This is a genomic window from Mesorhizobium sp. M0185 (assembly GCF_040322175.1).
Lineage (GTDB): Bacteria > Pseudomonadota > Alphaproteobacteria > Rhizobiales > Rhizobiaceae > Mesorhizobium.
This window is the reverse complement of the sequence record NZ_JAMYSY010000017.1, coordinates 57672-115162: the sequence shown is the minus strand read 5'-3', so window position 1 is coordinate 115162 and position 57491 is coordinate 57672. Positions and strand designations below refer to the sequence as shown.

The following is a 57491-nucleotide window of genomic DNA, read 5'->3' as shown; positions in this document are numbered from 1 at the left end:
GATTGAAGAAGAAATGGCCCGATTTTTCGAAACCGGCGGCGGCGCCGAGTTCGGCGACGCGCCGCTTGATATAGGAGTGACCGGTTTTCCAATAGTCGGTGACCGCGCCATTTTCCCGCAACACCTTGTCAGTCATGAACAATCCGGTCGACTTGACGTCGACGACGAAAGTCGAGCCGGGATAGAGGTGCGAAATGTCGCGCGCCAGCATGACGCCGACCTTGTCGGCGAAAATCTCGTTGCCTTCATTGTCCACCACGCCGCAGCGATCGCCGTCGCCGTCGAAGCCAAGCCCGACGTCGGCGCCCGTTTCCAGCACCTTGTCGCGAATGGCGTGCAGCATCTGCATGTCTTCGGGGTTGGGATTGTAATTGGGAAACGTATGATCGAGCTCGACGTCGAGCGGGATCACCTCGCAGCCGATCCTTTCCAGTGCCTCGGGAGCGAAAGCCCCGGCGGTGCCGTTGCCGCAGGCGGCCACCACCTTGAGCTTCCTGGAGATACCCTTTCCTGCTGTCAGATCGTCAAGGTAAGTTTTGCGGAAGTCCGCAACGAAGTCATAGGAGCCGCCACCGACAAGATCGAAATCGCCTGAGAGCACGATTGCCTTCAACGCGCTCATCTCCTCCGGACCAAAAGTGAGCGGGCGCGCCGCGCCCATCTTGACGCCGGTCCAGCCATTCTCGTTGTGCGAGGCAGTGACCATGGCAACGGACGGCGTGTCGAGCGCGAACTGGGCGAAATAAGCCATCGGCGACAGGGCCAGCCCGACATCCTTGACCCGTGCGCCAGCGGCCATCAGCCCGGAAACCAGCGCCAGCTTGATGGCAAGCGAATAGGAGCGGAAATCGTGACCGGTGACGATGTCGGGCCCGGCACCCAGGCGACGGATCAGCGTGCCGAGCCCCATGCCGAGCGCCTGGACGCCGATCAGATTGAGTTCCGGCGTTTCGTTCGAGCCGGGATGGCCGAACCACCAGCGCGCATCATATTCGCGAAACCCAGACGGCTTGATCAGCGCCGAGGTTTCAAACTCAAAAGTGTTTGGTCTGACATCGCTAACGATCTTCATCGACAAGGCTGCAAACTCCAGGCGGCTGAATCAGGTGCTTCGAGGCAAGTGGACGGTTACCCAGAAGCCCTTTAAGCCGTGTTTGTGCGACAGGAAACTGAAACCTGTATGACGTGGCGGCGAAAGCGAAAGAAATGCGACAGAAGCGCTGCCATTGGCGCTTGCAGTAACCAAACGCGGCGGCTATAAGCCCGCGGTCTGGTCACGGAGTGTAGCGCAGCCTGGTAGCGCACATCGTTCGGGACGATGGGGTCGCAGGTTCAAATCCTGCCACTCCGACCAGAAAAAACAGCGGCTTAGCTGTTTTTGTTCCCGAAACAACCACCATCCGCCGCAGTTCTGACCAATCGCGCTATGCGCTCAGGCGAAATCGCGTCACGTCGATGGCCGCGGCCATCAGTGTCTGCGTATAGGTTGCCTGCGGATTGCTGAAGATTGCCTCGGCCGGTCCCTCCTCGACGATCTTGCCCTGCTTCATGACGATGATGTAGTCGGCCATGGCGCGCACGACGGCGAGATCGTGGCTGATGAACAGATAGGACAGCTCGTGGTCGGCCTGCAGCTTGCGCAGCAATTCGACGATCTGCTTCTGCACGGAGCGGTCCAGCGCCGAGGTCGGCTCGTCCAGCACCACCACTTTCGGCTTCAGTATCATGGCGCGCGCAATGGCGATGCGCTGCCGCTGACCGCCGGAGAATTCATGCGGATAGCGGTTGCGCGTGTTCGGGTCGAGCCCGACTTCGAGCAAGGCATCGACCGCGCGGAGATCGCGCTGCCTGCCCGACAGATTGGGCTCATGGACCAGAAGCCCCTCGGTGATGATCTGGCCGACGGTCATGCGTGGCGACAGCGAGCCGAACGGATCCTGGAAAACCAGCTGCAATTCGCGCCGCAGCGGCCGCATCGCCTGGCGGTCGGCGTGGGAAATGTCGCGGTCACCAAGCCGGATGATACCGTCGCTGGGCAGGAGCCGCAGCAAGGCGCGGCCGAGCGTCGATTTTCCCGAGCCGGATTCGCCGACGATGCCGATCGTCTGGTTGCGCTTCAGCCGTATCGAAATGCGATCGACGGCGCGCAGCAGCAGCGGCTCGCCGCCAAGAAATCCGCCGCCGATCTTGAAGGTCACCTCGACGTTCCTGCCTTCAAGCAGGACAGGGGCATTCGGAGGCGGCGGCGCCTTGGTGCCGGTCGGTTCGGCGGCAAGTAGCATCTTGGTGTAGCCGTGCTGCGGGTTGGCGAAGATCGCTTCCGCCTCGCCCTCCTCGACCACCTCGCCATAGCGCATCACATAGACCCGATCGGCAAAGCGCCGGACGATGCCGAGATCGTGGGTGATGAAGACGATCGCCATGCCGAGCTTGCGCTGCAATTCGGCGAGCAGCATGAGGATCTGCGCCTGGATGGTGACGTCGAGCGCGGTCGTCGGCTCGTCGGCGATCAGTATGTCGGGGTCGTTGGCCAGCGCCATGGCGATCATGACGCGCTGGCGCTGACCGCCCGACAACTCGTGCGGATAGGATTTCATCCGCCGCTCCGGATCGGGAATATGGACCAGCCGCAGCAGCTTGAGCGCCTCCTCGCGCGCCGCGGCGGCGCCAAGTCCGCGATGCTTGCGGATCGGCTCGATCAGCTGGTTGCCGATCGAATAGAGCGGGTCTAGCGACGTCATCGGCTCCTGGAAGATCATGCTGATCTTGCGGCCGCGGATCTTGTTGAGCTCGGGCTTGCTCAAGGTCAAAAGATTGCGGCCGCGATAATCGACGGTGCCGGTGGCTTCGCCGTTCGAGGCGAGCAGGCTCATCGCCGCCATCATCGTCTGGCTCTTGCCGGAACCGGATTCGCCGACGACGGCGACGGTTTCGCCTGATTTGACGTGGATATTGATGCCCTTCACCGCCTCCACCACACCGTCGAGGGTGCGGAAGCGGACCCGAAGGTCCTTGACGCTGAGGATGGTTTCGGAAGCGGCCATCTCAACGATCCTTCGGGTCGAGCGCATCGCGCAGCCCATCGCCGACGAAATTCAGCGCGAACAGCGTGGAGACGAGAAAGAAGGCCGGGAAAAGAAGCAGCCAGTTGGCCGAGCCGATGTTCTGGGCGCCAACCGAGATCAGCACGCCCCAGCTGGTCATCGGTTCCTGGACGCCAAGCCCGAGGAACGACAAAAAACTCTCCAGGATAATGACCTGCGGCACCAGCAGCGTCATGTAGATCACCACCGGCCCGAGCAAATTGGGGATCACATGGCGCAGCAGAATGCCTCGCTGGCCGACGCCCATCGCTTCCGCCGCCTGGACATATTCCTGCCGGCGGATCGACAGCGCTTGTCCGCGCACGATGCGCGCCATGTCGAGCCACAGCACCGCGCCGACCGCCAGGAACATCAGCACGAAGTTCCTGCCGAAGAACACCACCAGCATGATGACGAAGAAGATGAACGGCAAAGAATAAAGCACGTCGACGACACGCATCATCACCTCGTCGACCCTGCCGCCGGCAAGGCCGGCGCTGGCGCCGTAGAGCACGCCGATGACCACGGCCACAATGCCGGCAAGCAGGCCGATGGCTAGCGATATGCGCCCGGCCATCAGCGTTCGGGACAGGAGATCGCGGCCGGTATTGTCGGTGCCGAACAGGAAATATTGCTGCTTGATCGAGGCACTCATCACCATTTCGAGACCGTCCGGCGATTTGCTCTCGATCTTTGTGTCATCAAAGGTATCGGAACGATCAAGGTAGCGAATGTTGCGGTCATCGATCGGCTTGGACGATTTGACGGTAACGAACACACGGCTGTCCTCCTGCCGCCACTCCTTGATGTCGACGCGCATTCGCCTGATCGCCTCATCGAGAGCGCCTTCGATCATGTCGGCCTTCGGATAGGCGGAGAAGCTCGGCGGCGTACGGACATAGTCGGCATAGATGGTGGTGTATTGGTGCGGCACGAAATAGGGCCCAAACACGCTGATGACGGCGATGAAGGCAAGATAATAGAGGCTGAACATGGCCGCGCGATTGGCCTTGAGGCGCGCCCAGGCGTCACCCCACAGGGACCGGCCGACGACCGGTGCGGCAACTGCGATATCAGTCATAGCGCACCCTCGGATCGACGACCCCATAGAGGACGTCGACGATCAGGTTGAAGACAATTGTGAAGAGCGCGATGACCACCACCGTCCCCATCACCAGCGTGTAGTCGCGGTTGAGTGCAGCAACGACAAAATGGCGGCCGATGCCCGGGATAGAGAAGATGGTCTCGACGATGACCGAGCCGGTGAGAAGGGCTGCGGCTGCCGGACCGGTGAAGGAGACGATCGGCAGGATGGCGCCGCGCAGTGCATGCTTGACGACGACCGACCAGTCGGACAGGCCGAGAGCGCGCGCGGTGCGGATGTGATGCGAGTGCAGCGATTCGATCATCGAGCCGCGCATCAATCGGGCGACGATGGCGATCTGCGGAAGAGCGAGCGTCAGCACCGGGCCGACCTTATTGATGAGGGCTCCATCGCCCCAGCCGCCGATCGGCAGCAGCTTCCAGGTCAATCCGAATACAAGCTGGATTACCGGGGCGATGACAAAGGTCGGTATGGTGCTGCCGGCGGTCGCCAGCGCGATCACCGAATAGTCGGCAAGCTTGTTCTGGTTGAGCGCGGCAACAGTGCCGAGCACGCTGCCGAGGAGCAGCGCCAGAACGAGCGCCGAAGCGCCGAGCTGGATTGAGATCGGCAGGCCCTCCTTGAACAACTCGCCGACGGTGAAATCCGGCATGTTGTAGCTGGGGCCGAAATTGCCGCGCAGAAGATTGCCGAGATAGTGGAGGTACTGCAACCAGAGCGGATCGTTGAGGCCGAACTGGGCTTCGAGATTGGCCCTGATCTCGGGGCTCAGGCCCCGCTCCTGGTTGAACGGGCCGCCCGGCGCGACGCGTATCAGAAAGAACGCCATGGTCACGATGACGAACAGCGTCGGAATGGCGGTCAGAAGCCGCCGGAATACGTAACGCAGCATCGGTGCCCCGCTTGATCCAGAACAAAGGCGTCCAGCCGGACGATTGCGCTCTGGCCTTCAAATCTTCGCATCGGTCTTCCGAAAATCGATCCGATTCACGGACGTCCGATGCGACGGCAAGCCACCGCGCATTCGATGCGCGGTGGCCCGGCCAGGGATCAGTCCTTGCTGATGAAGCGGGACGGATGGATGTCCATCACATTGTCGTCGAAGCCATGCAGCTTCGAGGAAACGATATCGTGGTAGCTGTAGTAGAGAAGCGGGATCTCGCCGACGTCATCGATGAGGATGCGCTCGGCCTCGGCGAGTTCCTTCATGCGTTCTGCAGGGTTGCCGCCGGCGGCCGCCGCCTTGTCCATCGCCGCCTCGTATTTTGGGTTGTTGTAGACCGAATAGTTGTTGCCGCTGGCTTTGCGGGAGATGCCGAGGAAGGTTTCGGGATCCTTGTAGTCGGCGATCCAGGCGGCGCGCGCCACGTCATAGTCTCCCTTCTGCTCGAGGAAGGAGTAGTGGGTCTTGGTGTCGGTATTGAGGAGTGTGATCTCGACGCCAAGCGGCTTCAGCTGTTCCTGGATCGCGACTGCCGTATTCTTGTGGTTCTCCGAAGTGTTGTAGCGGATCTGCATTTTCAGCGGATGCTCGGGTGTATAGCCGAGTTTCTCGAGGATCTTCTTGGCAGCGTCCTCGCGGTCGATCTGCGGCATGTCGGCGTATTTGGCCATTGCCGGCGTATAGCCCTCGATGCCGGGAGGCACCATGGAATAGCCGGGCAGCATCGAATTCTGCCAGACTTTCTCCGCCAGGAAGTCGCGATCGATCGCCATCGAGATGGCGTTGCGCAGCTCGACATTATCCCACGGCGCCTTATCGGTCTTGATCGCATAATAGTAGATGCCGAGATATGGCCCGACACGGACCTGGTCGCCGAATTTGGCCTTAAGGTCGCCGAGCTGTTCCGTCGGCAGGTCGCCGTAACTGTCGAGTTCGCCGGCCTCGAAGCGCTTCATCGCCGACGAGCGATCCTCGGTCGGGATGTAGTTGACCACGTCGAACTTGACGCTCGCGGCATCCCAGAATTTCGGATTCTTGACCAGCTTCAGATGGTCGTTGGGAATCCACTCCGCCGCTGTAAAGGCCCCGTTGGAGACCAGCTTGCCTGCCTTGATCCAGTCGGCGCCAAGCTTTTCGATAGACGCCTTATTGACCGGATAGGTCGCCTGGTGGGTCAGCATCTCCAGGAAATACGGCGTCGGCGCCTTCAGCGTCACTTCCAGGGTGTTAGCATCGATCGCCTTGACGCCCATGTCCTCCGGCTTGCCCTTCTTGGTATTGACCTCCTCCGCATTCTTGACGGGATAGAGCATGGAAGCGTATTCGGCAGCGGTGGCCGGATCTTCTAGCCGACGGAAAGAATAGACGAAGTCGTCAGCCGTCACTGGGCTGCCATCCGACCAGAGGCCGTCCTTGCGCAGCTTGAATGTGTAGACCTTGCCGTCGTCGGACACCGTCCAGCTTTCGGCGGCGCCCGGAATGAGATTCGTCTTCTGGTCATGCATGACGAGGCCTTGGAACAGGTCGCGTATGATATCGGCTTCGTAGACCGTCGAGGTCTTGTGCGGATCGAGCGTCTCCGCTTCGGCGGCGGATCCGCGGTTATAGACGGTCTCGGCGAAAGCCGGCGTGTAGAACGTACCGGCGGCCAAGACTATGGTCGTGGCGAGTACCGTCGCCTTCAGCACATGTTTCAGCATGGAGTTCTCCCTAATGGCGTCGCCCTTCGGCCACGTCTCTAAGTGTTGACGCCCCGAAACCGATTGGTTGGTTCCTTTCGAGCGCGCAGCCGGTTCCCTTTCCGGCAGCTGGTGGCCAAACAGTAACGTGGAGATTTTTTATTTCAACAGACTCTCGGGGTCACCCAAAGTAAGGGGGCCGGGGCAGTCGTTTTGCGGGCGGCCAATCAATGGTCGAAACCATGAGTTTGACTGGGTTTCCTGGCCAGAACGCCGATCTGGGAAATAATCTGGCCGATCATTTCAGTTTACCGGATTGTATTAATTGGTTCTTAGGCAACCAAGGGTTACAAATTTCGATGGGATCGGCACATCGACCTTGGGTTCCAACGGGCAAGGGCAATGAACAAGATAGACAGTAATACTGTCGCATTGAAGCGTAAAATATTGCGCCAAGTACGGACGAATCTACGCAAGATTGGAGAAGAGTCCGGAACTTCCGCGGTCGAGTTCGCCCTGCTTTCCCCAATCTTTATCCTTCTTTTGCTCGGAATGGTTGCATATGGTATCTATTTTGGTGCAAGCAACTCCTTGCAGCAAATCGCCGCCGATGCCGCCCGCACCGCAATTGCCGGATTGAATCAAACCGAGCGCCAGGCGCTGGTGGCGAGTTTCGTCAAAAACAATGCCAGTGGATACCCGTTCGTCGATTCCGGCAAGCTGACCTATCAGGCGACGGACAGCACGGCCGACGGAAATCAGTTCGTCGTATCGATCCAGTACGATGCCAGCAACCTGCCGATATGGAACCTGTTGCCCAGCCTTGCGATGCCGCAAACCACGATGTCACGCAGGTCGACCATCAGGATTGGAGGCATTTGAAATGTCGCAGTTCTTGCTGAGGGGCATCGGGCGGATCGCTCGCTCGATGGTTGGCGACGAGAAGGCGAACTTTGCCGTCATGACGGCGCTGATAGCACCGTTCGCGCTGGGGTTGGCGGCCTTCGCTGTCGACGAAGGTTCGATCTACACGGAGCGCAGGGAAGCCCAGGCGATGACCGATCTGGCGGCGATCACCGCGGCGTCGAACATCAACAATATGGAAGCCGCGGCGGTAACCACGCTCAGTGACAACCGAATGCCCGGCATCATTGTTCAAAAGGCAGGTCAGACAATTGTTCCCACGGTTGGCAAAACCGTCGTGTCGATCACCGGCGGCCGATACTCAGCGGCGTCCTCCGTTGGTGTCGACAAGCGCTTCGAAGCCGGCAAAACGCCTTACAATGCCGTTCGCGTCACTCTGCAAAAAATCCCCGCCCGCTATTTCGCCAGTTCGCTCATCCCTACTCCGGTTGTCGGCACCGAAGCCATTGCCAGTGTGACCCCGCAAGCGATGTTCTCGGTCGGGTCCAGGCTCCTCAGCGTCAATGGCGGCATCCTCAACGCGCTTCTCAGCAAGTTGCTGGGCGCCAACATTTCGCTCAGCGTCATGGACTACAACGCGCTGATCTCGGCCGATGTAAACGTGCTTTCGTTCGTCGATGCCCTTGCCGTACAGTTGCAACTGACAGGTGTCAGCTATTCCGACGTGCTGGCGTCAAAAGCGACGGTAGGCCAGATCGCGACCGCCATGGCCAATGCGTCCGGGTCGGGCAGCGCCAGCAAACTTGTGCTGCAGACGATCGCGTCGAGGGCCACCAACACAGTCAAGATACCCCTCAGTCATCTTATCGATCTTGGCTCGATCGGTAAGCTCGGCCTCGGACAAAAGTCTCCCGGCTTTTCCGTCGACGCAAGCGCGATGGGCATGCTGGGTGCCGCCGCCTCGCTGGCCAATGGCTCAAACCAGGTCCAGGTCGATCTCGGCGCCACTATTCCGGGACTTACCTCCACCACGCTCGCCATCGCCATCGGTGAACCGATGCAATACTCACCCTGGCTGGCCGTCGGGGAAAAAGGCACCGTGGTGCGCACCGCGCAGACGCGCATCAAGCTGGTCACCACAGTGGGCATCGGCAATTCCAATCTCGGCGGCGGCATCAGTCTGCTGTCCGTCAACCTGCCTCTGCATGTCGAAGTCGCCTATGCGGAAGCCAAGCTAACCGACATCAGCTGCCCGACGGGCCGGCCGGATAGCATCAAGGTCTCGATCGCCACGCAGCCTGGCGTGGCCTCGCTGCACCTTGCCACCAGCGACGCCGACAACAACCCATCGGCCTTCGCCGATTTCAGCAATCCGCAATCGTTCTCCGATGCCACGATTGCACAGGTAAGCGTAAAGCTTCTGCTGCTCACCCTCAATCTGCTCGATGTGAAGGGTTCGTCATCACTTGCCATCACCAACAACGATCCGACCGCATTGACGTTCGACAGCACCGATATCGCCAACAAGACGATAAAAACTGTCGCCACAAAAAACCTGACGCAATCACTCACGACATCGCTGGTCAGCGGCCTCTCGCTCTCGGTCAATGCACTGGGCCTCGGGCTGGACGTGACGGCCCTGCTCGGAACGGTTAAACCGGCGGTGGTAACGGTTCTGAACGGCGTGACGGCGCCGGTCGACGAACTGGTCTATAACGTGCTTGCAGCTGTGGGCGTGCATGTCGGCGAGGCTGATGTGCGGGTTGTCGGCGCGACTTGCGGGCGCTCCGTGCTCGTTCAATGAGATAATGAAATAGAGTTCAGCCGATCCGGCCGAGGAAGCAGCCCAGCGGCGGCAGCGACAGAGTTTTTTCCTGCAAGACGCCGGCAGCACCGCCAAGATCTCTCGGCTCTATCGCTTCCAGATCCGGTGGCAATTGCCAGCCGGCCGGCACGTCGGCGAAATTGAAAACACACAGCAGCTTTTCGTCACCGCCTTCGCGAATGAAAGCAAGGACGTCGCCTTCGGCATCGAGGAACCGGATCGAGCCTCGAACCAGCGCCGGATGCTGCTTGCGCAAGGCCAGCATCGCCCGGTAGCTCGCCAGGACGGAGGTTTGCTCGCCGTCCTGGACGTCGACCGCCTGGGCGCGATGGCTTGCCGGGACCGGAAGCCACGGCTTGCTGGTCGAAAAGCCGGCATTGTCGGCGCCAGCCTCCCAGACCATCGGCGTTCGGCACCCATCCCGTCCCTTGATTGCCGGCCAAAAGCGGATGCCGAAGGGATCGCGCAAATCCTCGAACGCCAGTTCGGCCTCCTCCAGCCCGAGTTCTTCGCCCTGGTAGAGGCAGATCGATCCGCGCAGGCAGGAAAGCAGCACGATCGAGAACTTCGCCACCCTGTCCGGATCGCCGCCCGGACTTGTCCATCGACTGACATGGCGCACGACATCGTGGTTGGAGAACGCCCAGCAAACCCAGCCGTCGAATACCTTACTCTCGAAGGCCTCGACACAGCCACGCACATGCGACGCCGAGAATTGCGGGCCGAGCAGGTCGAAGGTATAGGACATTTGGAGCTTGTCGCCACCGCCGGTATAGGCGGCGAGTGTCTGCAAGGAACGAGTTTCGTCGCCAATCTCGCCGACAGCGACGCGGCCTTCATATTCGTCAAGCAAGGCCCGGAAGCGCCTGAGGAAAGCAAGGTTTTCCGGCTGGCTCTTGTCGAACAGATGCTCCTGATAGAGATAGGGGCTGGTTGCCGTATTGGTGCCGGCGACGCTTTCCGCCAAAGGCGGGTTGCTGCGCAGCCAGCGGTCGTGGACGTAATAGTTGACCGTATCCAGCCGGAAACCGTCGACGCCGCGCTCGAGCCAGAACCGCACCGTTTCCAGCAAGGCGTCCTGCACCTGCGGGTTGTGGAAATTCAGGTCCGGCTGCGAGGCGAGGAAATTGTGCAGGTAATATTGCCTGCGCGTTGCGTCCCATTCCCAGGCCGGGCCGCCGAAAAGCGACAGCCAGTTGTTGGGGGCGGTGCCGTCGGGCTTCGCATCGGCCCAGACGTACCAGTCGGCCTTGGGGTTGTCGCGGCTCGTGCGGCTTTCGACGAACCATTCGTGCCGATCCGACGAATGCGACAAGACCTGATCGATGATCACCTTCAGGCCGAGCCGGTGTGCCTCGGCAACCAGCGCGTCGAAATCCTCTGATGTGCCGAACATCGGATCGACGGCGCAGTAATCCGAAACGTCGTAACCCATATCGGCCATTGGCGACTTGAAGAAAGGCGACAGCCAAACCGCGTCGACACCGAGCGATGCGACATGGGCCAGCCTCGAGGTGATGCCGCGGAGATCGCCGCTGCCGTCGCCTGTCGTATCCTGGAAGGAGCGCGGGTAGATCTGGTAGATGACGCAGCCGCGCCACCATTCGGCATTGTCAGCCATCATGGCTCTCCCCTGCGCCCGCCCGCGCTGTCCTGCTTTCGATCATGAACAGGACCGTTCGCCCAGGCACCGGCCGCGAGATATCGCTACTATCCGGTTCGATAGCTGGGCGCCAAAGAAAACCCGCCCGTTCCGGCAGCGTGAACATGCAGGCCCGGCGGTCGCCGTTGATGATCACCGCAAGGCGACTGTTCTCACCGCTCCCGAGAATCATGACCAGCCGGTGCCGCCTGGCATCGTGCCAGGCGGCCTCGTCGAGCGGCATGCCGGTTTCCGTCAGCCAGGCTACGTCTGGGATTTCCGAGCCCGCAGGCGGTTCTCCGGTCAGGAATGTTGTGTCCAAGAGCGCCGGCACGGCACGACGCATCTTGGCGAGCAGAACCGTGTACAGCTCCAGCGCCCGGTCGCGCCCGGCCCAGTCGAGCCAGGTGATGTCATTGTCCTGCGCGTAGGCGTTGTTGTTGCCGCGCTGCGTGCGGCCGAACTCGTCGCCGGCCGTCAGCATGATCGTGCCGCGCGAGGCAAAGAGCGTCGCCAGCAGCGCGCACTGGTCATCGAAACGGGCCGTAACGATTGACTGGTCGCCGGTCTCGCCCTCGAGGCCATTGTTCCAGGACAGATTGTCGTCGTGGCCATCGCGGTTCTGTTCGCCATTGGCCTCATTGTGCTTGTGCTCATAGGCAACGATATCGGCCAGCGTCATGCCGTCATGCGCGGCGATGAAGTTGATGCTGCGGCTCGTTGTCCGGCCCGGTTTGGCAAAGACATCGGACGAACCGGCAAGCCGCGTCGCCAAGGCACCGATAATGCCGCCGTCGCCGCGCCAGAAACGGCGGATATCGTCACGGCATTTGTCGTTCCATTCGAGGAAGGGCGGCGGAAAATTGCCGAGCTGATAGCCATCCGATCCGATATCCCAAGGCTCGGCGATCAGCACCCGGTCGCCAAGAACAGGATCTTTGCGAATGGCGTTCAGCAGCGGCGCATCGGCGTCGAAAACGCCGTCGACGCGGCCGAGGATCGGCGCCAGGTCGAAGCGGAATCCGTCGACACCGGCGCGCTGGACAAAGTGGCGAAGCGTGTCGAGGACCATTTCCCGGACGACCGGATGCTCGCAGGCGAGCGTATTGCCGGTTCCGGTGTCATTGACCAGAGCGCCGTCCGGCTCGTGCCGATAATAGGCGCGGCTGTCGAGGCCGCGCAGCGACAATGTCGGGCCGAGCCGGTCGCTTTCGCCGGTGTGGTTGAACACCAGGTCGAGAATGGTGCCGATGCCGGCCTGGTGCAGCGCGGCGACCGTTCCGCGCAACTCGGCCAGACCGTCGGGCGCCAGTCGCGGATCGAGCGCCATGAAGGTCACCGGATTATAACCCCAGGCGTTGCGCAGCCCGAGCGGCGGCAAATGCCGTTCGTCGATCGATGCAGTCACCGGCATCAACTCAATGGCTGCCACGCCGAGTTTTTGCAGATGCTCGACAACAAGGGGGTGAGCGAGCGCTGCAATGGTGCCGCGTTGCTTCTCGGGAATGTCGGGATGCAGCTTTGTGAAGGCGCGTACCGGCACTTCGTAGATAAGGCCGCCGGGCCGAAACAGCGGCGGCAAGGCGGGCAAGGGTTCCGGCAAGGCGCCGGCGATTGCTTTCGGCATCAGCGGCGCCGTGTCGGCCCCCTCGCCCCGGCGCGCGGCTAGCCGGCCGTCATAGGCATAGGGCCTGTCGATCTCGACGGCATAGGGATCGGCCAGCAGCTTGTCGGGATCGAACCAGAGACCGTGTTCCGGCGCGTAGTCGCCATCGGCACGGAACCCGTATCGGGTGCCGGCGGCGAGACCGGCAACAAAAAGTGCGTGGACGCCCTCGCCTTCCGACTGGAGTTCCAGCCGGTCGATTTCGCGGTTGCCGCGCGCGTCGAAGATCGAGACCCAGATGCGCCGAGCCAACGAGGACCATGCGGCGAAGCGGATGCCGCCCTCCCCGGCAAGCCCGCCAAATCGCGGACGATAGCCGGCGGATAGTCCCGACGACATCAGGTGATGACGCTCGGCTTGGCGCGGCCGGCGTGGCTGCGAATCCCGGCAATGTCGTCGGCCGCCGCGATCAGATCGGCAAGCGCCTCCTGGGTGTCGAGATCGTGGCGGTTCGTGTCCGGCTCGTAGCGCTCGACATAAAGCCGTAGCGTCGCGCCCGAGGTGCCGGTGCCGGACAGGCGGAAGACGACGCGTGAGCCGCCTTCGAACAACACCCTGATGCCCTGGTTCTTGCTGACCGAGCCGTCGACCGGATCGTGATAGGCGAAATCATCGGCGCTGGCGATCGTCATGCCGCGCACGCTGGTGCCAGGCAGCGAGCCAAGCTTGGCCCGCAGTTCGTCGACAAGCGCGTTGGCACGGTCGGTCTCGACCTCCTCGTAGTCGTGGCGCGAATAGTAGTTACGGCCATAGGCCGCCCAATGCTGGGTGACGATCTGCTTGGCGCTTTCGCCGCGCACGGCAAGGATGTTAAGCCATAGAAGCACAGCCCACAGGCCGTCCTTTTCGCGGACATGGTTGGAGCCGGTCCCCGCACTCTCCTCGCCGCAGATCGTTGCCATGCCGGCATCGAGCAGATTGCCGAAAAATTTCCAGCCGGTCGGCGTCTCGTAGATGCCGATGCCGAGCTTTTCGGCGACCCGGTCGGCAGCACCGCTGGTCGGCATCGAGCGGGCGATGCCTTTCAGCCCGGCCTTGTAGCCCGGCGCCAGATGGGCGTTGGCGGCGAGCATCGCCACCGAATCAGACGGGGTGATGAAAATTCCCTTGCCTATGATCAGGTTGCGGTCGCCGTCGCCATCCGAGGCGGCGCCAAAGTCTGGCGCATCCGGCCCCATCATCTCGTCGTAGAGGTGTTTCGCATGCACCAGATTGGGATCGGGATGATGGCCGCCGAAATCCGGCAGCGGAATGAAATTGCGGGCGGTGCCGTTGGGCGCGCCGAGCCGGTTTTCGAGGATCTCCTTGGCGTAGGGGCCGGTCACCGCATGCATGGCGTCGAAGCGCATGCGGAAGCCCGACTTGAACAGCGCCCGCAATGCGTCGAAATCGAACAGGCTTTCCATCAGTTCGGCATAGTCGGCGACAGGATCGATGATTTCGACGGTCATGTCCCCCGTCTTGACCGTGCCGATCGTGTCGATGTCGACCTGCCCGATATCGGCGATCTTGAAGCTTGAAATCGCCTTGGTTTTTTCGAAGATCGCGTCGGTCAGCTTTTCCGGCGCCGGGCCGCCATTGCCGGCATTGTACTTGATGCCGAAATCCTCATGCGGGCCACCCGGATTGTGGCTGGCCGACAGGATGATGCCGCCAAAGGTCTTGTATTTGCGGATGACATGCGAAGCGGCCGGCGTGGACAGGATGCCGCCCTGCCCGACCATCACCTTGCCGAAGCCGTTTGCCGCGGCCATGGCGATGGCCTTCTGGATGACCTCGCGGTTATAGAAGCGGCCGTCGCCGCCGATCACCAGGGTTTTGCCCTCGAACCCGTCCAGCGCATCGAAGATCGACTGGACGAAGTTCTCGGCATAGTGCTCCTGCTGGAACACCGGGACCTTTTTACGCAGCCCGGAGGTGCCGGGCTTCTGGTCGGGATAGGGTTTGGTGGCGACGGTGCGGATCATCAGTCAGGCAGCCCTTTTCGAAAGCAGCAAGCGATAGTGTTGGACATATTTTTCGGCGCTTTTGTCCCACGAAACGTCGGCCTTCATGCCTTGCCGCTGCATCGACGTCCACACTGCGGGATTGGCATGCGCCTCGACAAGGCGGCGGACGGCGTGCAGCAAGGCGCCGGCATTGGCGGGCGCAAACTGGAAACCGGTCGCCACGCCGGCAGAGATGGCGGCTTCGTTGGCATCGATGATCGTGTCGGCAAGGCCGCCGGTGCGCGCGACCACCGGCACGCAGCCATAGCGCAGGCCGTAAAGCTGTGTCAGCCCGCAAGGTTCGAAGCGCGATGGGATAATGATGGCGTCGCTGCCGCCCTGCATGGTGTGGGAGAGTCCCTCGTCATAGCCGACGACGACGCCGATGCGGCCGCGATGGCGGGCTGCGGCGGCAAGCAACGCGCCTTCCAGCCCAGCGTCGCCAGACCCAAGGATTGCCAGCCGTGCACCTGCCGCGACGATGCCGTCGACGGCCGCAGCCAGTATGTCCATGCCCTTTTGCCAGGTCAGCCGGCTGACGACGCAGACGATCGGGCTGTCATCGCGATCGAGGCTGAAACGGTCCTCGACCGCGGCCTTGTTGGGCATTCGCGCCTTCAGCGTCTTTGCGGTGTAGTTGGAGGGTAGATGCTTGTCGGTTTCCGGGTTCCATATCTCAGTATCGATGCCGTTGACGATGCCATGGAGATCGACGGAGCGCATGTTGATCAGGCCGTCGAGGCCCATGCCGAATTCGGGCAAGCGGATTTCCTGCGCATAGGTCGGGCTGACCGTGGTGATCGCCCAGGCGGCCTGCAGGCCGGCCTTGAGGAAGCCGACGCCGCCGTAATATTCGACGCCGTCGAGCGCCATAGCCGCCGCCGGCAGGCCAAGCTCGCCAAAGATGCCGGCGCCGAACTGACCCTGGAAGGCGAGGTTGTGCACGGTGATCATCGACGGCGTGCCGACCGCCTTGCCGTAGCGCATGTAGGCAAGCGTCATTGCCGACTGCCAGTCATGGGCATGGACGATATCCGGCAGGTAGCCCGAGATCGCACCGCCGGCAATATCACCGCCTACCTGGCTCAGGGCCGCGAACCGCCGCCAATTGTCCGGCCAGTCGGCGCCTGTCGCGTTGCCGTATGGGCCGCCGGGACGGTCGAAAAGATGCGGCGCGTCGAGCACGAACAGGTCGAGGCCGGCGATCTGGACGGCGTGCACCGACGCCTTGCCGCCCTGCAGCAGCGGATATTGCTGAACCGCCTTCTTTTTCTTGAAGGCGCCCATCACCTGCGGGTAGCCGGGGACGAGCGTGCGCATGGTGACGCCCTTGCCGGCCAATGCCATGGGCAAGGCGCCGGTTACGTCGGCGAGCCCTCCGGTCTTGACCAGCGGAAAGATCTCGGGCGCCACCGACAGAACCTGCATGCACTACGATCCCAGCCTGTTGATCATGTCCTGCGTGACCAGGCAGATGCCTTTTTCCGAAACGCGGAAACGCTTGGCGTCGAGGACGGGATCCTCGCCGACCACCAGCCCCTCCGGAATCCTGACGCCGTGATCGATGACTACGCGCTTCAGCCTGGCGTTGCGGCCGACATGGACGTCGGGCAGCATGACGACCTCCTCCAGCGTCGAATAGGAATTGATGCGCGCGCCGGTGAAGATCAGGCTTCGCTTCAGCGAAGCGCCCGAAACGATGCAATCGCCCGACACGAGAGACGACACAGCCGACCCACGGCGGCCATCCTCGTCATGCACGAACTTTGCCGGCGGCTTCAACTCGGCGTAAGTCCAGATCGGCCAGTCGCGATCGTAGAGGTCGAGTTCCGGCGTGATGTCGGTCAGGTCGATATTGGCTTCCCAATAAGCATCGACCGTACCGACGTCGCGCCAATAGGCCTCGTTCTCGGCGGTCGAGCGCACGCAGGATTTGGCGAAGCGATGGGCGATCGCCTTTCCGTGCTCGACGATGTAGGGGATGATGTCCTTGCCGAAGTCGCGGCTCGAGCCGGGCTCCGCCGCATCGCGACGCAATTGCTCCATCAGGAACTTGGTCTTGAACACATAGATGCCCATCGAGGCCAGCGCAAAATCCAGCTTGTCGGGAATGCCCGGCGGATCGGCCGGCTTTTCGATGAAGGAGATGATGGTGTCCTTGGGATCGACATGCATGACGCCGAAGCCGGTGGCTTCCATGCGCGGCACTTCGAGGCAGCCGACGGTGACATCGGCGCCGGCCTCGACATGCTGGCGCAGCATCATTTCGTAGTCCATCTTGTAGACGTGGTCGCCGGCCAGGATGACCATGTATTCCGGCCCATAGGCCTCGATGATGTCGATGTTCTGGTACACGGCGTCGGCGGTGCCCTCATACCATTGCGTTTCCGACACACGCTGGCTGGCCGGCAGAATGTCGAAACTCTCGTTGCGCTCGGGCCGCAGGAAGTTCCAGCCGCGCTGCAGATGGCGGATCAGCGAATGCGCCTTGTACTGGGTGGCCACGCCGAGGCGGCGGATACCGGAATTGAGCGCATTGGAGAGCGCGAAATCGATGATGCGGGTCTTGCCGCCGAAATAGACCGCCGGCTTGGCCCGGCGGTCGGTCAGTTCCTTGAGCCGGCTGCCACGGCCGCCGGCCAGCACATAAGCCATGGCGTCGCGTGCCAGCGGCTGTGTTCGTTTTATTTCAGCCATTCCTATCCTCCCAGGTTAGATGCTCCAGACATAGCTCAGTCCGGGACGAATTCGAGCATGATCGTCGACAGCGGCGGCAAAAGCATCGTCGCCGAAATGCCTCCTCCTTCCGCCTGAGCCTCGACGCCGCCGCTATTGCCCTTGCCGGAACCGCCATAATCCGTGGCATCGGTGTTGATGATCTCGCGCCATTTTCCGGCGTGCGGCAACGGCACGCGGTAATTGTCGCGCGGCACCGGCGTGAAGTTGGAAATGACCGCGACCGGGTTGCCGCCCGGCGCGCTGCGCAGCCAGGCAAATACTGAGTTCGCGCTGTCGTCGACGATCAGCCAGGAAAAGCCCTCCGGCTCGCAGTCGCGGGCATGCAGCGCGGGGCGCGAGCGGTAGAGATAGTTGAGATCGCGCACCGTCTGCCAGACGCCGCGGTGGAGCCGGAAATCGAGCAGGTTCCAGTCGAGCGCGCGCCCCTCGCTCCACTCGCGGCGCTGTGCGAACTCCTGGCCCATGAACAACAGCTTCTTGCCGGGATAACCCCACATGAACGCGTAATAGGCGCGCAGCGTCGCGAATTTCTGCCAGTCGTCGCCGGCCATCTTATTGAGCAGCGTGCCCTTGCCGTGCACCACTTCGTCATGGGACAGCGGCAGCACGAAATTCTCGCTGAAGGCGTAGACCAGACCGAAGGTGATGTCGTTGTGGTGATGCTTGCGGAAGATCGGCTCCTTGGAGAAATACTCCAAAGTGTCATGCATGAAGCCCATGTTCCATTTAAAACCGAAGCCCAGTCCGCCTTCATGCACCGGCTGCGAGACTTTCGGCCACGAGGTCGATTCCTCGGCGATGGTCATCACACCTGGATGGTGGCCGTAGACCTCCTTGTTCATACGCTGCAGGAAGCTGACCGCTTCGAGGTTCTCCCGCCCGCCCTTCTCGTTGGGAATCCATTCACCGGCCTTGCGCGAATAATCGAGATAAAGCATCGAGGCGACCGCATCGACGCGCAGTCCGTCGACGTGATATTTCTCGGCCCAGAACAGCGCATTGTTGACCAGGAACGAAATCACTTCGCGGCGCCCAAAATTATAGATCGCGGTGTTCCAGTCGGGATGGAAGCCCTTGCGCGGATCGGCATGTTCGTAGAGCGCGGTACCGTCGAACTTTGCCAGACCGTGTTCGTCAACCGGGAAATGCGCCGGCACCCAGTCGAGGATGACGCCGATGCCTGCACGGTGGGCGCCGTCGACGAAGCGGGCAAAACCGTCCGGATCGCCAAAGCGGGCAGTCGGCGCATAGAGACCCGTCGTCTGGTAGCCCCAGGACGGGTCATAAGGGTGTTCGGAGATCGGCATGAATTCGATGTGGGTAAAACCGGTCTCGACCACGTAAGGGATCAGCCTGTCGGCGAGCTCATCCCACGACAGGAAGCTGCCGTCGTCGTGAAGCCGCCATGACCCGGCATGGACCTCGTAGATCGATACGGCTTCGCGCCTGTGGTCGGCATTGCGCCAGTAGTTCCGGTGCGCCTCGTCACCCCATTCATGCGCCGGCGGCAGTGCCGTCACCGAGGCGGTGGCCGGGCGCAGTTCGGACTTGAAGGCGAACGGATCGGCTTTGAGCGGCAATCTCACGCCATCCGGCCCGATGATTTCATATTTATATGGGCGGCCAGCGCCGATGTCGGGAATGAACAGCTCCCAGATGCCGGTGTCGCGGCGGACGCGCATGGTATGCCTGCGGCCGTCCCACTCGTTGAAGTCGCCGACCACCGAGACGCGCCTTGCATTGGGCGCCCACACCGCAAAATGCACACCCGATGCACCTTCATGGTCGATGAGATGGGCGCCGAGCTTGTCGAACAGCCTGAGATGCGACCCTTCGGCGATGTAATAATCGTCCATCGGGCCGAGCACGGGACCGAAGGAATATGGATCGGTCAGCCACCAGTCACCGCCGGAATTCCTTGCGTGATAGCGCAGCGGCTGGCGTTTGCGCAGCGACAGTTTGCCTTCGAAGAAACCGCGGTCGTCGCGTCTCGACAGCTCGCCGGCCTTCTTGCCGGTCAGCGTATAGGCGGTGACGAACTCGGCATGAGGGACGAAGCAGCGGGCGACAAAGCCCTTTCCCGCCTCATGCACACCAAGCACGGCAAACGGATCGCCGTGCGTGCCGGCGACAATCGCCGCGACATCGCCGGCTGGCGCCAGTCCGTCTGGCCCGCTTGTCGCAACGGTCGCGCGCGGCTTGCTCATCAGGCAGTGACCCTCCCCGGGCACCAAGTGTATGTTTCTAGTGAAGTTTTGAATTCGACATTCGCATGCCGCCTTACCCTCCAAGGGATGCGAGGTCAAATCCACTCCACTAGGGCCACATTGTTCGTGGCCTCATGCAATCATATCAGGCGGGCACGTGCCAGATGTCTTTCGCATATTGGCGGATCGTGCGGTCGGACGAGAACCAGCCGACGCGCGCGACATTGCGGATGGCTCTGGCGTACCAGTCCGGGCTGTTGCGCCAGACGGCATCGACGTCGCGCTGGGTGGCGGCGTAGGCATCGAAATCCGCGGCGATCATGAACCAGTCGCTCTGGTAAAGGCCGTTGATCAGGTCGCGATAACGGTCCGGATCGTCAGGTGAAAAGACTCCGGACGAAACCGCGGCCAGCGCCTGCGCCAATTCAGGCGATCCCTCGATCACAGCGCGCGGATCGTAACCATTGTTGCGTCGCTCGGCGACCTCATCGGTGGTCAGGCCGAAGATGAAGATATTGTCGTCGCCCACGCATTCCTTGATCTCGACATTGGCGCCGTCGAGCGTGCCGATGGTCAGCGCGCCGTTCAGCGCGAACTTCATGTTGCCGGTGCCGGACGCTTCCATGCCGGCGGTCGATATCTGCTCCGAAAGATCGGCTGCCGGCATCATGATCTCGGCAAGGCTGACATTGTAGTTCGGCACGAACACCACTTTCAGCAAACCGCGCACCGCCGGGTCGCGGTTGATGACCCGGGCGACGTCGTTGGCAAGTTTGATGATCAGCTTGGCGTTGTGATAGCTGGGCGCCGCCTTGCCGCCGAAGAATTTGACGCGGGGCATCCAATCGCGCTCCGGATGCGAGCGGATCTGGTCGTAAAGCGCGACCGCTTCGAGAATGTTCAAGAGCTGGCGCTTGTATTCGTGGATGCGCTTGACCTGGATGTCGAACAGCGCCGACGGGTCGACCTTGATGCCGAGCCGGTCGGCAACGAGATTGGCAAGCCTCGTCTTGTTCGCCCGTTTGACGGCGGCGAACTTGTCGCGGAAGGCGGCGTCCTCGGCAAAAGGATCAAGCCGCTTTATCTCGTCGATGTCGTCGAGGAAGCCGTCGCCAATCGCCTCTCGGGTGAGTGCAGTGAGGCCGGGATTGCACTGTATCAGCCAGCGCCGCGGCGTGATCCCGTTGGTCTTGTTGTTGATGCGATCCGGGTAGAGCCTGTGGAGGTCGGCAAACACCGTCTCCTTCATCAATTCCGTATGCAGTGCCGACACGCCGTTGATCGAGTGCGAGCCGACAAAGGCCAGATTGCCCATACGCACGCGGCGATCGCCATTTTCCTGGATCAGCGAGATGCGGCTGATCTGCTCGTCCGAGAACTGGTCGGAGGCGCGCGCTTCGAGCAGCACCTCGGCGTTGATGGCGTAGACGATCTGCATGTGGCGCGGCAACAGCCGCTCGAACAGCGGCACGGGCCAGCTTTCCAGCGCTTCGGGAAGCAGCGTGTGGTTGGTGTAGCCGAAGGTGCGCTTGGTGATGCTCCAGGCCTGGTCGAAATCCATGCCGTGGACATCCATCAACAGGCGCATCAGCTCGGCTACGGCGATGGCCGGATGGGTGTCGTTGAGATGGATCGCCGCCTTGTCGGGCAGCGATTGCAGGTCGCCATACTGGCTGAGATGACGCTGGACGATGTCCTGCAGCGAGGCGGTGGAGAAGAAATACTCCTGCCTGAGCCGCAGCTCCTGGCCGGCCTTGTGGGAATCGGCCGGGTAAAGGACGCGCGACAACGCATCGGCCTTGTTGCTTTCGGCGAGCGCGCCGATGTGATCGCCGGCGTTGAACTTGTCGAGCAGGATCGGGTCGACCGGCATGCCGGACCACAGACGCAGCGTGTTGACGCGGTTGGCCCGCCAGCCGACAACCGGCGTATCATAGGCGACTGCCAGAACATGTTCGGTCGGCTTCCAGACGTAGCGCTCGAGCCGGCCGTCCTTCGACGTGACCGATTCTACCGAGCCGCCGAAGCCGACCTCGAAGGAGCGTTCGCGGCGCTCGAACTCCCAGGGATTGCCGTGATCGAGCCATGTCTCGGGCAGTTCCACCTGCCAGCCGTCATGGATCTCCTGCCGAAACATGCCGTTGGCGTAGCGGATGCCGTAGCCATGCGCGGGGATATTGACGGTCGCCATGCTTTCCATGAAGCAGGCGGCGAGCCGGCCAAGACCGCCATTGCCAAGGGCAGCGTCCGGTTCGAGCGCTGCAATGATGTCGAGGTCGACGCCAAGCGACGACAGCGCCTCGCGCATATTGTCCATCAGGCCGAGATTGGAGAAGGCATCGCGCATCAGGCGGCCGATGAGGAATTCCAGGGACAAGTAGTAGACGCGCTTTTCCTGCTGGGCGTAGGCCTCTTGGGTCGCCTGCATCCAGTGATCGACTATGCGGTCGCGTACAACCTTGATCGAGGCGGTGAGCCAATCGTACTGGGTTGCAACGTTGGTGCCCTTGCCGACCCTGTATTTGAGGGCTTGCAAGACTTCCTCGGCGAGCGTCTTGGGATCCGGGTTTTTGAGCGTGGGCAGAGGAGCTTCGGTTGTCATCGCGCGCGTCATGCTGCCTCTCGTGACGTTGCCAGGATCATGCGGCTTTCACCATCTCTGCCAATGCTAGTGCATCCCACCGGATGTTCAATCGATTCGGGTGATCGCAAGCCGGGTTGCCCTGCGGCAATTTGGCATTTGGAAACAGCGCGTTCGGGTCCCTCGGCGATGGGCCTCAAGTTCTTGCTCAAGCCGCCAGCGCCGCTTCCGGCGGCACCTTGGCGCCAGTCATGAAGGCGACGGCGTCGGACATCGTATACTGCTTCGGATCGATGACGCACAGGCGACGGCCCAGCCGATGAATGTGGATGCGGTCGGCCACCTCGAAGACATGCGGCATATTGTGTGAAATCAGCACGATAGGCAGGCCTCGGCGTTTGACGTCGAGTATGAGTTCGAGCACGCGGCGGCTCTCCTTGACGCCGAGCGCGGCCGTCGGCTCATCCATGATGACCATCTTCGAGCCGAAGGCGGCGGCACGCGCCACCGCCACGCCTTGGCGCTGGCCGCCGGAGAGCGTTTCCACCGCCTGGCTGATGTTCTGGATCGTCATCAGGCCAAGTTCGGTGAGCTTGTCGCGGGCACGCTTTTCCATCGCCGGACGGTCGAGCATGCGCAGCCATTCGCCGAGGAACCCGGACTTGCGGATCTCGCGGCCGAGGAACATGTTGTCGGCGATAGACAGCGCCGGCGACAGAGCCAGGTTCTGATAGACGGTCTCGATGCCGGCCTCGCGCGCCTCCATCGGTGATTTGAAGGCAATAGGCTTGCCTTCAAGCCGTATCTCACCTTCGTCCGGGGTGACCGCTCCGGAAATGGCTTTGATAAGCGACGACTTGCCGGCGCCGTTGTCGCCAATGACAGCAAGGATTTCGCCCGGATAGAGGTCGAAGTCTGCGCTGTCGAGAGCGGTGACGCGGCCGTAGCGCTTGACCAGGCTGCGCGCGGTAAGGATCGGTTCGTGAGTCTGGTTCATGCCGAGATCTTCCTGATCCACTGGTCGATACCAACAGCGATGATGATAAGGGCGCCGACGGACAATTGCGTCCATTGCGGATCTGTCCCCCAAAGCCTGAGGCCGAGCGCGAACACGCCGACGATCAGCGCACCGAAGATGGTCCCGAGGATGGAGCCGCGGCCGCCGAACAGCGAAGTGCCGCCGATCACCACGGCGGTAATCGAATTGATGTTCTCGAACTGCCCGGCCTGCGGCGAGACCGATCCGATGCGACCGATCAGGGCCCAGCCGGCGATGGCGCAAATGATACCAGTCAGCGTGTAGACCGCGACCAGCATCCGGCTGACGCGCACACCCGACAGCTCCGCGGCCTCCGGGTCGTCGCCGACCGCATAGACATGCCGGCCCCACGCGGTGTGATTGAGCACGTACCAGGCAATTGCCGCCATGATCAGCACCAACAGCACGCCATAGGTGAAGACGGCGCCGCCGATCCTGAACGATCCGCCGAAAAACTGCAGCAGCGGCGCCGTCGTCTCGAGATCCTGGCTGCGGATGGTCTCGTTACCGGAATAGATGAAGTTGATGGCAGCGTAGATCGACCAGGTGCCGAGCGTCACGATGAAGGGCGGCAGTTTCACCCAGGCGATGAGAATGCCGTTGATCAAGCCGCAAATCGCGCCGACAAGCAGCCCGACGGCAACGGCCACCGGCGCTGGAACACCGTAATGCATGGCAAACTGGCCCATGACGACCGAACTCAGCACCATGATGGCGCCGACGGACAGGTCGATGCCGGCGGTGAGCACCACCAGTGTCTGCGCGATGCCGACCATGCCGGTTATCGCCACCTGCTGGAGGATCAGGGTGAGGGTGAAAGGAGAAAAGAAGCGTCCGCCGACGACGACTGCGAACAGAGCCACCGAGATGATCAGGATGATCAGCGGCACCATGGCAGGGCTTTTGTGCAAGCGGTGCTGGATGCTCTCCAGCGTCGAGCGGGAATGCGTCTCGAATGAAGCGACGCTGGTGTCGCTAGTGGCCAGGACCGTCTCGAATTCCTGCGGTCCCTTGCTCCTGGTTGTTTCGACGCTCAAGTCGACCTCCCGCCTGTGATGTGGAGCGGCCGAAACCGCTCCACATTCTCTATTGTTCTTTTGAAGTTGAGCCGATCAGGGGATCAAATCAACCCCAGCACTTGCTGAGGCCTTGCTTCGTGTCGATGGATTCGATGCCGGCGGCAGGCTTGTCGGTGATCAGCGTCACGCCGGTGTTGTAGAAGTTCAGACCGGGCGACGGCTCAGGCTTCTTGCCGCTGTCGGCAAAGGTCTTGATCGCCTCGATGCCGAGCGAGGCCATGAGCAGTGGATATTGCTGTGAAGTGGCACCGATCACGCCCTCGGCAACGTTCTTGACACCCGGGCAGCCGCCATCGACCGAGACAATCAGGACGTCCTTCTCCTTGCCGACGGCCTTCAGCGCCTGGTAGGCGCCCGCGGCCGCGGGTTCATTGATGGTGTAGACGACGTTGATATCCGGATCCTTCTGCAGGCAGTTCTCCATGGCAGTGTGCCCGCCATCCTCATTGCCGCTCGACAGATCGTGACAGACATTGCGTGCGTCGGTTTCGTCGCCGATCTTGTTGGGGTCGCCGAGGTCGATGCCGAAGCCCTTCATGAAGCCTTGATCACGCTGCACGTCGACGGAGGGCTGGCTGGCGATAAGATCCATGTAGGCGATGTGCGCGTCCTTGGCCTTGTCGCCCAAGGTGGCCTTTGCCCAGGAGCCGATAAGCTCGCCGGCCTTGAAATTGTCGGTCGCAAACGTCGCATCGGCGGCGTCGGCAGGCTCGAGCTGGGTGTCCAGAGCGATCACCAGCACCCCTGCATCACGCGCCTTCTTCACCGCCGGCACGATGGCCGCAGTGTCGGTGGCGGTGATCAAAATACCCTTGGCGCCGTCGGCGATGCAGGATTCGATCGCCGCAACCTGGCCCTCATTGTCGCCTTCCGCCTTGCCGGCGTAGGCCTTCAGATCGACACCAATTTCCTTGGCTTTCGCGGCGGCACCTTCCTTCATCTTGACGAAGAAGGGATTGGTGTCGGTCTTGGTGATCAAGCAGGCGCCGACCCCGGCGGCCGATGCCGTCGATGCAAACGCCATCAAGCTCAGTCCGGCCGCGGCAAACACGGTGGATTTCAACAGTTTTGACGTGGTCACGATTTTCCTCCCATGGAACCATTTTAGGATGCCGGCCAACCGGCATCTGCAGCGCGTCCGACGAAATCTCCCAGTGTCGACGCCGATCTCAAGAGACACCAGTCCGCCAGCACTGTCAATAATTAAATCACTCTTATTTATTATTGACATCGCAGGATTGTTCACCCACTCTAGACCAAAAGCATTGAGGGGAAAACGACGGGAGGAACAGGGGTGGAGACCGGCGTTACGAGGCACGGTTCGCCCGATGCGGCCGAAAGCCGTCTGCACCGCGGCACCAATCAAAGCGGCATGCGGGACCACAATGAGCGGCTGGTGCTGTCGCTGGTGCGTCAGCATGGCAGCCTGGCCAAATCCGATATTGCGCGCATGACGGGCCTTTCGGCGCAGACAGTGTCCGTCATCATGCGCGAGCTGGAGGAGGACGACCTGCTCGTCCGCCAGGCGCCGTTGCGCGGCAAGATCGGCCAGCCCTCGATACCCATGGCGCTCAATCCCGACGGCGCCTATTTCATCGGCCTGAAGATCGGCCGCCGCAGCGCCGAGCTGGTGCTGATCGATTTCCTCGGCAATGTGCGCTCGATGCTGCAGCATTCATACCGCTATCCGGCGCCGCGCGAGACGGTAGAATTCGTCACGAGCGGCATGAAGAAGATGCGCAGCGAACTCACCCCTGCGCAGGACAAACGCATCGCCGGGCTTGGCATCGCCATGCCGTTCGAATTGTGGAACTGGGCCGATACCGCCGGCGCGCCGCGTGAAATCATGGACGAATGGCGCCATCGCGACATCCGCGCCGACATCCAGGCGCAATGCGAATTTCCAGTCTATCTGCAGAACGACGCCACCTCGGCCTGCGGCGCCGAGCTCGTGTTCGGCCACGCGGCGGGTGCGGCACGCGATTTCGTCTACTTCTATATCGGCGCCTTTGCCGGCGGCGGCATCGTGCTGAACGGCCGGCTGTTTGGCGGCCCGACCGGCAATGCCGGCGCGCTGGGCTCAATGCCGGTGCCCGGGCCGGACGGCAAGCCGACGCAGTTGATCGACGTGGCGTCGATCGCCATGCTGGAAAAGGCGCTCAACGCGCGCGGCATCGAGGCCTCGCATCTGTGGACATCACCGGGGGACTGGGGCGAGATCGGCGCCGAGCTTGACGACTGGATCGCCAGCGCCTCGCAGGCGCTTGCCTATGCCATCGTTTCGGCCTCCTCCGTCATTGACTTCGAAGCCGCGGTAATCGACGGATGGATGCCGCTTGCCGTGCGCAGGCGGCTTGTCGATGCCGTTATCCAAGCCATCGGCCGGATCGACGGCGAAGGCCTGAGGCTGCCGGCCGTTCGCGAGGGAACCGTCGGCATCCATGCGCGGGCGCTGGGTGGCGCCAGCCTGCCGCTGTCGGAGCGCTTCCTCATCGGCTCGACCACGATTTCCCGGAGCTTCTGAGCATGCTGATCGGCATCCCGGCGCTGCTCGGCCCCGAGCTTCTGGCGATATTGCGCGCCATGGGCCATGGCGACGAGATCGCCTTGGTCGACGGCAACTACCCGGCCGAGCAGCAGGCACAGCGGCTGATCCGCGCCGACGGTCATCATCTCGTCCCCGTGCTCGATGCGGTATTGAGCGTATTGCCGGTCGACGATGCCGTGCCGCACGCGCTGTTTCGCGCCTCGGCCAAAGGCGATCCCCTGCTCGCCGATCCGGTTCACCATGAGATGGAAGCGATCTGCGCCAGGCGTGCGCCGGGCCGCAAGGTGGTTGCGCTTGCCGGTGCCGACTTCTATGCACGGGTCAAGGCCGCGCACGCGATCGTCGCGACGAGCGAGCCGCGCCTTTATGCCAACATCATCATTCGCAAGGGCGTGATCTATCCGCCGGAAAGCAAGACTTCATGATCCTCTGCTGTGGCGAAGCCCTGATCGACATGCTGCCGCGGACCACGACGGAGGGCGAGCCGGCCTTTGCGCCCTATGTCGGCGGTGCCGTCTTCAACTCGGCCATTGCGCTCGGCCGGCTCGGAGCGCCGGCCGGCTTCTTCTCCGGCCTGTCGTCGGATCTGTTCGGCGGGCAGTTCAGGGAGGCGCTGGGGGCCAGCAAGGTCAGTTCCACCTATGCGCACACCTCGCCGCGGCCGACCACGCTCGCCTTCGTGCGGCTCACCAACGGCCAGGCGACCTATACATTCTATGACGAGAACACCGCCGGACGCATGCTGACCATCGAGGACCTGCCGGAACTCGGCAGCGAGATCGAGGCCATGCTGTTCGGCGCCATCAGCCTGATCTCGGAGCCGGCCGGATCGGCCTATGAGGAGTTCATGCGGCGCGAGCATGAGCGCCGCGTGATGATGCTCGACCCCAACATCCGGCCAAACTTCATTCCCGACAAAGCCAAGCACCTCAGGCGCATCCGCGGCATGATGGCGATGGCCGACATCGTGAAACTGTCGAACGAGGATCTGAACTGGTTCGGCGAAGCCGGCTCGCATGAGGACGTCGTCCGCAACTGGCTGGAGCGCGGTCCGAAGCTGATCGTCGTCACCCATGGTAGCGAGGGCGCGGTCGGTTACAGCAGCCAGCACCGGGTCACCGTCGTGCCGGACAAGGTCGAGGTGGTCGATACGGTCGGCGCCGGCGACACATTCAATGCCGGCATTCTTGCCTCCTTGCACGAACAGGGTCTGCTGTCGAAGACGGCAATCGCCAGTTTGCCGGAAGAAGCCATCCACAAGGCGCTGACGCTCGGCGCCAAGGCCGCGGCGGTGACGGTATCGCGAGCCGGCGCCAATCCGCCATGGCGGCATGAAATCGCCTGACCGGCTGGCAACAGGCTCGCGGACCGCTTGCCGGCGATCACTTTATGTTTCGCCCAGCCAGTGGGGCGGGATACAAAGGCCACATCAAGCATGCCGAAGCCCGGATTTCCCCGCGTTTAAGAGGGCAGATCGGAAACCAGAGGTAACAGGCTGCGACACTTGAGCAATTCAGGGTTTTGCCCTGCGGCTTTCTCGGCCGTGCCAAGTCTGCTACCAGCGGCCGGTTATCTGGCTAAAACCGTTTGAGGCCGACATGCAGTTCATCGATCTTGGCGCGCAGCGCGAACGCATCCGCGACAGGCTGAAGGCGGCAATCGACCGCGTCGTCGACGAAGGCCGCTATATTCTCGGACCTCAGGTCACCGAATTCGAAAACAAGCTCGCCGCCTATATCGGCACCAAGCATGTGGTCGCTTGCGCCAACGGCACCGATGCGCTGCTGCTGCCGCTGTTTGCCGCCGGCATCGGCCCGGGCGACGCGGTGTTCGTGCCGAGCTTCACCTTCGCCGCCACGGCCGAAGTGGTGGCGCTGACCAAGGCCGAACCGGTGTTCGTCGATGTCGATGCCGACAGCTACAATATCGACGTCGCCAGCCTCGAGGCGGCAATCGCCATGATCAAGGCGGAGGGCCGGCTGAGGCCGAAGGCAATCATTCCCGTCGACCTGTTCGGCCTCGCCGCCGATTACGAGGCGATCATGGCAATCGCCGATCGCGAAGGCCTGATGGTCATCGAGGATGCGGCGCAGGCGACCGGCGGCTCGGCTCACGGCAAGATGTGCGGCTCGTTCGGCACCGTCGGCTCGACCAGCTTCTATCCGGCAAAGCCGCTTGGCTGCTATGGCGACGGCGGTGCGATGTTCACCAATGACGATGCGCTGGCCGAACAGCTGCGCTCGTTCGCCTTTCACGGCAAGGGCGAAACGCAATACGACAATGTCCGCGTCGGCATCAATTCACGGCTCGACACGCTTCAGGCGGCGATCCTGATAGAGAAGCTGGCCATCCTCGAGGACGAGATGGTGGCGCGGCAAGCGGTCGCCAATCGCTATGCCGAAGGTCTCGGCGATATCGTCAAGGCGGCGCGCAATCTGGGCGGCGGCCGCTCGGCCTGGGCGCAATACGCCATCGAAACGCCGAAACGCGACGGGCTCAAGGCACATCTCGGTGAAAAGGGCATCCCGTCGGTCATCTACTATGTGAAACCGCTGCACAGCCAGATTGCCTATCGCGATTATCCGCGCGCGCCGACCGGCCTTGCCGTTTCGGAAGAGCTGCCGAAGCGCATCCTGTGCCTGCCGATGCATCCCTATCTGAGCGAGGCTGACCAGGACCGGATCATCGAAACGATCCGTAACTATATCGGCTCGAATTCGGCGCATGTTGCGGCGGCATAAATTCGAAAGCTTCGAAGCATGGTCGCGGAATATATCGACGAGTTCATCATGTTCTGCGCCGGGTTGTGGATGGCTGGCGTCGGCTTCGGATTTCTCGCGGACCCGTTCCAAGCTCGCCCAGGCCAGCAGCAAGCATGGTGGACCAACTTTGGGACTCGCTTCAAATGGATGGGACCGCTGTTGATCCTCATCGCGATAGCGCTCGCATTCGCGGCGCCTTCCTAGGCTGGCTATTTCATGAAGAAGATTGGTTTCCTATCGTTCGGGCACTGGACGCCCTCGCCGCAATCGCAGACGCGGACGGCATCCGACGCGCTTTTGCAGTCCGTCGAGCTGGCCGTCGCGGCCGAGGAACTGGGTGCTGACGGGGCGTATTTCCGCGTGCATCATTTCGCCCGTCAGCTCGCCTCGCCCTTCCCGCTGCTGGCGGCGGTCGGCGCAAAGACCAGCCGAATCGAGATCGGCACGGCGGTGATCGACATGCGTTACGAGAACCCGCTCTACATGGCCGAGGACGCCGGCGCCGCCGATCTGATCGCCGGAGGGCGTCTGCAGCTGGGCATCAGCCGCGGCTCGCCGGAGCAGGTAATCGAGGGATGGCGCTACTTCGGCTACGCCCCGCAAGAGGGCGAGAGCGATGCCGACATGGCACGCAGACACACCGGAGTGCTGCTCGAAGTGTTGCTGGGCAAAGGTTTTGCGCAGCCTAATCCGCGGCCGATGTTTCCCAACCCGCCCGGCCTGCTTCGCGTCGAACCACACTCGGAGGGCCTGCGCGAACGCATCTGGTGGGGCGCCGCCACAAACGCGACCGCCGAATGGGCGGCGAAACTGGGGATGAACTTGCAGAGCTCCACGCTCAAATTCGATGAAGGCGGAAAGCCGTTTCACATCCAGCAGGCCGAACAGATCCGGGCTTTTCGTGAGGCCTGGAAGCCGGCCGGACACACGCGCGAGCCGCGGGTGTCGGTGAGCCGGAGCGTTTTTGCGCTGGTCGACGATCGCGACCGGGCCTATTTCGGCGGCAACCAGAGCGGAGATCATTTCGGTTACATCGAGGCAGACAGGCGCGCCGTCTTCGGCCGCTCCTATGCCGCCGAACCGGACGTCCTGATCGAGCAGCTAAAGGGCGACGAAGCCATCGCCGAGGCCGATACGCTGCTGCTTACCGTCCCCAACCAGCTCGGCGTCGACTACAATGCCCATGTCATCGAGGCGATCCTGACCCATGTCGCCCCCGGCTTGGGCTGGCGCTGACGAGTTTGAACAATCGACGCCGCAGGCAGGAACCTGCCCCTCCTGACCTGCTCAGGAGCCGAACAGGCGACTGTCCCAATATACGGGTTGATGCAGGCTGGCTGTGATCAAGGCAAACTCCGGATGGGTCGGATTGATCAACACGTTGTTGTCGAGGCGAGCCACGACGCTTGGCACGATCAAGATCGCGCTGCGGCGCTCGACATACCACGTCTCGCCGAATTCCTTGCTCACCTTTGCCGTCATCATATCCCACCCCGGCAGCGACGGCTGCGAAAATATCTCGTAGCTTAGCCCGCGCGGAACCATGATCTGGACGTAGTGCTGGTTGGGCGGCAGTCTGCCGCTGCCGTGCACCAGCTTTTCCAGCAACGCTGTCGAATAGTGCTCGCTGGTGTAAATCACTGGGCTGCCAGGCGTGTTCCAGCGGCCGGGCGCGATCGTCGAGCCCGTCGCGTCAAAGATCGGATAGGTGCCGGCAGGATCGCCGATCCTGAAGCACGGCAGCGTCCGATCGAGTATTTGCGCCATCAAGCGGCAGTGCCGTATTTCAGGCCTGCAAGGATATCGATCACCAGCTCGGCGCCGATCTCGTTTTGGATGACCATTTCGATCGGGCGTCGGTCTTCCAGCATGGGATGAGGTCGAAATAGAAAGTCACGAGCCTGATCTTCGATCTTCCAGACGTCGAGGGCCAAGTCCCATGCGCGAGCCACCCGTGCTACCCGCATGCCCTCCTCCGAAGACAGTCGAAGAGCGCCCCTCTTGCGACGTTCATAGGTTGCCTTTGGAACGAGGCGGTATTTGAATTGGGCATCGGCCGGTGCCAGCAATTGTGAGACGCGTTCCAGCGCGCCGATTGGCAATCCGCCTTCAATTCGAGCCATCAGCCCGAATGGCGACCGTGCAGCCGTTTCCTTGGGCGACAGCCCCAGCACGTCGGCTATATTTCCAAATGCTAACATCTCTGCTTCCCATTCATATGAAGCAGTATATAGCCTCACATGAGGCTGAATTCAAGCGTTCTTGCGGTCTCACGGCTGCTTGCCGTCGGCTCGTTTAAGCATCGCAAATGCACGACTGATCCGTTGTAGCGCTGTGGCGTTGGCCAGCACTGCGTACAGCGAGAACCCACCCGCCAGAATCCAGGGCGAAGCCGCGCCCATGGCGGTAGCAACTCCGTCGGCGGCGAGCAGCACGCAAATGAACACCAGACGTTCCATCCGCTCGAAGAAATCCGGCCAACCGTCGTTTTTCACAGGGATTTCCAGCGCCGTCCGCGCCTTGGCGTAACTGGTGAGGATCCCGCCCGCAAATGCGAACATTGCGATCGCCCACAGATCGGCGACCCAGCCGATAGCCGCAAAGACGGCCAATTCCTGATAACGGTCGACGACGGCGTCGAAATAGCCACCGGCCTTGGTGCTCATATTTGTCCGGCGGGCGACCGCACCGTCCAGCGCGTCGAAGGTGAAGGCAAACGCCAGGCAAAGGCCAAAGGCAAGACTTGAATGGTGATAGACATAGGCGGCCGACGACAAGGCGACGAGCACGAGCCCGCTAGCCGTAACCTGGTTCGGCGTCATGCCGATCCCGATCAGCGGAGAGGCGGCCTGCTCCCATAGCGGGTCGATGCGACTTTTCATGAGACCGGCGATCATGGCGGCTCCTCTGATGATGTCGTTTCACCGAGCTTTACCAGCAATTTGCGGGTTTGTTCCACCGTCGCCACCGTTCGACTTGGTCAACGCAGACGGAGAACTGGCTCAGCAACGTTCTCAACCCGCCGCAAACAGCGATTTCTTTTTGGCGGATGCGGCCGGCGGATTAAGGCGCTCGCCAAAGCTGACGGAGCAAATCGACCGGCGGTCTGGCGGCCGCACCCGAATGATGTGACTATGATTGCTTGCCATCCGTCGGAAGCCGGCCGAAACTCGATGCATAAATTTTCACCCAAGTTTGCCTACCTGCTCGCGACCTCTCTTGGCGCGGGATTATCTCCAATATGGCCGGGCACGGTCGGCGCAATGGTTGGAGTGGCTGTTGCCGCGGCTCTGATACCCGCATCACCTTGGCTGACGGTGCTTGCCTATGCGGCCCTGTTCGCCGTTGGCGTATGGGCGTCATCGCATGTTATCTCCGGTACCGGGACGGAGGATCCGCAGATCGTCGTCATCGATGAGACCTTCGGCGCCGCCGCGACACTTTCCATGCTTCCGATCGACCCACTCTGGTGGGCAGCAGGCTTCCTTGCTTTCCGGTTTTTCGACGTCGTCAAGCCTTGGCCCATCCGTATCATGCATGACAAGGTAAGGGGTGGGGCCGGCATTATGCTGGACGACGCGGCCGCGGCTGTCGTCGCTGGGGCGTTGCTGCTCCTGCTGAACGGTTTGATTGACCATTTGCGGTAATGGGGGCATTCGGCCCCACTGCCAAAGGCCAGCACGATGGTCCATGCGAGTTTAGCGCCACAAGAGGAGGACTGGACCAATGCGAAGCTATAGGATCGAGGCCATTCCAGGCGATGGGATCGGCAAGGAAGTCGTAGCGGCCGGCCTTCGTGCGCTGGCCTCCTGCGCTCTTGGCATCGCCCGCATTCCCGGCGACGACATCGGCGTGCCAGAACGCAGGAGGCATCCGCACTCGCCGCCGCTCACCGATGGTGTTCGTGTGCCTGCGTACGGAAACCAAACCCGTCAAGTGTTTCGATCAGCACCTGTACGCGATCAGGCACACCGTGCGATGACCGCCACGCGACAAAGCCGTCCGGCCTGACCAAGACAGCACCGCCGCTTTCAACCCCGAGCGCGGAAGGCCACCGATGGTCCAAGTCAATCAGATCCCCATTGGCACCCAAGGCGTGGCAGGTCAGCGGGATACGGAGGCGTTGGCTTACGGCGTCAGCGGCCTGACACCATGCTTCGTCGGCGCAGAGGAGAAGAAGATCGCGATCGCACAAATCGAGACTCGAAATCCGCTGGCCGGCGCGCCCGACCGCGAAATGCGGTAAACGCGTGCCAGGGCGACCCGACAGCTTGGCGGATTCTTGGAACGGGTGATCGTCCGGTGTGGATTCCCGAGCCACGATGCCTGCAGTGTAGCGATGGCCAAATACCACGTCGTAATCCTCGACGATCGCAACAGGAGGAGGCAACCGCTTCGACGGATCGTCGAACCATTTCTGTAGGCGGGCGAGCGCTTGCGCCAACGTAGCCTCGATGACCGGCCTGCGCTCCATGTCATAGCTATCCAGCAACGAGGGATCGGCATGCCCGCGTGCTACCATCGCAAGCTTCCAGGCAAACAGGCTGGCAAGTCCGAGGGTTGATTACGTCCCCCCGGAGGGGCGGCGCCCGTGCACTACATCGAGTAGCAGCGATAAGCGTCCCGGCGCCGCTCGAAAGCATCTACAGAGTCAGTACGCCATGCGTGCCGACAAGCGGCATCATGGTATCTACCTCGATCATGGGGAGTCGCCGACGGTCAGCGGCCATTGCCTATGCCGCGTAGTGGGATATCGGCGGCGGTGCGATGAACCTGCTATCTACGCCAGCGCACTGCCAGGCAGTCCTGAGCTCGCGCGATCGAATTCAGGTCCATGGAACATCGCCTCATCCGACGACCACTTTACGACCGTGCTGATCCTCGCCGGTTGGTCGCCTGGCAAGTACCAGGCGACTTGGCGACGTGGCCCGTACGATTACGCTGGCATCAGCGGCTTGACGCGATCGACAATGGCGGCGACCGCTTCCTTCGGGCTCTTGCGACCGAGGACAGCGAGCTGAACCTCCTCGAGAAACGTCGACTGAGCGCGAGCGGCTTCGGGAAAAGCCGGGAAGGCCGGTCGCGCTTTGGCGAGCGCGGCAGCCTCGACCTTCGCCTGCGGCAGCGACCCGGCAAACGACGGCTCGGCATAGGTCGAGGTGCGGACGGGGCCATTGCCGTTGCGCGCCATGTCGAGTGTGGCGGCCTTGCTCGCTACGAAGCGGATGTAGCTCCAGGAGAGCTTCTTGTCCGTCGAATTGGCGGGAATGGCCATCGCCCAGGATTCGACGACCGGATGCATTTCGTGACCGCTGCCGAGGGTTTTGGAGCCGGGGAACTCGATCGCCTTGATCTTTCCCGGTGCGGTCGACTGTTCCTTGTTGTTGAGCTGCGCGTAGCGGGCGAAGGGCAGCACCGCGAAGGCAGCGCGCCCCTGCTGCATCCACGTCACCATGTCGTCGTTGCGCGTTGTGGCATAGCTGCGGGGGAGCGCGCCGGCCTTGAAGAGGTCGGCAAGCACGGACAGGCCTTTTTCCATCGCCTCCGGATCGGGGACCACCTTGAACTGCTTGTCGATGAAATCGCCGCCGAAGGCGCGGGCGAACATGACCGGGAAGACGGCGAGGTCGCTCGCAAGGATCATGCCGACGACGGGCGTGCCGGACCTGGACGTGAAGGTCAGCTTCTTCGCCTGCTCGACCAGCTCCTCCAGCGTGTTCGGTGGCGCCGAAATGCCGGCCTCCTGAAGCAGGTCCTCGTTGTAGAAAAGGCCCTGCGTAGCATGGCGCACCGGAACGCCGACGAGCTTGCCGCCGACGGTCATGGACTGGCGCAGGCCCTCGGCGATATCGTCGAAATCCTCGATCGGCTCGGCTTTCCGGAGATCGTCTAATGGCTCGAATAGCGAGGCGATCTGCGACGTCATGCGGTTGTCGATGACATAGCCGATGTTGAAATCGGTCTCGCTCAGGCTCGCCTCCCGGAATAGCCGGTCTTGGAGCGGATTGCTGTCGAGCGTGGTCCAGGATATCTGGGCATTGTTCTTGTCCTCCCAGGGCTTGATGACATTGCCGGCGGCGCCGGTCGTCAGGTTGGCTTGGTGGACGCGATGGCAAACCACATTCAGCGTCTTTACCTGGGCATGGGCCAACCGACCCAAGGCACCCGTCGCGCCGGCGGCCATCGCCGTCGTCAGCAGGGCTCTGCGTGTCATGTGCAAAGGCATTGTCTTCCTCCCTTTCTCGGTGACGTCGTCACCCCTTGGTCGCGCCGGCGGTCAATCCGGCGACGAGAAACCGGTTCATCAGGACCACGAAGACGAGAACCGGCAGCAATTGGACGGTAGAGGCAGCAAAGAGGACGCCCCAGTCGACGCCATCGATCGAACTGATCATCTCCGAAAGGACCAGAGGCGCGGTCTTGGCGTGGTTGGCGGTGAAGATATAGGCGAACAGAAACTCGTTCCACGCGAAGACGACCACGAAGACGGCGACGGCGAGCATGCCGGGCGCTACGAGCGGCAAGATGATCTTCATAAGGATCGTCAGCGGCCGCGCGCCGTCGAGGACGGCCGCCTCGTCGAGTTCGCGCGGTACCTGGTCGATGAACGTGCGCATCAGGAGCGTGCCGAGCGAGACGAAGAAGGTCGCGTAGAGCAGGATCAGCACCAGATGGGTGTCGTTGAGCCCGAGCCGATTGACGACCGGGAACAGTGGCAGCGTCACGACGATCGGCGGGATCAGCCGCGATCCGATCAGAAACATCACCGATCCCTCCAGGAAACGGACGCCTCGATAGCGCGAGTAGGCAAAACCGGCGAGCAGACTTGCCATGACGGCAAGCGCCGTCGCCCCGGTGGTGATGACCAGGCTGTTGACGAGCCCGTCGAAAAAGGCCGGCCAGCGCTGCCACAGCGAGGCGTAGTGCTCGAAGGTCGGTTCGAAGAAGAGCTCCGGTGGAACCGCGAAAATCTCGCGACCGGGTTTGAACGACGAGAGCACGATGAAGCCGATCGGAAACAGTGACCAGACGACGATTGCCGCAACAGCGAGCGTCTTTCCGGCACCGATAGCGAGACGCCTAGAACGCATTGGCCATGGATTCCTTGCGCAGCCGCCACACATAGCCAGTCGCAAGCAGCAGCGAGATGACGACCATCATCCATGCCGTCGCGGCCGCCGTGCCGAACGAGTTGTAGCGGAAGCCTTCCTGATAAAGATAAACGGAAACGACCTCGGTCGTGCGTGCCGGGCCGCCCTGGGTCAGGAGCCAGACCTCGGAAAAGAGGCGGAAGGCGAAGATGTAGCGGAAGAGCAGCGCGATCAGCATCGCTGGCGCCAGAAGCGGCAGCGTGATGTTGCGGAAGAGCTGGAACGCATTGGCTCCGTCGGTGCGCCCAGCCTCGTAGAGCTCCTTCGGAACCGCGAGCCGTGCCGCATAGAGGATGATGAATGTGAATGGCAGGTGCAGCCAGATCGTGAGCAGGCCGACGAGGATGAGGCCGTGAGAAGGGATGAACGTCCAGTCGAGCATCGGCAGACCGGCGTATCGCAGCATCAGCGTGATCGGGCCGACGTCTGGATCGAACAGGAAGCGCCACATTGCGACCGCCGTCACCTCGCTGATGGCGTAGGGAGCGAGCACCACGACGAGCATGACGCGCTGGAGGGGAAGCCCGGAGGCGAAAAGCAGGGCCAAGCCAAGGCCGAGCAGCAGTTCGATATGAACCGCAACGGCGACGACGAGGACCGTGTTCCAGACCGAACCCCAAAAATAGGGATCGGTGAGGACGCGGATATAGTTATCGAACCCAACGAAGGTTGCCGATTGGCCGAATGACGAGGCTTCGAAACTCAGCCACAGGACGAAGATCGCGGGGAGCACGATGATCCCAAGCACCAGGAGGTGCACGGGCGTCGCATAGAGGTAGGCAGGCGAAAACGCGAAGCGCCGCCTCTTGGTCTCGCCAGCCGCTTCCGCCGCCCCTTCCCCCCTATGGCCGACGGACGCCTCGGAACCAAATGCCATTGCTCCTCCCTGAGCGGTTGCGTGTCAGCCGTCCCCGGCGGCAAGTGGAACGGTGCCCTCCACCGTTGTTCTGTACATCACCCGGCGATATCCGGGATAATCGTTGATGGCGGTGTGCAGGACATGGGGATTGTTCCACATACCGAGCGTCTTCGGTTCCCAACGCAGCCTGCAGTTGAACTCGGGCCGGACAGCCCGCGCCATCAGGAAGTCGATCATCGGCTTGCTTTCTTCCTCCGTCATCCCCTTGAAATTGGTCATCACGCTGCTGACGAAGACATAGCGCCGGCCAGTCTCGGGGTGGCGACAGATCACAGGATGCTCGACGACGGCATTCTCGATCGCCTCGACATCGGCCTTGACGCCGAGCCGGCTGTGGGCTGCGTTGATGGCGAAGACCCCGCGGCCGCTATGAACGCCCGTCAGCCCTTGCAGGATCTCGACCAGCCGCGGCGAAAGCGAGTCATATGCCTTCTCGAGGCTGGAGAAGCAGGTGTCGCCGCCAACCGGCGGCACCTCTTCACCGTAGAGGATCGTAATGCCCGGTGGCTTCGGTAGCCAGGCGAGGTCCATGTGCCAGTCCTCGCCGATCACCTTGCCCGTGTCGTCCGGCTCGCGCACGAAACGCACGATATCGTCGAAGCCGTCGATCGGCGTGTGCACCGGATTGCCGCTAAATGGTCCGAACCGGCGGGCGACCTTGTGGACGCCGGCGGCGTCAAGCTCCTGATCGCGCACGGCGAGCGCATGATATTTGTAGAGCGCGCGGCGAACGTCCTGGAAGGCATCCTCGCTCGCGCTCGCCAGATCGATCCCACGAATTTCTGCACCGAGCGCCCCAGTGAAGGGGCTGACCTCGAAACGGGTGAATGCATCATCGCGCAGCACGTGATCCTCCCTAAAACGCGCCTCGTCGCCATCATGGGCTGACTTACCTGTAAGTAAGTAACTTGAAAGCCAAAGGCTGTCAACTCACCCTCGCTTTGATCCACCGGATGTCTAGCCTCGACCCGAGCCCTTCCCCGCATCCTGCCAAGCGGCGCGGATGATCGCGGCGAGCGCTGCGAAGGTCCTGGCGACCTCGTCGAAGCTTCCGGTGTCCTGCGTCATCGGTGGACAGGACAGAAGGGTAATGCGCAGCATGTGCACGAGCTCGTCGCTGAGTGTGTCGGAGGAAAGCTCTCCGTCCTTCACCGCCTGGTCCACCGCATGACGCAGGCTCTGATCATAGACCCGGTTGACGCGCTCCAGGGCACGTTCCGCTGGTTCGCCGAGAACCGGGAGGTCGTGGCGAAGGCGCGAAAGCGGGCTCCACATATTGCGGGCTCCCTTCTCAGCGTTGAAACGTTCGTAGAAGCGGCGCAGATCCTCGAGCTGCATATCGAGACGGTCGAAGAACCGGATATCGGGGGTCGTCCAGAAGCGCTTGATGCGGGCCTCGGCGTTGGCGGCGAAGTCCGCGATCAATTCCTCCATCAGCTGACGCTTGTTGCCGAAGTGATGATGGATGTTGGCGCGCGTCGTGCCGATTGCCGTCGCTATATCGCCGAAGCTGAAACCATCGTGGCCGCGCAGGACATAGAACTCGGCCGCGACCTCTTTGATTCTGCTGCGGGTAGAGTGCGCCTCATCGCCGGGAGATCCTGAAGTGTTGGCTCTCATATCCCTTCCGAAATTCATGCCGCCGTTGGACGATCAGTATACGGGAGCGAGCTGCACCCCCCGGTTTCATACATGGATATTCTTCTACGCACGAGTGGAAGTAATTTGCGCCAGGTGCAGACATTCGCGAAGCATCTTGGCGGCAGCGATTAGCCCGGTGCCGCGGGTGAGTAGATACGGGATGCGTCTATCGAACTTCAATCGGGTTCGCGCCCTTGACTAGAATTCCGGGTCAAGCAGGGCAGTCAGCTTGCCGGGGGCACGCCGCAAACTCAGGCAGTGGATAGCGGCTGCGCATCCGCTGCGCCGACCACCTCCCGCATTGTCACGATGGTGCGGAACGCTTTCACGTTCGAATCGGTGTGGAAGACTTCCCGCGCGAAGACATCGTAAGCCTCCATCCCTGGCAATTGCAGGAGGAGCACGAAATCGGTTTCACCGGTGACATACCAGGCCTGACGAACCTCCGAGCGCCCACGAAGCTTGCCGATGAAGGCGTCCAACTCGACAGCGCTCTCCCGTTCCAACGAAACGAGCACATGGACGGTTAGCGGCAGGCCCACGGCCGCCGGGCGAACGACAGCGATGTCTGCTGCGATCACGCCATCTTTCCGCAGCCGGCGCAGGCGGCGCAGAACCGCGCTCTGGGAAAGCCCGACCTGCTCGGCGAGACGCCGCGCCGGGATCTGGTTGTCGCGCTGAACCAGCGACAGCAGCACATGGTCGAAGCGATCGAGGGCGGCAGTTTTCGTCATGAGGACAGGCATCTATGACGAAATCAGGCAGCTGGGCAACGACAATAGGCGCCAACCGGCATGGTTTCCGGGATAGAAATTCGCCTCATGATCACAGACACACAGCCGGGCCTTGGCCCAGATCACATTGCGGCGCTGTTACAGCGCCTGTCGCCATTTTATGCACCGACACCGCTGCTCGACCTACCAAACCTGGCTGCGAGCCTGGATGTGGCCCAGGTGCTTGCCAAGAACGAGGGCCACCGTGCCCTGGGCAGCTTCAAGTCCCTCGGCGGCACTTATGCCGGTCTGTGCGCTCTCGCCCGGGCTGCCGGGATGGACATCGATGAATTGCTCGATCCAGCGCGGGCCCGTACGCCCCTGCCGGCGTTAATTACGGCCAGCGCGGGCAATCACGGACTTGCCGTTGCGGCGGCGGCGAAGTTTGCCGGCGGGAGGGCAAGAATATTCCTTTACTTGGGCGTTCCTGCGGCGCGGGTCCGGCGTATCGAGTCCCAAGGCGCTGAAATCGTATGGGTCGATGGCACCTATGACGATGCCGTGGATCGGGCCTCCGCGGCGGCCCGTGCCGGAGAAGGCATTTTGGTGGCCGACACCTCGAGCGACCCGGATGATCCAGCGGTCGCTGATGTCGTCGCTGGCTATGGCGTGGTTGCTGCGGAAATCCGCCGCCAGGTCGACGAGGTCGGCCATCTGAGGCCAACCCACCTTTTCGTCCAGGCCGGTGTCGGTGGACTTGCCGCCGCCCTGACGGCAGGGCTGAAGGACTGGTTGATGCCTCCATCCATGATCGTCGTGGTCGAGCCAGAGGCCGCAGCCTGCGTCGCGGCCGCGCTGTCGCGAGGACGGTCCGTGCGGATATCCGGCGATCTCAAAACGTCGGCGGGCATGCTCGCCTGTGGCGAAGCGGCCGCGTCGGCGCTCGACGTGCTCCGCCAAGGCGACGCTCGGGTCATAACCGTCTCCGAAGCGGCGCTTGCCGACGCGATGAACCGGATTCGCGAGGCAAACGGTCCCGGCACAACCCCGTCGGGTGCCGCCGGCCTCGCCGGCCTCGCCACCGCCGTCGCGGCTTCCGGCCTGTCGCAGGAGCTTGCGCTCGATGGATCGAGCCGGGTGCTGATTATCGTGACCGAGGCCGAACTGGAGAAGGACGCAGGACGATGGCACCGGACCCGGGATCATTGAACGGAAGAGCGGCTGGGCCACGCACTGCTCGATATGCCCGCGTTTCAGACCCAACGCAGAACGGGTCCATGAAACTCATTTACCAGACCCACTCCCCCTACGCGCGCAAGGTTCTGGTCTTTGCCCACGAGGCGGGGCTTGCCGGACGTCTGCGCGTCATTCATCAGGAGACGAGCCCCATCAATCGCAACGATGATGTGTTTGCGATCAATCCGCTTGGCAAGGTGCCCGTTCTCGTTCTCGACGACGGCTATGCGATCTTCGATTCGGGCGTAATCTGCGACTATCTCGACAATCTCGAAAGCAATCGTCGGCTCATCCCCGAAACAGGGCGGGCCAAATGGTCCGCCTTGCGCCTCCAGGCGCTTGCCGGCGGCATGTGCGACGCAGGCATTTCCATTCGCTGGGAAAACGAGCGCCGCCCTGAACATCTGCGTTATCCCGCCTTGGGTGCAGGCATGACGATGAAGCTTATAGAATCCTATGACTTCGTGGAAAGCGAGGTCGAATTCGACGCGCCACTCCATGTCGGCCACATCGCGCTCGCCACTTGTCTAAGCTGGCTGGAATTCCGCGGACTGCCGGACTTCCTGCAGGGAAGGCCACGACTGGCACAGTGGTATAGCTCCTTCGTGGAACGCCCTTCAATGCGTGCTACACCCTATGGCGGCGACACGCGAGATTGATATCGATCGCCAGGCTTTCGAATCCAGTATGTGTCGGTCATCAGCCAAGCATTCTCGAAGCCAAGAGAAAGGCTGTGCTGCAGCCGGCCAGGACCGCGGCTGCAATCCCCACGCGCGGATCGGGGAAATTTCGGACGCAATAACGATGTTTCGGACTGCTCCCGCCGGCATAGATCGCTCGTGGAAAGCCGTGCCGCACGCTACGACGGTGACACGCAAGATCGACATCGATCTCTAGGCTTTCGAAATCCAGTATGTGTCGGTCACCAACCAAGCGTTCTCGATGCCATTTTTTGGTCGCCCTCGGTGATATTGCGCGAGACGAGTGACCTTGCCTCGCGCAGCCTTGAGGGCGACCATCAAGGCCTTTTCTTCGTCACTGCGCCTGGCTCCGCTGCAGGGGTAAAATTCGCATGGCACAAGTGATCGTACGGGAAACGTATCGCCAGCCCTTTGCAGAAGCATCATGAAACCTCGTCGGTCTTCACCCGTGAACGGCAATGCCATCCGGCCAGCGTCGGACAAATTTGAAAGCCACCGTTCCGGCACGTGCGTCACTCCGGCAAAGGCGACAATCACATCGAGGTCTGGCAGATCAACCGCCTGCGTTGCATCACCGGACGTCACTTCGACGTGCGCATAATGAGCGAGATTGCCTTGCGCGCGCCGGGCTAGTTCTTCGTCGATCTCATAGGCAATCACGCGTCCTTGAGAACCCGTCAGTTCAGCGAGGATGGCGGTGAAATAGCCGACACCGGCGCCCACCTGAAGGACGGTCTGGCCGGGAGTGATGTTCAGATGGTCGAAAACCAATGCCCAAAGCGACGGCAAGCCGCTGTTTAGTCCGCGTTTTTCGTCAAGCGAGACCAGAGCGTCGTGGTAAATCTCATGAAGTGCCGCTGAAGGGCTGGTATGGACCGCCCCGATTTGCAATCTCGAATGGATGCGCCATGGCCCGTTGCCAAGGTAGTGTTCGCGCGGAACCTTTGCGAAGGCCTCGATGACCGCAGGATTGTGCAAGACCGGTGACGCGACACGCAGGTCTTCGGCAAACCATCGGCGCGCTTCACTGGCATCGGTTCTTGTCGGCATGGAATATTGGCTCCCGGATTGCGCGTACCCGAGTCATGCTCTCAGAAAACCGAACGGCGGCAAAGGGTGCCTATCCTCGCGTCCGCCCTGCAGTCGAAGTGATTCGGAGCCGTTGGATCAGGCAAGCTCCGACTTGAGCACGATCATTGCAAGCTCGCGCCAAGTTCGAAATTAGGCCAAGACAGCGCTCGTGCATCCACGTCGGTGATCAGCATATGGCCCGGCGAGACTGTGATGGAGATCGCGAGTTCGGCACGAGCAAGAGCGTCTTGGGCGGTCAGGCTGCTCGCCCAGAATACAGGGATCTCCCCGTCCAAGACTTCGACAGCATCACCCCAGTCGGGAGCCATCAAATTTCGGATGCCGACCGTCGTGGGCTCTCCGACATGGATGGGAGACCCGTGCGCATGCGGAAAGCGCGCGGTGAGCACGCGAACCTTGTCGACTTCGCTATGCCGTATCGGACGCATGGAGACGACCATTTCGCCACCGAACGGTCCGACTTGGGACGTCTCGATCTTGGTGCGGAACTTGGGGGCGGTTTTTCCACGGCCGATACGCCGGAGCTTCACGCCTCGTTCGACAAGTGCGGCCTCGACGGTGAGCGAACTGCCGAGCGCGAAGGCCGCAAAGTCATCTCGCCACAGGTCGATGATGTCTGTGGTCTGGCGGATCATCTCGCCGAAGTGATAGATGCTGTACTGTGGTGCATCGGTCCGGATATCGATATCGCCCAGCGCAGGCAGAAATGGGCTGCCCGCACGGCTCACACCGACCAAAGGGCAGGGTTTCGGATTGCGGACACAAAACTGATAGAAATCGGCGGCAAAGCTGCGCGGCACAATCACGACGTTGGCCTGGAGCTTGCCGCGCGCAAGCCCTCCTGTATGCCCTTCATAGGCACCCATCCTGACGAGTCTGCGCAATCTGCCCGCATCGACCATTCGCAAATCCTCGTAGATCGGTAAAGTGATCGGGCGAGCCATGGCTTCCAACGGATGCGCGTTTCAACGACACGTCGAGAGCGCGTAAGATCATCGGCAGGTCTGCCGCTTGTCAAATCATCAGAATCTTTCCTCATTGATAAATCGTATTTATTGGCCGGCGAAGGATGGCGCTTTTTATTAGCTTTTGCTCATATTTATTCTCATTGACACTCGCGGCAGCCGATCGCTTCTATCTGTCGGCTTGCCTCATGCAGGAAACCAAGATCGCGGTTCATGTAGAAGAGCAGGAAAGCCGCATAGAGTACAAAGACGAGACTGAACACCAGCGTCTTCACGATCAGCGACAGTGCAAAAACATTCAGGTGCGGAGAGGCCCGCGCCAGGAAAGCCAGCACAATGTCGGACAGGAGCATGCTGATGATGAGCGGGAAAACGAGGGTCAGCGCCATCGCCATGATGCGATTCAGCAGACGCAGAAATATTCCCGCAGCATCCTTGCTGAATACAGGCAGAAGACTGTCGATCGGCCACAGGCCGTAGCTCTCGTAGAGACTGGTCAGGGAAAGCTGCAGGCCGCCGGCAGCCAGGTAGATTGTGACCATGATGACCGCGAGCAAGGTGCCGGTAGCACTCGTCTCGTGCGTCATCATAGGGTCGATCAGCGTCCCCATCGTAGAGCCCCGCTGCAGGTCGAGGATGTCACCGGCAGCCTCTGCTGCCCAGAACGGTATCCCCATACACAGCCCGAGCGTTACACCGACCACAACCTCCTTGAGAATGTAGGCTGCGATCATCGTGGTCGTGATGTCGCTGTTCGTCAGCTTGCTCACGACCATTGGAAAGATTGGAACTGCCAGCGCCAATGCCACGCCATTGCGCAGAAGCCCTGATAGCGGCACACGCGAAAACAGCGGCATCAGAAGCATGAAACCACCCACGCGTGCGAGCGCGAAAGCGCCTGCCAGGAGATAGACCTGAAGGTCTTTGACAGATGCGAAGAGTGGTTCGACCGGCACCTGCGTGCCTCAACGTGTGACGACCGGGAATTCGTCCAGAGCCGTCGATGCCTGCTGCGCGATCTGCTGGCCAAGCACAGGACCTAAGACGATGATGACCAGCAGGATCACGACAAGCTTGATCGTCTGCGGCAGCGACTGGTCCTGAATCTGTGTCAGCGCCTGGGCAAGGCCGACGAGGATGCCGACCGCCAGTGCCGCAATGATCGCTGGGCTGGACGCGAACAGCACCGTCAAAAGCGCGCTTTGGACCTTCGCCAGGATGAAGTCATTGCTCATGCGTACCCGCCATGTCGTCAGCCGTAACTCAGAATGAGGCCATGCATCAGGCGCGACCAGCCATCTATGGCAACGAAAAGGAACAGTTTCAGAGGAATCGATATGAGGACCGGCGAGACCATGATCATGCCGAGCGTCATCAGGATATTGGCAACAACGATATCGATGATGAGGAAAGGAAGATAAAGCAGGAAGCCGATCTCGAAGGCACGGGTCAGCTCGGATGCGACAAAGGCCGGAACAAGGATCGAGAGATCGTCGTCCTTCAGGTTCTGCCGCGCCTGTTCCGGCCACAGGCGGCTCGTTCCATCGAGAAAGAACTGCCGCTCCTGCGGCTGGGTGAACTTCATGAGGTGTCGCTGCAATGGTTCCCTGACCAGTTGCGCCGCTCTGGCGAGGTCGTCCGTGGTCTGGAACTGAACCTGCCCTTCCTCAAGTCGGCCCGACATCTCGCTCAGCAACGGGGTCGTCACATAGACCGTGAGCACAAGCGCTATGCCGTATAGCACCAGATTGGGTGGCATCTGCTGGACGCCGAGCGCGTTGCGGATGAGAAACAGCACGACCGAGATCTTCAAGAATCCCGTCATCGTGACGACCGCCAGAGGCAGCAACCCGACAAAGCCGACTGCGATCAGAATCCCAAGCAGATTGGGCGAATTCTCAAGCATTATCGAACATGCGCACGATCCGCACGCCCAGGCTTTCGCCGATCCGCACGATCTCACCGCGGCCGACACGTTTGCCGCTGGCGATGATGTCGACAATCGCCTCGGTCACATCGGCGAGCGGAACAATAGTGCCGGGCGCAAGCTGCTTCACCTCCCCGAGAGGCATTGCCGTGCGGCCGATCTCGAAGGCAAGCACGACCGGCAACTCGTCCAGGGTTGATTCTTCCAAAGTCTGGCCGGCTGGCGGCGACGTGTTCTGGTTCATGGTCCACTCCCAATTCGATCCGGCGATAGCCGTCGGCGCGGCAAGCAATTGCGGCCCGGCGGCCGTCAGGGCGACCGGCGCATAAAGGCGCTCGGCAATGATGAGTGCCGCCATGCGTTCTTCCGCCTCATTCCTGAAAAGCACCACGTCGTCAGGCTGGAGGCTTTTAAGCTCGCCAAGGGTTAGGTTGAGTGCGCCACGCCGAAGGCAGATTGGCAGAGGAAATTCGGCCGGGATCGGCGGTCTGGCCTTGGCGATCTCGTCGAAAAGACGGCCGATCCGTACCGCCAGCCCGGCGTCATTCGTGTTCAAGACGCAGTCAATCGTTTCCTGACTGCCGGTCAGGACAAAAGCCAACGGGGTCTCGCCCGAAATGGAAACGGCATCTGCTTGTGTGACCGAGGTGAGCACGATGCTCTCGCCCAGTTTGGCCTCGACCCATTCGAGATCCTCTTCAAACGCGGATTCCAGCAGCAGTGCTGCGTGAGCGGGGGCCAGCCGCTTCATGTCGACCAGTTCGTCTGCCCTGGCGAAGCCCCGTTCGACCACAGAAAGCGGCAGGCGCAATTTGCCCATCGTGTCTCCGACGGAGAACGCAATGGTGCACCACCGCTGGTCGGCAGGGTTCGGCGCCGGCCAGACGGCGGCAATCGCCACGGCCCTGCCCGCGATCGTGATTTCCGCGGGCGCGCGCCGGCGATAGAAGGCGTTCAATGCCCCAACGTCGACAGACGCGACAGAGTCCAGCATCAGCTCGCCAACGCCTGACCGTGAGGTCTTGCGTTTTGCCGGCTTTACCTGCGCTCTCGTTTTTCCCGACGCGAAGGCTTGGGGCATCACATCCATATTCACGATCACAAACTGGGCTATCGTTCTGTGGACAGGCGCGTTGGACCGCGCTCCTCTTCCTCGGAAAGCTCGGCAAGCGCCAAGCAACGCCGTGCGGTGCGTTTGGTCAGATGCTGCAACAGCCTGTCCAGCTTCGTCACCGCCTTCATGGTTGCACGATGATCATTGCGGGCTTCCGACAGCTCCGCTTTCCGTTGCTGCTCGACAACGCCCGCCATCTTCTCGTTTTCCCGCAACTGCGCGGTTTTTCTGGCGGCGATTTCGAACCGTGCCTGTAGCCGGTGAAGACTGGCAGCCTTTATCGGATGCCCAACAAGCGAGCCGAACGCTGCGTCTTCGGCATCGATCGTGCGCTGGAGGTGCTCCGTGACCGCACCGGCCGCCTCCCGACCCTTCCTCGCGGCCCGGTCCACAGCAGCGTGCCTTCTGATCACCTCTTCCCTTGCGCGGTCTTCACGCCGGCGTCTGAGGTCGCGTAATCGAGCGATCATCTCACGATCTTTCACCGACGATCTCCCGCATGAGTTGGCGTGTCCTCTCGAAGCTCTCATGTGTGGCGGACGCCTGACGCAGGAAGGCGTTGATGGCATCGATCTTCGCCACCGCCTCGTCCGCCACCGGATCGCTGCCTTTTTCGTATTCACCGACGCGCAGGAGAAGCTCGATGTCGGCGTAGCGGGCAAGCAGCTCGCGCACGTGGCTGGCGTCGGACCGATGTGCGGGCTCCACAACCGCATCCATGAGGCGGCTTCGGCTGCGCAAGACATCAATGGCCGGGAAATGGTTGCGCTGCGCAAGCTCGTTCGACAAGAAGACGTGGCCATCAAGGAGCGCCTGAACTTCCTCGGCGACAGGATCCAGCGTACCGTCGCCTTCAAGAAGAACGCTGTAGAGGCTTGTGATGGATCCGACGCGACCGGGGCCTGACCGCTCGAGCAGACGCGGCAAGACCGCAAACAGCGAAGACGGAAAACCGCGACGCGTCGGCGGCTCGCCCGCGGCCAGGCCAATCTCTCGCTGCGCACGGGCAAACCGCGTTATGTTGTCCATTGCAAGCAACACATGCTTGCCCTGGTCGCGAAAATATTCGGCAATACTGGTCGCCACATAGGCGGCCTTGACACGCTCGATGGCAGGACGGTCGGAGGTCGCAACGACGACAATGGCCCTCGCCCGCCCCTCCGGCCCGAGCTGTTGTTCGAGGAATTCGCGCACCTCACGTCCGCGCTCTCCAACAAGGGCGACCACGGCGACATCGGCATCGGTGCCGCTGACGATATCGGAAAGCAGGATCGACTTTCCCACCCCAGGTTCGCCAAAGATGCCGACGCGCTGCCCGCGCGCGCAGGTGAGCAGCCCATCGAGGGCGCGTATTCCGAGCTGGATCGGCTCGGAAATCAAGCTGCGCTCCAACGGAGATGGCGGATAGGCATTGACCGGATAGCTGCCGATGATGCCATTCGGCGAAAGCGGCTTGCCGTCCAATGGCTCGCCAAGCGCGCTGATCACTCGACCAAGAAGGCTGGGACCGACTGGCACCTGCTGGTCTTTTCCGGTCGCCACGACCTCAGTCAGGTTTGAAAGACCGGCCAAATCGCCAAGCGGAACAAGGACCGCCATTTCGTCCATGAGGCCGACGACTTCCGCCTTGGTCATCCTGCCTGTCCTGGGGTCGACGAGTTCGCATATCTCGCCAATACGGGCCTCCTCCACAGTCGCATGAATGACCGTGCCGGCGACCCGCCGTACACGCCCCTTCCTGGGCCGGCCGGTATCGTCGCGCAGGCCCGAACGCAGATTCGGAATGATGGAGGCCAGACGGCTTTCGATATCGGCGGCGGGCGCGGTCATCGGACCTCCGTCTTCGACGCAATCGCGGCAGCCATGGCTTTGAGCTGCGCGTCGATGCTCGCATCGACGACGGCAAAGTCAGTCGAAACGATGCAGGCGTCGGCAACCAGCGCGTCATCCGCGTCGATCTCGACCGTCATCCCCAGATCACTCTGGCGCAAGACTGCGTCCAGCTCCTCGCGAACCCTGTCGACGGACGCGGGATGAACTCGGACTTTCAGGTATTTGGCGCGGCGAATTTCAGTCACCGCCTGTCTTGCGGCCTTGGCGACAAGCGCGCCGACGTCGAATTCTCCCAGAATTCGCCTGACGATATCGACGGCAAGGCCAACGACTTCGGATTCCAGCCCACCGAAATAGCGATCCACTTTGACCGCCGTCTCGCTGATTAACCGCGTGGCCTCCGCATCGCCTTGCGCCTTGCCGTCGTCATAGCCCTGCGCGTATTCGGCCGCATAGGCTCGCCGTGCGGCGTCGCGCAACTGCTGCGCATCACGCCTTGCTTCATCGAGAAATGCATGCCCATCCTGCAAAGCGCGCACCTCGGCGGCCCGCAGGATCCGGGCGTAAGGACGCCTCGGCATAGCTTCCACCGCTTTGCCCGATTCGATCATCTCGTCTAGCTCATCGCTCGTCGAACAATCGCGGGGCCGGCCTCGGCAAATGGTTCGGCTACCGGCTGGTGAATAAGCTGTTGCGGCATCAGCTTGAGACGCACCCGCATGCTCGTATCGCTCGGCATGGTCTGACACCAGGCGCCAAGGCAACTCAGGCCGTCGGCATAGACGCGACCGGAAATGTCTTCCAGCGGCCCCAACCGCTGCATCGGGCCGGCCAGGTCGCGGTTGGCTACGGCGAAAGCACATAGATCAGCGCCAAGCGCCGCCTGCAACGCGGCCGCTTCGCGCCCGACAATGACAGCGGCCAGACTCCCGGCCCAGTAGATCGCGCCCGAGCGAAGCGCAAGTTCCTCCAACTCTTCGCCAGACGACAAGGCGATCGCTCGATCCACCGCATCGGCCGGCTCTTCGACTGCTGGAGAGAGCCTATGCCGGTCGAGCAGAAGCTTCGACAGTCGCTCCTGCAGGCGTTGCGACCGCAGCATGCGCTCGCAGGCAGCCTCGCCGATGGCGCCGTCAAAGCACTCCGCGAGCCAAGCCGCATCCACATAGGATGCGGGGTTGGACATGAATGCCTGCCATTCCGGGCTGGCAGTTTGCTCCGAGCCGGGCTGGGTCATGTTTTCTTCACCGACATTGCGGAAGCATCGAGCGCATAGATGCCGGGCCGTCGATACCACTGCATGTAGGCCAACCGACCAGCCAGCGCGAGTATGGCCGCCGCCATGCCGTAAAACAGCGACATCGCGGCGGCGACGCTGTCGGGATGTAGCCACAGGCCGAGGAAGCTGGTGAACCCGGCCTCGCCGGTTTCCTGCTCGGGGGCTGTCGCTGCAACCGGAATGAGGGTGACGGAAACATTGTCATAGGTCAGTCCGGCGATGCCCTTAGCCACCAGCATCTTGACCTGCGGGATGAGCTCATTCATCGGAACGGATGCGCGATGCCGGATGAACACGGAGGCGGAGGACGGTACCAGTTGCTGCCTCAGCGGATCGTTTTCGGGCAGTACGAGATGAACGCGCGCCGAAAGTACGCCGTCGATGTCCGAAATCGTCTGCGACAGCTCCTGGCTCAGGCCATAGATCATCGTTGCCCGCTCTTCCACCGGCGAGGACACAAGCCCATCCCTCTTGAACACCTCGCCGAGCGTCTGGAATTCCTGTTTGGGCAAGCCGCTCTCGTCGAGAATGGCCATAGCTTCGGCGAAGCGGCCCTTCTGTACGGAAACCGTCATCTTGCCGTCCTTGCCGACCTCGCGTTGGGCCGGGATCCCGTGACGCATGAGCGTGGCCACGATCTCGTTGGCCTGCCGCTGGTTGAGGTTGGAATACAACTCCACCGAACACGCCTGGAGCACAAGCATACCCATGACAACGAGCGCAACGCGAAACCTGGCGCCGCATCGATCCAATCGCGTTAAACGCCGCAGCGAGGTTGGCATGGGCGCGAACACTCCGCGGCGCTTACTGTTGCTTGATCAGCGTGCTGGTGGACGACGTGACAGCCGTCACGCTGCTCGTAACCACCTCGAGATTGGCGGCCGCCCACATCACCGAAATCGATCGTTCCAGGAGTTGCTCTGCATTCTTGGCTCGGGAGTCTTCGCCTTCCTTGCCGGACAGAGCCATCTTGTCGGCGCGATCCTGCGCGGCGGCCGTTTCAGCACTTTCGGGGGCGTTAGCCTGGCCAAGAGCCTTCTGTACCTGCTGCATGGTTCCTTCCAGCGACTTAACGGCAGAACCGAAAAGGGCCGATGGTTCCGTGAACACCCCACCTGCAGCCTTCTCCGTCTCGGCCATGTAGTCGAAGAGTTTGTGTTCGACGATCGGCTCGGTCTTCTCCGGTTTGGAAGTCTGTCCGCCGATTGCCGGATTGGCGCCGGGCGTCTGCGCCACCTGCTGACCAGCCGGCATCGCGACATCACTGCGCTCAGGCATATTGACCTTCGCGGCATCGTGCTTTTCTTGCTTGGCGCCCACCATTCGGTTACCGGGCTGCGCTGCCGCGGCGGCGGTGATTTGCTGTTGCGAACTTATGCTGGTGGTCAAGTTTGCAAGCGTAGCCTCTAGGGCTCCAATCGGCGCGATTTGCATGAATGTGCCCTCCAGTTCTTAGTTCGGTTTGGCGGAGGGGACAGTCTGCGCCTCCGCCTGCTTTCCGCGGAAAACGCGGACCGACACAGCTTTGCCGGTCTCCTGCTTCGTGCTCGGCGTGGCAGGAACCCCGAGCGTTTTCCTGACGAGTTCGATGTAGGATGGCGGCCCCGATACCGAGATGACATCGTCTTGCTTGGAAACCTTTATTGGAAACTTCGGGTCGTTGACGCCCAGCCGTGAAAGCCTGTCTTCGGCGTCAGCAGCCATGTTGGCATCAAGCGGGATCATTTCCGTCTGGACTTCCGCTTCGGTCGCGACGTTCATGACGATACCGTCGAAATGCCAGACCAGCCCGTATCGATTGCATATCTCTTCGAGGAACTCGCGGGCCGTTCCAACCGGCATGCCGGCGCTCAGGCGCCCCTTTACCAGCTTGCTGACACGCATGGGCACCCGCATGTTGCGGCCGAGCTCAACCAGCGCGTCTGTCACGGACTGATCGATCGTGATGTATTTGTAAGGGCCAGGGGGCCAGCGCGGTTCGGCAGCGGACGCACGCTGCCAATCAAAGCCGAGCGCCAGGATGACGGCAAGGCCGCAGGCGACAACGGTAGCCCTGCCTCCCGACAACCGATCCGCATGGTAGATACCGCGTCCCGTCACATTGGTCCTATCGCAAGCGACCCACGAGTGATGACCCGCCTCGCTTACTTCATAGCTTGTCCGCCGATGTCATCCTATCGCGCACACTCGAAAATTGGAAGTCCAATTGGATTATATATCAACGACCTGTGCCAAATGTTGCGAACGATCCGCAAGGCGATATGGTGCCGCGTTGGAATCGGTTACCACGGGATTCGCAATCGTCGGTTCAATGTGGAAGGGAGTGGTCTCGGTGACGGCAAACAACAGGCTGCTCGCGAACTTGGACCTGCCCGCAGGCGTTGCTCGAAGCAAGAGGTTTGTGGCAACGCGTCTTGTCGAGGGATTGAGTGCATCGGTTCTGGTCGCCGTGGCGTCGCTTGCCGCCATCGCTTCGGCGCAGGCCCAATCGAACAGCGGTTATGACCCTAGAAGCTGGACATACGATCGGGCGAGAAATGTACTGGTCTCCCCTAGCGCTTCCGGCCTGACGTCGGACGGAGAAATCGTGCCCGGGCGGTCAGTGATTCCCAGGCAGGTCGTGACATTCAACGAGGCTCAGCCGAAGGGGTCGATCGTGATCAACACCACGGAGCGGAGCCTCTATTACATCCTGGGGGGCGGCAAAGCGCTGCGATACGCGGTGGGGGTTGGCAAGGAGGGGCTGGAGTGGTCCGGTCGCGACACGATTTCGAAAAAGAAGGACTGGCCAGATTGGCGGCCGCCGGCCGAAATGCGATCCAGAGAAGCCTCAAAGGGCCGCTTCCTGCCCGCGCATGTCGAGGGAGGACCGAACAATCCATTGGGCGCGCGCGCATTGTATATCGGCAAGACGCTCTATCGCGTCCACGGCACCAACCAGCCATGGACCGTCGGACAGGCCAACTCCTCCGGTTGCATTCGCATGACCAACGAAGATGTGATCGATCTTTACGACCGAGTGAAGATCGGTACCCAGATCATTGTACGGCATTGATGGTTCGACGCCCCCTCCCCGGAAAGCCGCAGATGAGCGATCGACCGTAATGATACCTTTCAAAATCAAGCAGCTCGAAACCTTTCTCCTGGTGGCGACTCTCGGAAGCTTTCGAAAGGCGGCGGAACGCCTGAATACCACGCAGCCGGCGGTATCCACACGAATTGCCGGGTTGGAGGAAGCGCTGGGTGCCAAGCTGTTCGAGCGGCAGAGCAGCACAGTCAGGCTGACCGCCGAAGGACAACGGCTGCTACCACCTGCCCAACGGGTCCTGCGCGTAGCGGAGCGGCTGCAACTGATGGCCAGCTCTCTTTCAGAGACTTCAGAGACGACGAGGGTGCTGAGGCTTGGGGTTGCCGAAACGATCGTGCACACCTGGCTCCCGGATTTCCTCAAGGCACTGAAGGCAAACTATCCGCTTGTCGAGACGGATATCGTCGTCGATGCAACGACGACCCTTCGCAATGAACTCATGTCACACCGGCTCGATCTTGCGGTGCTGATGGGCCCTGTCCTGGAGTACAGCATCGAGAATATCGGGATGCCGTCCTTTCCGCTTGTTTGGGTCTGCTCGCCGCAATTGGAATTGCCCAATCGACGCAAGGTGACGCTGAACGACTTGATGCAGTTTCCGATCATCAGCTACGCGCGAACCACGCGCCCCTATAGCGAACTCTACCGCAAGCTCACCGGTGAATTCGAAGAGACGCCGCGCATATTTCCGGCCAATTCGCTGGCCGCTTCCATCAAGATGACACTCAACGGAATCGGAATAGCTTCCCTGCCCGCGGGAGTCGTCCAAGACTATATCGCAAACGGTAAACTGCGCATCGTCGAATGCGAATGGCACCCGTCCGACTTGCAGTTTACCGCCTCCTATTCTTCCGAACCATCCAATCCGATAGCGGAGCGGGCGGCAAAGCTGGCCGCCTCCGTAGCAAACGCCTATGCCGCGAGAACCGGCAAGGCGCAGGAGCCAACGGACGACAGGCTTGGCCCCGCGGTTTCTCAGCCGGTCGAGGTGACCGGCAGATAGATACGGTCGCCTGAGAAGATCAGGTCCGGGCTCAGGATATGATCCATGTTGAGCACAACCGTGTCCGCCACATCCGCAGAATGGGTCTTGGCGATCAGGCGAATGCTGTCGCCGTCCTTGACCTCGACCCACTGATAGCCGTCTTTCTCCAGCGTTGGGTTCGTGCGGCCCTCAGGGTTGCTGCTGCCCTCGGCATGAGCCTCGACATAGTCGCCGGAAACCCAGCCGCTATGTATTTCGCCATCCGGTGCGAAACCTTCGACAGGTATCCAGGTCTCCCCTGACGCATCGGTCGATGGCTTCGCGGTCTGTTCGACGAATGTGCCGGGTTGCAGAACCGTTCCCACAGTCGAATCCCCGTCAGGTTGGGTCCGCAAATTCAGGCCGTCATCGGCGACCACGACAAGTTGCGGGAAATCCTCCCCCGGGATCTGCGGGCCACCTGGAACATCCGAAGGATCATCGGGTTGCTGGGACGAGGCATCGCCATCCGGTTTTTTCGGATCGGGTGGAGGGGGCGTCTTCGCGCCCTCCCAAGGCTCCGCGAGCAGGGCGTCCAGCGAGAAGAGAAGCATTCCAACGCCGAAGGTGATGCCCAGAGTCCACCGATCCCATGCAGCCCATCTCTTGTCGGACTTTTCCGCCACCGCGATATCAGCATCGGTTCGCGGCACTGAACGGCGATTCATCCGGTCCGTCCTTATGGCCGACGCCCAGAATTCCGCGCAGCCGAAGGTGAACATGGTGCCGGCGACTGTGGCGATCGGCGCCGGCCAGGAGTGCACCGTATAGACAGCGCAGCCAAGCACATAGCCGGGTCCAGCCAGATATTCGGCCAGGTTTCGGATCACCGGTCTGCCGGTGAACGACTGCAGCATCGACTTCGTGCCATAGACGATGTTGCCGAGCGTGAACGTGCTGTTGACGACAAGATCCTTACCCTGGATCATCCCGGTCGCGGCACCTGGTGCTGCGGCAATGAATGTGGCTCCGCCGAGCGCGTTGAGGAATCGCCCGAACGGCTTGTGACTTGCGGTTGCGTTGGGGAAGAGCGCCTGCGCGCCGAAAACCATGCCTCGCACGCCAAATGCCACCGATCCGGCGGTGGCGGTCCAGGTTGGCGGCAACGAACTCCACAACATGTAGGAGGTGGTCGACATGCCGCCAAAGGTGGCGAGCGCCTGAGCGTTTTCCCGCATCCTGGCATGGCTGAGGGCCAGATCGACGCTGGTGCCCTGATCCGGCGTCATCGCCTTTTTATGGGTCGCCCGATAGGTCGTTATCTGCAGCACGGAAAGCGCGTTTGTTTGCTCCGTCGACATCCAGGCAAACTGCTTGGGCGTGAACTTGCGCAACTGGCCGGGGCTTAACTCGCCAAGCTGCTTCGGCGTCAGCGCCGCTATCTGTTGCTTCCTCAGCGCCTCGATCTGATGAATGGTCAGAGCGCCAAGCTGCTCCCGCATAAGCGCCGAGATGTGGTCCGGCGACAGCTTTGCCGTTGTCGCGGGATCGCGTGCTGCGACGAGATCAGGGTCCAACGCCGCGAACTGGGTCGCATCGAGATGGCCGAATTGGGCAGGTCTCATGGCGGCGACTTGTTCCGACGTAAGCGCATTGCGCTGCTCATCACTGAGCTTGGCGATCTGGTCGGGTGTCAGCTTGCGCACTTGCTCAATGGTCAAGGCAGCAAGCTGCTCGGGTGAAACGGCAGCGACCTGATCCGGTCGCAAAGCGCTGATACGGCCAGGGGCAACGGCCTGCAATCTGCTTGGCCTGATCGCCTGGAGCTGTTCGGCACTCAGCGCCCGCAACTGCTTCGGTCGAAGCGCCGCAAGTTGATCAAACGTCAGCTGCCCGATCTGCTCGGGGCTCAGTGCAGCAACCTGCTCGGGCGCCAGCTTGGCGATGTGCTCCGGCTTGATGGCGTGCAATTGCGTGCCGGTCAGTTCGGAAATCTGATCGGCTGAAAGCGCCCTGACCTCCGGCCCGGTCGGCGCTCGCACCGGTTCCGCATATCCTGGTTCCGCGGCGGAGCTCACCGGAAGCTCAAGGCTGACGATCTTTCCGCTGGCAGGGTCAAAAACCGCCCTGCCCCGGTCGGGCACCGGCGGCCATGTAGCGGCTGTCGGCGTTTCGGCAGCAATATTCACCGCCTGCGGCGTTTCGCCAGTCACAGCCGGGGCTTCGTTGCTGACCACCTCGGCCACTGGGGGCGGCGGCGCTTCGGTCGGCGCTGGCGTATTGACATCCCAGAACTCGTCGGCCGGCCGCAAGATGACCTGCGGGCGTTTTTGTGTCGAGGTGCCGGGCGCGACGGCATCTTCATTGCGCGTGAATTCACCGACGAAATTCCCGTCCGGATCCATGGTCCGCCAGCCATAGACCTCGCTCCATGGTATGCTGCCGTCGATTGCGGTCTCGTCTACGCGGGCCATCCTGTCGCCGACGGGTCGGCCCATTGCCTCGAATTCAGTCGGGACGTGGAGGCGCGGTCTGCTCGGATTCAGCGTGTAGAGATAAGTGTAACCTTGCTGCCGCGCGGCTCGTGACTCTTCCGAAACGAAAGCCTTGGCTCCCGAGATCGACTGGCTCGTGCCGACGAAACGGCCATGGGTATTGCCCATGACATAGCTGCTCAGGGCGATGCCTTGCGGATTGTCCACCCAGATTCCTGTCGGGGGCGGTGGTGAGAAGCCTCCCGCGTCCCTAATCTCGGTTGGCGAGCGGGTATCGGCCCGGAACACAAACGGGCCGACATTGCCGCGCAACGGTCTTGTAGGGTCGCCCGCGCCTTCGACAGGCTGATTGCCCTCCTCGGGATGCCCAAGGCTCCCCGGCATATGGTCGTCAGAAGCACCACGTATCCAGGGTAGAACATAGGGCTCTCCGGTTTCCGGATCCCGGAACAGGATATGTGACTTGTGCATCAACTCCAGTTCGTCGCCGCGCGCTATCGGAGCATCAGCCGGCGGCACATAGACATTCTCCGGGCTCTTTGGCAGCGGTCCGTAACGGGTTGCCGTCACGGACTGCCCGTTCTCGTCCCTTATCTGGATCGGTCCGCTTCGGCGGCTGCCCA

52 protein-coding genes and 1 tRNA gene (2 of these 53 cut by a window edge) are annotated in these 57491 nt (G+C 61.7%); 14 read left to right on the top strand and 39 right to left on the bottom strand.

Translation table 11 applies throughout. The features are described 5' to 3' along the window. On the bottom strand, positions 1-1072 hold the 5' portion of the coding sequence (locus NKJ20_RS16070; protein WP_502902809.1) for a phosphomannomutase/phosphoglucomutase. It extends 443 nt beyond the left edge of the window; 1072 of the gene's 1515 nt are visible here — the first part of the coding sequence; its start codon is at positions 1070-1072; its stop codon lies off the left edge, out of view. A 205-nt stretch (positions 1073-1277) separates the two neighbouring features. On the opposite strand from NKJ20_RS16070, the gene NKJ20_RS16065 reads away from it, so the two are divergent. Next, positions 1278-1354 (top strand) — tRNA-Pro (locus tag NKJ20_RS16065). A gap of 70 nt (positions 1355-1424) precedes the next feature. On the opposite strand, the gene NKJ20_RS16060 is transcribed toward NKJ20_RS16065, so the two are convergent. From NKJ20_RS16060 to NKJ20_RS16045, 4 genes are all read right to left on the bottom strand, one after another. Then, the gene (locus NKJ20_RS16060) at positions 1425-3044 is read right to left on the bottom strand and encodes an ABC transporter ATP-binding protein (RefSeq protein WP_352449088.1); all 1620 of its coding nucleotides are present in this window, start codon (positions 3042-3044) and stop codon (positions 1425-1427) included. Position 3045: 1 nt separating this feature from the next. Continuing rightward, positions 3046-4164, bottom strand: coding sequence for an ABC transporter permease (locus tag NKJ20_RS16055; RefSeq protein WP_352745233.1), 1119 nt, complete (start codon positions 4162-4164; stop codon positions 3046-3048). After that, positions 4157-5080: an ABC transporter permease subunit gene (locus NKJ20_RS16050; protein ID WP_352745231.1), complete on the bottom strand. Its 924-nt coding sequence runs from the start codon at positions 5078-5080 to the stop codon at positions 4157-4159. Before NKJ20_RS16050 ends, NKJ20_RS16055 begins: the two co-directional genes overlap by 8 nt. A 158-nt stretch (positions 5081-5238) precedes the next feature. Further along, positions 5239-6831 carry a peptide ABC transporter substrate-binding protein gene (locus NKJ20_RS16045; protein WP_352745228.1) on the bottom strand — a complete coding sequence of 531 codons (1593 nt, stop codon included), beginning with the start codon at positions 6829-6831 and terminating at the stop codon, positions 5239-5241. A 381-nt stretch (positions 6832-7212) separates the two neighbouring features. Here NKJ20_RS16045 and NKJ20_RS16040 point away from each other — a divergent pair, with 381 nt between their 5' ends. Continuing rightward, complete coding sequence (locus NKJ20_RS16040; RefSeq protein ID WP_352449092.1) at positions 7213-7692, top strand: TadE family protein; 480 nt, start codon at positions 7213-7215, stop codon at positions 7690-7692. 1 nt (position 7693) lies between these two features. Then, a complete protein-coding gene (locus tag NKJ20_RS16035) occupies positions 7694-9478 on the top strand; it encodes a pilus assembly protein TadG-related protein (protein ID WP_352745226.1) in 1785 nt (594 codons plus the stop codon). A gap of 16 nt (positions 9479-9494) precedes the next feature. Here the strand turns inward: NKJ20_RS16035 and bglA are convergent, their stop codons facing one another. From bglA to NKJ20_RS15985, 10 genes are all read right to left on the bottom strand, one after another. Continuing rightward, the gene (gene bglA, locus NKJ20_RS16030) at positions 9495-11123 is read right to left on the bottom strand and encodes a beta-galactosidase BglA (protein WP_352745224.1); all 1629 of its coding nucleotides are present in this window, start codon (positions 11121-11123) and stop codon (positions 9495-9497) included. Further along, positions 11113-13146 (bottom strand): glycogen debranching protein GlgX, encoded by a 2034-nt coding sequence (gene glgX, locus NKJ20_RS16025; RefSeq protein ID WP_352745222.1) that lies wholly within the window; start codon positions 13144-13146, stop codon positions 11113-11115. The genes bglA and glgX overlap by 11 nt, the downstream gene beginning before the upstream one ends. Further along, positions 13146-14774, bottom strand: coding sequence for an alpha-D-glucose phosphate-specific phosphoglucomutase (locus NKJ20_RS16020; protein WP_352449096.1), 1629 nt, complete (start codon positions 14772-14774; stop codon positions 13146-13148). The genes glgX and NKJ20_RS16020 overlap by 1 nt, the downstream gene beginning before the upstream one ends. A 3-nt stretch (positions 14775-14777) precedes the next feature. Next, positions 14778-16223 carry a glycogen synthase GlgA gene (gene glgA, locus NKJ20_RS16015; protein WP_352449097.1) on the bottom strand — a complete coding sequence of 482 codons (1446 nt, stop codon included), beginning with the start codon at positions 16221-16223 and terminating at the stop codon, positions 14778-14780. A 3-nt stretch (positions 16224-16226) separates the two neighbouring features. Next, positions 16227-17492: a glucose-1-phosphate adenylyltransferase gene (gene glgC, locus NKJ20_RS16010; protein ID WP_352745220.1), complete on the bottom strand. Its 1266-nt coding sequence runs from the start codon at positions 17490-17492 to the stop codon at positions 16227-16229. Positions 17493-17527: 35 nt separating this feature from the next. After that, entirely contained in the window at positions 17528-19741 is a 2214-nt protein-coding gene (gene glgB, locus NKJ20_RS16005) for a 1,4-alpha-glucan branching protein GlgB (protein WP_352569906.1), read from the bottom strand. Positions 19742-19886: 145 nt separating this feature from the next. Next, positions 19887-22355: a glycogen/starch/alpha-glucan phosphorylase gene (locus NKJ20_RS16000; protein ID WP_352745219.1), complete on the bottom strand. Its 2469-nt coding sequence runs from the start codon at positions 22353-22355 to the stop codon at positions 19887-19889. A 175-nt stretch (positions 22356-22530) separates the two neighbouring features. Next, positions 22531-23319 (bottom strand): ATP-binding cassette domain-containing protein, encoded by a 789-nt coding sequence (locus NKJ20_RS15995; RefSeq protein WP_352745216.1) that lies wholly within the window; start codon positions 23317-23319, stop codon positions 22531-22533. Beyond that, complete coding sequence (locus NKJ20_RS15990) at positions 23316-24398, bottom strand: ABC transporter permease (RefSeq protein ID WP_023679302.1); 1083 nt, start codon at positions 24396-24398, stop codon at positions 23316-23318. The genes NKJ20_RS15995 and NKJ20_RS15990 overlap by 4 nt, the downstream gene beginning before the upstream one ends. An 88-nt stretch (positions 24399-24486) precedes the next feature. Beyond that, entirely contained in the window at positions 24487-25503 is a 1017-nt protein-coding gene (locus NKJ20_RS15985) for a sugar ABC transporter substrate-binding protein (RefSeq protein ID WP_352449223.1), read from the bottom strand. Between the two features lie 231 nt (positions 25504-25734). Here NKJ20_RS15985 and NKJ20_RS15980 point away from each other — a divergent pair, with 231 nt between their 5' ends. The 6 genes from NKJ20_RS15980 (at position 25735) to NKJ20_RS15955 (ending at position 30986) form a co-directional block, all read left to right on the top strand. Next, positions 25735-26964 carry an ROK family transcriptional regulator gene (locus NKJ20_RS15980; RefSeq protein ID WP_352743124.1) on the top strand — a complete coding sequence of 410 codons (1230 nt, stop codon included), beginning with the start codon at positions 25735-25737 and terminating at the stop codon, positions 26962-26964. A 2-nt stretch (positions 26965-26966) separates the two neighbouring features. Further along, complete coding sequence (locus tag NKJ20_RS15975; RefSeq protein WP_352618617.1) at positions 26967-27413, top strand: RbsD/FucU family protein; 447 nt, start codon at positions 26967-26969, stop codon at positions 27411-27413. Further along, the gene (locus NKJ20_RS15970) at positions 27410-28333 is read left to right on the top strand and encodes a carbohydrate kinase family protein (protein ID WP_352745213.1); all 924 of its coding nucleotides are present in this window, start codon (positions 27410-27412) and stop codon (positions 28331-28333) included. The genes NKJ20_RS15975 and NKJ20_RS15970 overlap by 4 nt, the downstream gene beginning before the upstream one ends. A 253-nt stretch (positions 28334-28586) precedes the next feature. Continuing rightward, on the top strand, positions 28587-29729 hold the full coding sequence (locus NKJ20_RS15965) for a DegT/DnrJ/EryC1/StrS family aminotransferase (RefSeq protein ID WP_352745212.1): 1143 nt from the start codon (positions 28587-28589) through the stop codon (positions 29727-29729). 18 nt (positions 29730-29747) lie between these two features. Continuing rightward, complete coding sequence (locus tag NKJ20_RS15960) at positions 29748-29954, top strand: hypothetical protein (protein ID WP_352490787.1); 207 nt, start codon at positions 29748-29750, stop codon at positions 29952-29954. 12 nt (positions 29955-29966) lie between these two features. Continuing rightward, complete coding sequence (locus NKJ20_RS15955) at positions 29967-30986, top strand: LLM class flavin-dependent oxidoreductase (protein ID WP_352745209.1); 1020 nt, start codon at positions 29967-29969, stop codon at positions 30984-30986. Positions 30987-31037: 51 nt separating this feature from the next. On the opposite strand, the gene NKJ20_RS15950 is transcribed toward NKJ20_RS15955, so the two are convergent. From NKJ20_RS15950 to NKJ20_RS15940, 3 genes are all read right to left on the bottom strand, one after another. Next, entirely contained in the window at positions 31038-31520 is a 483-nt protein-coding gene (locus NKJ20_RS15950) for an RES family NAD+ phosphorylase (protein WP_352745207.1), read from the bottom strand. Then, positions 31517-31951, bottom strand: coding sequence for an antitoxin Xre-like helix-turn-helix domain-containing protein (locus tag NKJ20_RS15945; RefSeq protein WP_352449224.1), 435 nt, complete (start codon positions 31949-31951; stop codon positions 31517-31519). The genes NKJ20_RS15950 and NKJ20_RS15945 overlap by 4 nt, the downstream gene beginning before the upstream one ends. 69 nt (positions 31952-32020) lie before the next feature. After that, positions 32021-32572, bottom strand: a complete 552-nt coding sequence (locus tag NKJ20_RS15940) for a CDP-alcohol phosphatidyltransferase family protein (protein ID WP_352745204.1) — start codon at positions 32570-32572, stop codon at positions 32021-32023. 312 nt (positions 32573-32884) lie between these two features. On the opposite strand from NKJ20_RS15940, the gene NKJ20_RS15935 reads away from it, so the two are divergent. Next, positions 32885-33397, top strand: a complete 513-nt coding sequence (locus NKJ20_RS15935; protein WP_352745202.1) for a phosphatidylglycerophosphatase A family protein — start codon at positions 32885-32887, stop codon at positions 33395-33397. Between the two features lie 242 nt (positions 33398-33639). Here the strand turns inward: NKJ20_RS15935 and NKJ20_RS15930 are convergent, their stop codons facing one another. The 7 genes from NKJ20_RS15930 to NKJ20_RS15900 all read right to left on the bottom strand — a co-directional run bounded on the left by NKJ20_RS15930 (position 33640) and on the right by NKJ20_RS15900 (position 40195). Next, complete coding sequence (locus NKJ20_RS15930) at positions 33640-34293, bottom strand: aromatic-ring hydroxylase C-terminal domain-containing protein (RefSeq protein WP_352745251.1); 654 nt, start codon at positions 34291-34293, stop codon at positions 33640-33642. Between the two features lie 393 nt (positions 34294-34686). After that, positions 34687-35976, bottom strand: a complete 1290-nt coding sequence (locus NKJ20_RS15925) for an ABC transporter substrate-binding protein (RefSeq protein WP_352745201.1) — start codon at positions 35974-35976, stop codon at positions 34687-34689. A gap of 28 nt (positions 35977-36004) precedes the next feature. Further along, entirely contained in the window at positions 36005-36841 is an 837-nt protein-coding gene (locus tag NKJ20_RS15920; protein ID WP_352745198.1) for a carbohydrate ABC transporter permease, read from the bottom strand. Then, positions 36831-37778: a carbohydrate ABC transporter permease gene (locus NKJ20_RS15915; RefSeq protein WP_352745195.1), complete on the bottom strand. Its 948-nt coding sequence runs from the start codon at positions 37776-37778 to the stop codon at positions 36831-36833. Before NKJ20_RS15915 ends, NKJ20_RS15920 begins: the two co-directional genes overlap by 11 nt. 24 nt (positions 37779-37802) lie before the next feature. Further along, the gene (locus NKJ20_RS15910) at positions 37803-38666 is read right to left on the bottom strand and encodes a TauD/TfdA dioxygenase family protein (protein ID WP_352745193.1); all 864 of its coding nucleotides are present in this window, start codon (positions 38664-38666) and stop codon (positions 37803-37805) included. A 111-nt stretch (positions 38667-38777) separates the two neighbouring features. After that, entirely contained in the window at positions 38778-39440 is a 663-nt protein-coding gene (locus NKJ20_RS15905) for a TetR/AcrR family transcriptional regulator (protein WP_352566463.1), read from the bottom strand. Positions 39441-39712: 272 nt separating this feature from the next. After that, positions 39713-40195, bottom strand: a complete 483-nt coding sequence (locus tag NKJ20_RS15900; protein WP_352745190.1) for an Lrp/AsnC family transcriptional regulator — start codon at positions 40193-40195, stop codon at positions 39713-39715. Positions 40196-40282: 87 nt separating this feature from the next. Here NKJ20_RS15900 and NKJ20_RS15895 point away from each other — a divergent pair, with 87 nt between their 5' ends. Further along, positions 40283-41383: a pyridoxal-phosphate dependent enzyme gene (locus tag NKJ20_RS15895; RefSeq protein ID WP_352745188.1), complete on the top strand. Its 1101-nt coding sequence runs from the start codon at positions 40283-40285 to the stop codon at positions 41381-41383. Between the two features lie 68 nt (positions 41384-41451). Further along, positions 41452-42069 (top strand): glutathione S-transferase family protein, encoded by a 618-nt coding sequence (locus tag NKJ20_RS15890; RefSeq protein ID WP_352745249.1) that lies wholly within the window; start codon positions 41452-41454, stop codon positions 42067-42069. A 234-nt stretch (positions 42070-42303) separates the two neighbouring features. Here NKJ20_RS15890 and NKJ20_RS15885 read toward each other — a convergent pair whose 3' ends face one another. The 13 genes from NKJ20_RS15885 to NKJ20_RS15825 all read right to left on the bottom strand — a co-directional run bounded on the left by NKJ20_RS15885 (position 42304) and on the right by NKJ20_RS15825 (position 52421). After that, a complete protein-coding gene (locus NKJ20_RS15885) occupies positions 42304-43161 on the bottom strand; it encodes a protein-L-isoaspartate O-methyltransferase family protein (RefSeq protein WP_352745185.1) in 858 nt (285 codons plus the stop codon). A 143-nt stretch (positions 43162-43304) separates the two neighbouring features. Continuing rightward, positions 43305-44105 (bottom strand): D-glutamate cyclase family protein, encoded by an 801-nt coding sequence (locus NKJ20_RS15880; protein ID WP_352745183.1) that lies wholly within the window; start codon positions 44103-44105, stop codon positions 43305-43307. 203 nt (positions 44106-44308) lie between these two features. After that, positions 44309-45124, bottom strand: a complete 816-nt coding sequence (gene sctT / locus NKJ20_RS15875; protein WP_352591469.1) for a type III secretion system export apparatus subunit SctT — start codon at positions 45122-45124, stop codon at positions 44309-44311. A 9-nt stretch (positions 45125-45133) separates the two neighbouring features. Continuing rightward, positions 45134-45403: an EscS/YscS/HrcS family type III secretion system export apparatus protein gene (locus tag NKJ20_RS15870; protein ID WP_352467364.1), complete on the bottom strand. Its 270-nt coding sequence runs from the start codon at positions 45401-45403 to the stop codon at positions 45134-45136. Positions 45404-45420: 17 nt separating this feature from the next. Beyond that, positions 45421-46074: a type III secretion system export apparatus subunit SctR gene (gene sctR, locus NKJ20_RS15865; RefSeq protein WP_352745180.1), complete on the bottom strand. Its 654-nt coding sequence runs from the start codon at positions 46072-46074 to the stop codon at positions 45421-45423. Further along, the gene (gene sctQ / locus NKJ20_RS15860) at positions 46067-47089 is read right to left on the bottom strand and encodes a type III secretion system cytoplasmic ring protein SctQ (RefSeq protein WP_352745177.1); all 1023 of its coding nucleotides are present in this window, start codon (positions 47087-47089) and stop codon (positions 46067-46069) included. The genes sctR and sctQ overlap by 8 nt, the downstream gene beginning before the upstream one ends. Positions 47090-47205: 116 nt before the next feature. After that, positions 47206-47694, bottom strand: coding sequence for a type III secretion system stalk subunit SctO (sctO, locus tag NKJ20_RS15855; RefSeq protein ID WP_352449130.1), 489 nt, complete (start codon positions 47692-47694; stop codon positions 47206-47208). Further along, a complete protein-coding gene (locus NKJ20_RS15850) occupies positions 47681-49039 on the bottom strand; it encodes a FliI/YscN family ATPase (RefSeq protein WP_352449131.1) in 1359 nt (452 codons plus the stop codon). The genes sctO and NKJ20_RS15850 overlap by 14 nt, the downstream gene beginning before the upstream one ends. After that, positions 49036-49653, bottom strand: coding sequence for a type III secretion system stator protein SctL (sctL, locus tag NKJ20_RS15845; RefSeq protein ID WP_352449132.1), 618 nt, complete (start codon positions 49651-49653; stop codon positions 49036-49038). The genes NKJ20_RS15850 and sctL overlap by 4 nt, the downstream gene beginning before the upstream one ends. A gap of 5 nt (positions 49654-49658) precedes the next feature. Beyond that, a complete protein-coding gene (locus tag NKJ20_RS15840; protein ID WP_352449133.1) occupies positions 49659-50279 on the bottom strand; it encodes a SctK family type III secretion system sorting platform protein in 621 nt (206 codons plus the stop codon). Further along, positions 50276-51103 (bottom strand): type III secretion system inner membrane ring lipoprotein SctJ, encoded by an 828-nt coding sequence (gene sctJ, locus NKJ20_RS15835; protein WP_352745173.1) that lies wholly within the window; start codon positions 51101-51103, stop codon positions 50276-50278. Before sctJ ends, NKJ20_RS15840 begins: the two co-directional genes overlap by 4 nt. Before the next feature lie 22 nt (positions 51104-51125). After that, the gene (locus NKJ20_RS15830; RefSeq protein ID WP_352745171.1) at positions 51126-51755 is read right to left on the bottom strand and encodes a hypothetical protein; all 630 of its coding nucleotides are present in this window, start codon (positions 51753-51755) and stop codon (positions 51126-51128) included. A gap of 18 nt (positions 51756-51773) precedes the next feature. After that, positions 51774-52421 carry a type III secretion protein gene (locus NKJ20_RS15825; RefSeq protein ID WP_352449135.1) on the bottom strand — a complete coding sequence of 216 codons (648 nt, stop codon included), beginning with the start codon at positions 52419-52421 and terminating at the stop codon, positions 51774-51776. A gap of 232 nt (positions 52422-52653) precedes the next feature. On the opposite strand from NKJ20_RS15825, the gene NKJ20_RS15820 reads away from it, so the two are divergent. Both NKJ20_RS15820 and NKJ20_RS15815 read left to right on the top strand, forming a co-directional pair. Then, a complete protein-coding gene (locus NKJ20_RS15820; RefSeq protein WP_352745168.1) occupies positions 52654-53376 on the top strand; it encodes a L,D-transpeptidase in 723 nt (240 codons plus the stop codon). Then, on the top strand, positions 53363-54412 hold the full coding sequence (locus NKJ20_RS15815; protein ID WP_352745165.1) for a LysR family transcriptional regulator: 1050 nt from the start codon (positions 53363-53365) through the stop codon (positions 54410-54412). The genes NKJ20_RS15820 and NKJ20_RS15815 overlap by 14 nt, the downstream gene beginning before the upstream one ends. Here the strand turns inward: NKJ20_RS15815 and NKJ20_RS15810 are convergent. Continuing rightward, on the bottom strand, positions 54385-57491 hold the 3' portion of the coding sequence (locus NKJ20_RS15810; protein WP_352745162.1) for a LysM peptidoglycan-binding domain-containing protein. The gene runs 6763 nt beyond the window's last position; the window shows 3107 of its 9870 coding nt (coding positions 6764-9870); the start codon falls outside the window, past its right edge; it ends in the stop codon at positions 54385-54387. The two genes, NKJ20_RS15815 and NKJ20_RS15810, sit on opposite strands and share 28 nt — an antisense overlap.

Bases quoted from the DNA above. Each gene is read 5' to 3' on its own strand.
- NKJ20_RS16060 (WP_352449088.1), bottom strand. From the start codon at position 3,044: ATGGCCGCTTCCGAAACCATCCTCAGCGTCAAGGACCTTCGGGTCCGC.
- NKJ20_RS16055 (WP_352745233.1), bottom strand. From the start codon at position 4,164: ATGACTGATATCGCAGTTGCCGCACCGGTCGTCGGCCGGTCCCTGTGG.
- NKJ20_RS16050 (WP_352745231.1), bottom strand. From the start codon at position 5,080: ATGCTGCGTTACGTATTCCGGCGGCTTCTGACCGCCATTCCGACGCTG.
- NKJ20_RS16045 (WP_352745228.1), bottom strand. From the start codon at position 6,831: ATGCTGAAACATGTGCTGAAGGCGACGGTACTCGCCACGACCATAGTC.
- NKJ20_RS16040 (WP_352449092.1), top strand. From the start codon at position 7,213: ATGAACAAGATAGACAGTAATACTGTCGCATTGAAGCGTAAAATATTG.
- NKJ20_RS16035 (WP_352745226.1), top strand. From the start codon at position 7,694: ATGTCGCAGTTCTTGCTGAGGGGCATCGGGCGGATCGCTCGCTCGATG.
- bglA (WP_352745224.1), bottom strand. From the start codon at position 11,123: ATGATGGCTGACAATGCCGAATGGTGGCGCGGCTGCGTCATCTACCAG.
- glgX (WP_352745222.1), bottom strand. From the start codon at position 13,146: ATGTCGTCGGGACTATCCGCCGGCTATCGTCCGCGATTTGGCGGGCTT.
- NKJ20_RS16020 (WP_352449096.1), bottom strand. From the start codon at position 14,774: ATGATCCGCACCGTCGCCACCAAACCCTATCCCGACCAGAAGCCCGGC.
- glgA (WP_352449097.1), bottom strand. From the start codon at position 16,223: ATGCAGGTTCTGTCGGTGGCGCCCGAGATCTTTCCGCTGGTCAAGACC.
- glgC (WP_352745220.1), bottom strand. From the start codon at position 17,492: ATGGCTGAAATAAAACGAACACAGCCGCTGGCACGCGACGCCATGGCT.
- glgB (WP_352569906.1), bottom strand. From the start codon at position 19,741: ATGAGCAAGCCGCGCGCGACCGTTGCGACAAGCGGGCCAGACGGACTG.
- NKJ20_RS16000 (WP_352745219.1), bottom strand. From the start codon at position 22,355: ATGACGCGCGCGATGACAACCGAAGCTCCTCTGCCCACGCTCAAAAAC.
- NKJ20_RS15995 (WP_352745216.1), bottom strand. From the start codon at position 23,319: ATGAACCAGACTCACGAACCGATCCTTACCGCGCGCAGCCTGGTCAAG.
- NKJ20_RS15975 (WP_352618617.1), top strand. From the start codon at position 26,967: ATGCTGATCGGCATCCCGGCGCTGCTCGGCCCCGAGCTTCTGGCGATA.
- NKJ20_RS15970 (WP_352745213.1), top strand. From the start codon at position 27,410: ATGATCCTCTGCTGTGGCGAAGCCCTGATCGACATGCTGCCGCGGACC.
- NKJ20_RS15965 (WP_352745212.1), top strand. From the start codon at position 28,587: ATGCAGTTCATCGATCTTGGCGCGCAGCGCGAACGCATCCGCGACAGG.
- NKJ20_RS15960 (WP_352490787.1), top strand. From the start codon at position 29,748: ATGGTCGCGGAATATATCGACGAGTTCATCATGTTCTGCGCCGGGTTG.
- NKJ20_RS15955 (WP_352745209.1), top strand. From the start codon at position 29,967: ATGAAGAAGATTGGTTTCCTATCGTTCGGGCACTGGACGCCCTCGCCG.
- NKJ20_RS15945 (WP_352449224.1), bottom strand. From the start codon at position 31,951: ATGTTAGCATTTGGAAATATAGCCGACGTGCTGGGGCTGTCGCCCAAG.
- NKJ20_RS15940 (WP_352745204.1), bottom strand. From the start codon at position 32,572: ATGACGCCGAACCAGGTTACGGCTAGCGGGCTCGTGCTCGTCGCCTTG.
- NKJ20_RS15935 (WP_352745202.1), top strand. From the start codon at position 32,885: ATGATTGCTTGCCATCCGTCGGAAGCCGGCCGAAACTCGATGCATAAA.
- NKJ20_RS15925 (WP_352745201.1), bottom strand. From the start codon at position 35,976: ATGCCTTTGCACATGACACGCAGAGCCCTGCTGACGACGGCGATGGCC.
- NKJ20_RS15920 (WP_352745198.1), bottom strand. From the start codon at position 36,841: ATGCGTTCTAGGCGTCTCGCTATCGGTGCCGGAAAGACGCTCGCTGTT.
- NKJ20_RS15915 (WP_352745195.1), bottom strand. From the start codon at position 37,778: ATGGCATTTGGTTCCGAGGCGTCCGTCGGCCATAGGGGGGAAGGGGCG.
- NKJ20_RS15905 (WP_352566463.1), bottom strand. From the start codon at position 39,440: ATGAGAGCCAACACTTCAGGATCTCCCGGCGATGAGGCGCACTCTACC.
- NKJ20_RS15900 (WP_352745190.1), bottom strand. From the start codon at position 40,195: ATGACGAAAACTGCCGCCCTCGATCGCTTCGACCATGTGCTGCTGTCG.
- NKJ20_RS15895 (WP_352745188.1), top strand. From the start codon at position 40,283: ATGATCACAGACACACAGCCGGGCCTTGGCCCAGATCACATTGCGGCG.
- NKJ20_RS15890 (WP_352745249.1), top strand. From the start codon at position 41,452: ATGAAACTCATTTACCAGACCCACTCCCCCTACGCGCGCAAGGTTCTG.
- NKJ20_RS15885 (WP_352745185.1), bottom strand. From the start codon at position 43,161: ATGCCGACAAGAACCGATGCCAGTGAAGCGCGCCGATGGTTTGCCGAA.
- NKJ20_RS15880 (WP_352745183.1), bottom strand. From the start codon at position 44,105: ATGGTCGATGCGGGCAGATTGCGCAGACTCGTCAGGATGGGTGCCTAT.
- NKJ20_RS15870 (WP_352467364.1), bottom strand. From the start codon at position 45,403: ATGAGCAATGACTTCATCCTGGCGAAGGTCCAAAGCGCGCTTTTGACG.
- sctR (WP_352745180.1), bottom strand. From the start codon at position 46,074: ATGCTTGAGAATTCGCCCAATCTGCTTGGGATTCTGATCGCAGTCGGC.
- sctQ (WP_352745177.1), bottom strand. From the start codon at position 47,089: ATGCTGGACTCTGTCGCGTCTGTCGACGTTGGGGCATTGAACGCCTTC.
- NKJ20_RS15850 (WP_352449131.1), bottom strand. From the start codon at position 49,039: ATGACCGCGCCCGCCGCCGATATCGAAAGCCGTCTGGCCTCCATCATT.
- sctL (WP_352449132.1), bottom strand. From the start codon at position 49,653: ATGATCGAATCGGGCAAAGCGGTGGAAGCTATGCCGAGGCGTCCTTAC.
- NKJ20_RS15840 (WP_352449133.1), bottom strand. From the start codon at position 50,279: ATGACCCAGCCCGGCTCGGAGCAAACTGCCAGCCCGGAATGGCAGGCA.
- sctJ (WP_352745173.1), bottom strand. From the start codon at position 51,103: ATGCCAACCTCGCTGCGGCGTTTAACGCGATTGGATCGATGCGGCGCC.
- NKJ20_RS15830 (WP_352745171.1), bottom strand. From the start codon at position 51,755: ATGCAAATCGCGCCGATTGGAGCCCTAGAGGCTACGCTTGCAAACTTG.